68 protein-coding genes and 1 pseudogene (2 of these 69 running past the window's edge) are annotated in these 49,839 nt (G+C 44.0%); 11 read left to right on the top strand and 58 right to left on the bottom strand.

The genetic code is table 11. The features are described 5' to 3' along the window. A protein-coding gene (gene pdaB, locus ACKKE8_RS01895; RefSeq protein WP_409176693.1) for a polysaccharide deacetylase family sporulation protein PdaB crosses the window boundary here: on the top strand, positions 1-146 show its end. Its footprint begins 625 nt before the window's first position; the window shows 146 of its 771 coding nt (coding positions 626-771); its start codon lies off the left edge, out of view; the stop codon is at positions 144-146. Positions 147-172: 26 nt separating this feature from the next. On the opposite strand, the gene ACKKE8_RS01890 is transcribed toward pdaB, so the two are convergent. Further along, positions 173-760, bottom strand: coding sequence for a KinB-signaling pathway activation protein (locus tag ACKKE8_RS01890; RefSeq protein WP_409176692.1), 588 nt, complete (start codon positions 758-760; stop codon positions 173-175). Between the two features lie 125 nt (positions 761-885). Between ACKKE8_RS01890 and gerD the strand changes: the two genes are divergently transcribed. Continuing rightward, positions 886-1,542, top strand: coding sequence for a spore germination lipoprotein GerD (gene gerD, locus ACKKE8_RS01885; protein WP_409176691.1), 657 nt, complete (start codon positions 886-888; stop codon positions 1,540-1,542). Between the two features lie 49 nt (positions 1,543-1,591). On the opposite strand, the gene ACKKE8_RS01880 is transcribed toward gerD, so the two are convergent. The 3 genes and pseudogenes from ACKKE8_RS01880 to rpsI (ACKKE8_RS01870) form a co-directional block, all read right to left on the bottom strand. Next, the gene (locus ACKKE8_RS01880; RefSeq protein ID WP_409176690.1) at positions 1,592-2,704 is read right to left on the bottom strand and encodes a P-loop NTPase; all 1,113 of its coding nucleotides are present in this window, start codon (positions 2,702-2,704) and stop codon (positions 1,592-1,594) included. Between the two features lie 111 nt (positions 2,705-2,815). Further along, complete coding sequence (gene cwlD, locus ACKKE8_RS01875) at positions 2,816-3,532, bottom strand: N-acetylmuramoyl-L-alanine amidase CwlD (protein ID WP_409176689.1); 717 nt, start codon at positions 3,530-3,532, stop codon at positions 2,816-2,818. A 125-nt stretch (positions 3,533-3,657) separates the two neighbouring features. Continuing rightward, positions 3,658-3,729, bottom strand: a pseudogene (rpsI, locus tag ACKKE8_RS01870) (30S ribosomal protein S9); the annotation flags it as partial. A gap of 363 nt (positions 3,730-4,092) precedes the next feature. Here rpsI (ACKKE8_RS01870) and ACKKE8_RS01865 point away from each other — a divergent pair. The 3 genes from ACKKE8_RS01865 to ACKKE8_RS01855 all read left to right on the top strand — a co-directional run bounded on the left by ACKKE8_RS01865 (position 4,093) and on the right by ACKKE8_RS01855 (position 7,407). Continuing rightward, entirely contained in the window at positions 4,093-5,343 is a 1,251-nt protein-coding gene (locus tag ACKKE8_RS01865; RefSeq protein ID WP_409176688.1) for a helix-turn-helix domain-containing protein, read from the top strand. Between the two features lie 523 nt (positions 5,344-5,866). After that, on the top strand, positions 5,867-6,952 hold the full coding sequence (locus ACKKE8_RS01860; protein ID WP_409176687.1) for an N-acetylmuramoyl-L-alanine amidase: 1,086 nt from the start codon (positions 5,867-5,869) through the stop codon (positions 6,950-6,952). A gap of 47 nt (positions 6,953-6,999) precedes the next feature. Then, positions 7,000-7,407 (top strand): hypothetical protein, encoded by a 408-nt coding sequence (locus ACKKE8_RS01855; RefSeq protein WP_409176686.1) that lies wholly within the window; start codon positions 7,000-7,002, stop codon positions 7,405-7,407. Positions 7,408-7,765: 358 nt separating this feature from the next. Here the strand turns inward: ACKKE8_RS01855 and ACKKE8_RS01850 are convergent, their stop codons facing one another. The 3 genes from ACKKE8_RS01850 to ACKKE8_RS01840 form a co-directional block, all read right to left on the bottom strand. Beyond that, positions 7,766-8,782, bottom strand: a complete 1,017-nt coding sequence (locus tag ACKKE8_RS01850; protein WP_409179057.1) for an acyltransferase — start codon at positions 8,780-8,782, stop codon at positions 7,766-7,768. Positions 8,783-9,035: 253 nt separating this feature from the next. Further along, entirely contained in the window at positions 9,036-9,281 is a 246-nt protein-coding gene (locus ACKKE8_RS01845) for a YolD-like family protein (protein WP_409176685.1), read from the bottom strand. Between the two features lie 10 nt (positions 9,282-9,291). Continuing rightward, positions 9,292-9,867 carry a YolD-like family protein gene (locus ACKKE8_RS01840; RefSeq protein WP_409176684.1) on the bottom strand — a complete coding sequence of 192 codons (576 nt, stop codon included), beginning with the start codon at positions 9,865-9,867 and terminating at the stop codon, positions 9,292-9,294. Positions 9,868-10,220: 353 nt separating this feature from the next. Between ACKKE8_RS01840 and ACKKE8_RS01835 the strand changes: the two genes are divergently transcribed. Continuing rightward, positions 10,221-10,871, top strand: coding sequence for a hypothetical protein (locus tag ACKKE8_RS01835; protein WP_409176683.1), 651 nt, complete (start codon positions 10,221-10,223; stop codon positions 10,869-10,871). Beyond that, positions 10,868-11,515 (top strand): hypothetical protein, encoded by a 648-nt coding sequence (locus ACKKE8_RS01830; protein ID WP_409176682.1) that lies wholly within the window; start codon positions 10,868-10,870, stop codon positions 11,513-11,515. Before ACKKE8_RS01835 ends, ACKKE8_RS01830 begins: the two co-directional genes overlap by 4 nt. Before the next feature lie 26 nt (positions 11,516-11,541). On the opposite strand, the gene ACKKE8_RS01825 is transcribed toward ACKKE8_RS01830, so the two are convergent. The 34 genes from ACKKE8_RS01825 to ACKKE8_RS01660 all read right to left on the bottom strand — a co-directional run bounded on the left by ACKKE8_RS01825 (position 11,542) and on the right by ACKKE8_RS01660 (position 36,620). Beyond that, positions 11,542-12,381, bottom strand: a complete 840-nt coding sequence (locus ACKKE8_RS01825; RefSeq protein WP_409176681.1) for a hypothetical protein — start codon at positions 12,379-12,381, stop codon at positions 11,542-11,544. Positions 12,382-12,518: 137 nt separating this feature from the next. Beyond that, positions 12,519-12,821, bottom strand: coding sequence for a hypothetical protein (locus ACKKE8_RS01820; RefSeq protein WP_409176680.1), 303 nt, complete (start codon positions 12,819-12,821; stop codon positions 12,519-12,521). Positions 12,822-13,472: 651 nt separating this feature from the next. Beyond that, positions 13,473-14,090, bottom strand: coding sequence for a hypothetical protein (locus tag ACKKE8_RS01815; protein ID WP_409176679.1), 618 nt, complete (start codon positions 14,088-14,090; stop codon positions 13,473-13,475). 480 nt (positions 14,091-14,570) lie between these two features. Next, positions 14,571-14,810, bottom strand: a complete 240-nt coding sequence (locus ACKKE8_RS01810; protein WP_409176678.1) for a hypothetical protein — start codon at positions 14,808-14,810, stop codon at positions 14,571-14,573. Positions 14,811-14,813: 3 nt separating this feature from the next. Further along, positions 14,814-15,512 carry a peptidoglycan DD-metalloendopeptidase family protein gene (locus tag ACKKE8_RS01805; protein ID WP_409176677.1) on the bottom strand — a complete coding sequence of 233 codons (699 nt, stop codon included), beginning with the start codon at positions 15,510-15,512 and terminating at the stop codon, positions 14,814-14,816. Further along, positions 15,499-15,777 carry a hypothetical protein gene (locus ACKKE8_RS01800; RefSeq protein ID WP_409176676.1) on the bottom strand — a complete coding sequence of 93 codons (279 nt, stop codon included), beginning with the start codon at positions 15,775-15,777 and terminating at the stop codon, positions 15,499-15,501. The genes ACKKE8_RS01805 and ACKKE8_RS01800 overlap by 14 nt, the downstream gene beginning before the upstream one ends. Then, a complete protein-coding gene (locus tag ACKKE8_RS01795) occupies positions 15,774-16,034 on the bottom strand; it encodes a hemolysin XhlA family protein (RefSeq protein WP_106836278.1) in 261 nt (86 codons plus the stop codon). Before ACKKE8_RS01795 ends, ACKKE8_RS01800 begins: the two co-directional genes overlap by 4 nt. A gap of 67 nt (positions 16,035-16,101) precedes the next feature. Continuing rightward, positions 16,102-16,284 carry a hypothetical protein gene (locus ACKKE8_RS01790; protein WP_409176675.1) on the bottom strand — a complete coding sequence of 61 codons (183 nt, stop codon included), beginning with the start codon at positions 16,282-16,284 and terminating at the stop codon, positions 16,102-16,104. Between the two features lie 113 nt (positions 16,285-16,397). Next, entirely contained in the window at positions 16,398-16,535 is a 138-nt protein-coding gene (locus ACKKE8_RS01785) for a CD1375 family protein (protein WP_409176674.1), read from the bottom strand. Next, positions 16,535-16,915: a hypothetical protein gene (locus ACKKE8_RS01780; RefSeq protein WP_409176673.1), complete on the bottom strand. Its 381-nt coding sequence runs from the start codon at positions 16,913-16,915 to the stop codon at positions 16,535-16,537. Before ACKKE8_RS01780 ends, ACKKE8_RS01785 begins: the two co-directional genes overlap by 1 nt. A gap of 14 nt (positions 16,916-16,929) precedes the next feature. Further along, a complete protein-coding gene (locus tag ACKKE8_RS01775; RefSeq protein ID WP_409176672.1) occupies positions 16,930-18,003 on the bottom strand; it encodes a hypothetical protein in 1,074 nt (357 codons plus the stop codon). After that, on the bottom strand, positions 18,000-19,007 hold the full coding sequence (locus ACKKE8_RS01770; RefSeq protein WP_409176671.1) for a phage tail protein: 1,008 nt from the start codon (positions 19,005-19,007) through the stop codon (positions 18,000-18,002). The genes ACKKE8_RS01775 and ACKKE8_RS01770 overlap by 4 nt, the downstream gene beginning before the upstream one ends. Further along, positions 19,008-19,571, bottom strand: coding sequence for a phage tail protein I (locus ACKKE8_RS01765; RefSeq protein ID WP_409176670.1), 564 nt, complete (start codon positions 19,569-19,571; stop codon positions 19,008-19,010). Then, entirely contained in the window at positions 19,564-20,676 is a 1,113-nt protein-coding gene (locus ACKKE8_RS01760) for a baseplate J/gp47 family protein (RefSeq protein ID WP_409176669.1), read from the bottom strand. Before ACKKE8_RS01760 ends, ACKKE8_RS01765 begins: the two co-directional genes overlap by 8 nt. Continuing rightward, positions 20,663-20,986, bottom strand: a complete 324-nt coding sequence (locus ACKKE8_RS01755) for a hypothetical protein (protein ID WP_409176668.1) — start codon at positions 20,984-20,986, stop codon at positions 20,663-20,665. Before ACKKE8_RS01755 ends, ACKKE8_RS01760 begins: the two co-directional genes overlap by 14 nt. Continuing rightward, positions 20,983-21,384 (bottom strand): phage tail protein, encoded by a 402-nt coding sequence (locus ACKKE8_RS01750; RefSeq protein ID WP_409176667.1) that lies wholly within the window; start codon positions 21,382-21,384, stop codon positions 20,983-20,985. The genes ACKKE8_RS01755 and ACKKE8_RS01750 overlap by 4 nt, the downstream gene beginning before the upstream one ends. Then, positions 21,354-21,839 (bottom strand): phage baseplate assembly protein V, encoded by a 486-nt coding sequence (locus ACKKE8_RS01745; RefSeq protein ID WP_409176666.1) that lies wholly within the window; start codon positions 21,837-21,839, stop codon positions 21,354-21,356. The genes ACKKE8_RS01750 and ACKKE8_RS01745 overlap by 31 nt, the downstream gene beginning before the upstream one ends. Then, positions 21,839-22,855 carry a phage late control D family protein gene (locus tag ACKKE8_RS01740; protein WP_409176665.1) on the bottom strand — a complete coding sequence of 339 codons (1,017 nt, stop codon included), beginning with the start codon at positions 22,853-22,855 and terminating at the stop codon, positions 21,839-21,841. The genes ACKKE8_RS01745 and ACKKE8_RS01740 overlap by 1 nt, the downstream gene beginning before the upstream one ends. Further along, positions 22,852-23,070 carry a tail protein X gene (locus ACKKE8_RS01735; RefSeq protein ID WP_409176664.1) on the bottom strand — a complete coding sequence of 73 codons (219 nt, stop codon included), beginning with the start codon at positions 23,068-23,070 and terminating at the stop codon, positions 22,852-22,854. The genes ACKKE8_RS01740 and ACKKE8_RS01735 overlap by 4 nt, the downstream gene beginning before the upstream one ends. Beyond that, complete coding sequence (locus tag ACKKE8_RS01730; protein WP_409176663.1) at positions 23,060-25,234, bottom strand: phage tail tape measure protein; 2,175 nt, start codon at positions 25,232-25,234, stop codon at positions 23,060-23,062. The genes ACKKE8_RS01735 and ACKKE8_RS01730 overlap by 11 nt, the downstream gene beginning before the upstream one ends. A 121-nt stretch (positions 25,235-25,355) precedes the next feature. Then, positions 25,356-25,664, bottom strand: coding sequence for a phage tail assembly protein (locus ACKKE8_RS01725; protein ID WP_409176662.1), 309 nt, complete (start codon positions 25,662-25,664; stop codon positions 25,356-25,358). A 62-nt stretch (positions 25,665-25,726) separates the two neighbouring features. Next, positions 25,727-26,254 carry a phage major tail tube protein gene (locus tag ACKKE8_RS01720; RefSeq protein ID WP_409176661.1) on the bottom strand — a complete coding sequence of 176 codons (528 nt, stop codon included), beginning with the start codon at positions 26,252-26,254 and terminating at the stop codon, positions 25,727-25,729. A gap of 18 nt (positions 26,255-26,272) precedes the next feature. After that, complete coding sequence (locus ACKKE8_RS01715) at positions 26,273-27,733, bottom strand: phage tail sheath family protein (RefSeq protein WP_409176660.1); 1,461 nt, start codon at positions 27,731-27,733, stop codon at positions 26,273-26,275. Beyond that, positions 27,733-28,026: a hypothetical protein gene (locus ACKKE8_RS01710; RefSeq protein WP_409176659.1), complete on the bottom strand. Its 294-nt coding sequence runs from the start codon at positions 28,024-28,026 to the stop codon at positions 27,733-27,735. The genes ACKKE8_RS01715 and ACKKE8_RS01710 overlap by 1 nt, the downstream gene beginning before the upstream one ends. Position 28,027: 1 nt before the next feature. After that, positions 28,028-28,504, bottom strand: coding sequence for a hypothetical protein (locus ACKKE8_RS01705; RefSeq protein ID WP_409176658.1), 477 nt, complete (start codon positions 28,502-28,504; stop codon positions 28,028-28,030). After that, a complete protein-coding gene (locus ACKKE8_RS01700) occupies positions 28,501-29,058 on the bottom strand; it encodes a phage tail protein (RefSeq protein ID WP_409176657.1) in 558 nt (185 codons plus the stop codon). Before ACKKE8_RS01700 ends, ACKKE8_RS01705 begins: the two co-directional genes overlap by 4 nt. Then, positions 29,055-29,390: a hypothetical protein gene (locus ACKKE8_RS01695; protein WP_409176656.1), complete on the bottom strand. Its 336-nt coding sequence runs from the start codon at positions 29,388-29,390 to the stop codon at positions 29,055-29,057. Before ACKKE8_RS01695 ends, ACKKE8_RS01700 begins: the two co-directional genes overlap by 4 nt. Beyond that, on the bottom strand, positions 29,377-29,739 hold the full coding sequence (locus ACKKE8_RS01690; protein ID WP_409176655.1) for a hypothetical protein: 363 nt from the start codon (positions 29,737-29,739) through the stop codon (positions 29,377-29,379). Before ACKKE8_RS01690 ends, ACKKE8_RS01695 begins: the two co-directional genes overlap by 14 nt. After that, positions 29,736-31,739: a prohead protease/major capsid protein fusion protein gene (locus ACKKE8_RS01685; RefSeq protein ID WP_409176654.1), complete on the bottom strand. Its 2,004-nt coding sequence runs from the start codon at positions 31,737-31,739 to the stop codon at positions 29,736-29,738. Before ACKKE8_RS01685 ends, ACKKE8_RS01690 begins: the two co-directional genes overlap by 4 nt. Continuing rightward, positions 31,684-33,168: a phage portal protein gene (locus ACKKE8_RS01680; protein ID WP_409176653.1), complete on the bottom strand. Its 1,485-nt coding sequence runs from the start codon at positions 33,166-33,168 to the stop codon at positions 31,684-31,686. Before ACKKE8_RS01680 ends, ACKKE8_RS01685 begins: the two co-directional genes overlap by 56 nt. Before the next feature lie 5 nt (positions 33,169-33,173). Continuing rightward, a complete protein-coding gene (locus ACKKE8_RS01675; protein WP_409176652.1) occupies positions 33,174-33,401 on the bottom strand; it encodes a hypothetical protein in 228 nt (75 codons plus the stop codon). Beyond that, a complete protein-coding gene (locus tag ACKKE8_RS01670; RefSeq protein ID WP_409176651.1) occupies positions 33,398-35,212 on the bottom strand; it encodes a phage terminase large subunit family protein in 1,815 nt (604 codons plus the stop codon). The genes ACKKE8_RS01675 and ACKKE8_RS01670 overlap by 4 nt, the downstream gene beginning before the upstream one ends. Next, positions 35,199-35,714: a hypothetical protein gene (locus ACKKE8_RS01665; RefSeq protein ID WP_409176650.1), complete on the bottom strand. Its 516-nt coding sequence runs from the start codon at positions 35,712-35,714 to the stop codon at positions 35,199-35,201. Before ACKKE8_RS01665 ends, ACKKE8_RS01670 begins: the two co-directional genes overlap by 14 nt. Before the next feature lie 285 nt (positions 35,715-35,999). Next, positions 36,000-36,620, bottom strand: coding sequence for a hypothetical protein (locus ACKKE8_RS01660; RefSeq protein WP_409176649.1), 621 nt, complete (start codon positions 36,618-36,620; stop codon positions 36,000-36,002). 1,008 nt (positions 36,621-37,628) lie between these two features. Between ACKKE8_RS01660 and ACKKE8_RS01655 the strand changes: the two genes are divergently transcribed. Further along, positions 37,629-37,988, top strand: a complete 360-nt coding sequence (locus tag ACKKE8_RS01655) for a hypothetical protein (protein WP_409176648.1) — start codon at positions 37,629-37,631, stop codon at positions 37,986-37,988. Positions 37,989-38,279: 291 nt separating this feature from the next. Here ACKKE8_RS01655 and ACKKE8_RS01650 read toward each other — a convergent pair whose 3' ends face one another. The 12 genes from ACKKE8_RS01650 to ACKKE8_RS01595 form a co-directional block, all read right to left on the bottom strand. Next, the gene (locus tag ACKKE8_RS01650; protein WP_409176647.1) at positions 38,280-38,444 is read right to left on the bottom strand and encodes a hypothetical protein; all 165 of its coding nucleotides are present in this window, start codon (positions 38,442-38,444) and stop codon (positions 38,280-38,282) included. 37 nt (positions 38,445-38,481) lie between these two features. Continuing rightward, the gene (locus ACKKE8_RS01645; protein ID WP_409176646.1) at positions 38,482-39,120 is read right to left on the bottom strand and encodes a hypothetical protein; all 639 of its coding nucleotides are present in this window, start codon (positions 39,118-39,120) and stop codon (positions 38,482-38,484) included. Between the two features lie 22 nt (positions 39,121-39,142). Continuing rightward, positions 39,143-39,940, bottom strand: coding sequence for a Rha family transcriptional regulator (locus tag ACKKE8_RS01640; RefSeq protein ID WP_409176645.1), 798 nt, complete (start codon positions 39,938-39,940; stop codon positions 39,143-39,145). Positions 39,941-40,042: 102 nt separating this feature from the next. After that, complete coding sequence (locus tag ACKKE8_RS01635; protein WP_409176644.1) at positions 40,043-41,368, bottom strand: replicative DNA helicase; 1,326 nt, start codon at positions 41,366-41,368, stop codon at positions 40,043-40,045. After that, entirely contained in the window at positions 41,365-42,327 is a 963-nt protein-coding gene (locus ACKKE8_RS01630) for a DUF4373 domain-containing protein (RefSeq protein WP_409176643.1), read from the bottom strand. Before ACKKE8_RS01630 ends, ACKKE8_RS01635 begins: the two co-directional genes overlap by 4 nt. Before the next feature lie 36 nt (positions 42,328-42,363). Then, positions 42,364-42,615 (bottom strand): hypothetical protein, encoded by a 252-nt coding sequence (locus tag ACKKE8_RS01625; RefSeq protein ID WP_409176642.1) that lies wholly within the window; start codon positions 42,613-42,615, stop codon positions 42,364-42,366. Continuing rightward, complete coding sequence (locus ACKKE8_RS01620) at positions 42,612-42,872, bottom strand: hypothetical protein (protein WP_409176641.1); 261 nt, start codon at positions 42,870-42,872, stop codon at positions 42,612-42,614. The genes ACKKE8_RS01625 and ACKKE8_RS01620 overlap by 4 nt, the downstream gene beginning before the upstream one ends. Beyond that, on the bottom strand, positions 42,865-43,146 hold the full coding sequence (locus ACKKE8_RS01615) for a hypothetical protein (protein ID WP_409176640.1): 282 nt from the start codon (positions 43,144-43,146) through the stop codon (positions 42,865-42,867). The genes ACKKE8_RS01620 and ACKKE8_RS01615 overlap by 8 nt, the downstream gene beginning before the upstream one ends. Before the next feature lie 145 nt (positions 43,147-43,291). Then, positions 43,292-43,447, bottom strand: coding sequence for a hypothetical protein (locus tag ACKKE8_RS01610; RefSeq protein ID WP_409176639.1), 156 nt, complete (start codon positions 43,445-43,447; stop codon positions 43,292-43,294). 23 nt (positions 43,448-43,470) lie between these two features. Then, positions 43,471-43,725: a helix-turn-helix domain-containing protein gene (locus ACKKE8_RS01605; protein WP_409176638.1), complete on the bottom strand. Its 255-nt coding sequence runs from the start codon at positions 43,723-43,725 to the stop codon at positions 43,471-43,473. Between the two features lie 37 nt (positions 43,726-43,762). Further along, entirely contained in the window at positions 43,763-44,086 is a 324-nt protein-coding gene (locus ACKKE8_RS01600; RefSeq protein ID WP_409176637.1) for a DUF771 domain-containing protein, read from the bottom strand. A gap of 131 nt (positions 44,087-44,217) precedes the next feature. Next, positions 44,218-44,442, bottom strand: coding sequence for a helix-turn-helix transcriptional regulator (locus ACKKE8_RS01595; RefSeq protein ID WP_233220639.1), 225 nt, complete (start codon positions 44,440-44,442; stop codon positions 44,218-44,220). 93 nt (positions 44,443-44,535) lie between these two features. Here ACKKE8_RS01595 and ACKKE8_RS01590 point away from each other — a divergent pair, with 93 nt between their 5' ends. The 3 genes from ACKKE8_RS01590 (at position 44,536) to ACKKE8_RS01580 (ending at position 46,646) form a co-directional block, all read left to right on the top strand. Next, complete coding sequence (locus ACKKE8_RS01590) at positions 44,536-44,988, top strand: helix-turn-helix domain-containing protein (RefSeq protein WP_409176636.1); 453 nt, start codon at positions 44,536-44,538, stop codon at positions 44,986-44,988. A 17-nt stretch (positions 44,989-45,005) separates the two neighbouring features. Next, on the top strand, positions 45,006-45,422 hold the full coding sequence (locus ACKKE8_RS01585; protein ID WP_409176635.1) for an ImmA/IrrE family metallo-endopeptidase: 417 nt from the start codon (positions 45,006-45,008) through the stop codon (positions 45,420-45,422). Between the two features lie 72 nt (positions 45,423-45,494). Further along, positions 45,495-46,646, top strand: a complete 1,152-nt coding sequence (locus tag ACKKE8_RS01580) for a tyrosine-type recombinase/integrase (RefSeq protein ID WP_409176634.1) — start codon at positions 45,495-45,497, stop codon at positions 46,644-46,646. A 104-nt stretch (positions 46,647-46,750) separates the two neighbouring features. Here the strand turns inward: ACKKE8_RS01580 and rpsI (ACKKE8_RS01575) are convergent, their stop codons facing one another. The 5 genes from rpsI (ACKKE8_RS01575) to ACKKE8_RS01555 form a co-directional block, all read right to left on the bottom strand. Then, positions 46,751-47,143, bottom strand: a complete 393-nt coding sequence (gene rpsI, locus ACKKE8_RS01575; RefSeq protein WP_005828788.1) for a 30S ribosomal protein S9 — start codon at positions 47,141-47,143, stop codon at positions 46,751-46,753. Between the two features lie 20 nt (positions 47,144-47,163). Beyond that, positions 47,164-47,601: a 50S ribosomal protein L13 gene (gene rplM / locus ACKKE8_RS01570; protein WP_007716295.1), complete on the bottom strand. Its 438-nt coding sequence runs from the start codon at positions 47,599-47,601 to the stop codon at positions 47,164-47,166. A gap of 244 nt (positions 47,602-47,845) precedes the next feature. Beyond that, on the bottom strand, positions 47,846-48,580 hold the full coding sequence (gene truA / locus ACKKE8_RS01565; protein ID WP_409176633.1) for a tRNA pseudouridine(38-40) synthase TruA: 735 nt from the start codon (positions 48,578-48,580) through the stop codon (positions 47,846-47,848). Beyond that, entirely contained in the window at positions 48,577-49,374 is a 798-nt protein-coding gene (locus tag ACKKE8_RS01560; protein ID WP_409176632.1) for an energy-coupling factor transporter transmembrane component T family protein, read from the bottom strand. The genes truA and ACKKE8_RS01560 overlap by 4 nt, the downstream gene beginning before the upstream one ends. A gap of 2 nt (positions 49,375-49,376) precedes the next feature. Next, positions 49,377-49,839, bottom strand: partial view of an energy-coupling factor transporter ATPase gene (locus ACKKE8_RS01555; RefSeq protein WP_409176631.1) — the 3' portion only. Its footprint extends 410 nt past the window's final position; only the last 463 of its 873 coding nucleotides appear in the window; its start codon lies off the right edge, out of view; it ends in the stop codon at positions 49,377-49,379.

The following is a 49,839-nucleotide window of genomic DNA, read 5'->3' as shown; positions in this document are numbered from 1 at the left end:
TCCTGATGCACGCGAGCGACTCCGCGAAAGATACACATCTTGCCCTCCCTGTGATCATTGATCAACTTCGCAAGGATGGTTATGAATTCGTTACGGTATCTGAACTCATTTCGGGTACAAGTGTAGACAGCAAAGAAATTCAGTAAAACAAAAAAAGCTGACCTTCATTGGGTCAGCTTTCTCTTTTTACCAGACGGTGCAATTGCATGACTTGCCAGACGTTACAAAACAATAGTGGAACGAGCATGGACAGAGTGGCACGCACATTATCTTCTTTCAATGCTGGAATCCATTCCAGTCCCGTAACGACAAACATAAAGAACGTCGTCGGTATCCATGCAGATTTATTGGTCAGACTCACTTTTCCATATGCGGTAACAATAGCGATAATCAATAATAGCGTTGGCTCAATAAAGTACGTACTAAATCCTTTTCCTTCACCGAAGGACGTATAGCGAAGATAAATCATATCGAAAAAGACAAACAAAATAAGAAATACTTGGACGCTTTTCCACAGCGAAGCCGTTTTAAATATCGTTTTGGCGAAATAATTAATTGTCATATACGCAAAAAAACCCATCTGAGCCACAATACTAATGGTCATTCCATACAGTAGATACATGAACAAGCCGACAAAAAAGTTACCGGTGCTTCCCACAAGCAGCTTGTCCAAATCAAAAATAAGGGCAACCAGGATCCCACCTAATCCCCCAAGCAAGAGCGTGGTAATAAAAAGCCAGCCATACTTACGCAAACTCACCAAGTATTCCCTCCCATCCACATCGAATATGATTGTACCAATGGATACAAGAAAATACTAGCGTAAGAACAAAACAAAATGCACACGTTACTTGTAGGCAGAGTAAAGAAGGAGGTGTCCACCCCATGAGAAAAAAGACGATGTCTTTTTGGTTAACCGCTCTTGTCTGTCTGGTGCTAACCAGTTGCGGGGGTGGCGGACAAGCGCAAAGTTCGTCTCAGCCTGATTATAAAAGCGTCAAAGACATGGTGCTGGACATATTACAGACGGACGAAGCGAAGCAATCTGTTAGCAAGATGATGAAGGATGAAAAGTTTAAGCAAAGCCTGATGCTCGACGAGTCAACTGTGCGGACAACCTTGATTCAAAGCATGACGAATCCCAATAGTCCGCACATCAAAGAAGCGTTTAAAGACCCGAAGTTTGCAAGCGCCATGGCGAAATCCATGAAAAACGAGCAAAAAACGCTCATGAAGGACCTGATGAAGGACCCTGAATACCAAAAAGAGCTCATTAGCGTCATGAAAGACCCTGAGTTTGAGAAAAATTTGATGGACCTGATGAAAAGCTCTGCTTATCGACAACAAACTATGCAAGTGATGAAGGATTCCTTGCAAAGTCCTTTGTTCCAGGCTGAACTCATGAAGATCATGACCAAAGTATCTGAGGACATGACAAAACCGAAGGAGCTCAAGCCAAAGAAAAAAGGGAAGGGAAAAGAAGGTGGCGGTGGTGGTGGTGGCGATTCCGGTGGAGGCGGCGGCGGAGGCAGTTCTTCCTAAATGCAAAGGTGAGCTCTTTAAATAGAGCCCACCTTTTTTACGTACATTTTTATCGTTGCACAGTTTCCCCGCATTTTTCTACAACACGTTTTGCCATATCGATGTAGATCTGACCAATTTCCGTCTTTTCTCCATAGATGGATGGGGAATAATCAGGTTCAGATGGATGATTCTCCGGTTGGCCCAGCGGAATTTGAGCGAGCAGCTCACATGTCAATGTCTCGGCAAGCTTAGCTCCTCCACCACGCCCGAATACGTACTCTTTCGAACCATCCTTTGCTTCGTACCACGCCATGTTCTCCACAATGCCGAGGATTTCATGACCGGTCCGCTTTGCCATAGCCCCTGCCCGAGCTGCGACAAATGCTGCAGTAGCATGAGGAGTCGTTACCACAATCTCCATGCTTTGCGGAATCATGGTGTGCACGTCGAGGGCCATATCTCCCGTTCCTGGAGGCAAGTCCAGCAAGAGGTAGTCCAATTCTTCACCCCAATGCACTTCCGTAAAAAAGTTACGCAGCATTTTCCCCAACATAGGGCCACGCCAAATGATCGGAGAGTTGTCCTCCACAAAAAAGCCCATGGACATAACCTTTACGTTTTGCTTTTCAACAGGCAGAATGGTTTCACCAATCACGGTTGGACGTTGTTCAATATTCATCATATCTGGCACACTAAAGCCGTAAATGTCTGCGTCGATAATGCCTACTTTTTTTCCTAAACGCGCGAGGGCAACAGCCAGGTTCACGGTCACCGTCGATTTTCCGACGCCACCTTTTCCGGAAGTGACCGCGATAAAGGTCGTATTCGAATCTTTCGCCAAGATCGGGTTCAGGAGGGGAGCTTGTCCCGGTGTCATGTTATGTGTTTGCCCACCTTGGTTCTTGCGAAGCTGAGCAGACAAAGCCGCACGTTCCTCGTCTGTCATCGAACCGAATTGCAGGCGTACTTCTTCCGCTCCTAGCGCTTTCACAGCTGCGATAACATCGTCCTCGATCTTGGCTTTGAGCGGACAGCCCGAAATCGTCAGAACGACTGTGAGGCTTACTCTCTTGCCTTCAATATGGATATCCCGAATCATGTTGAGCTCGACCAAGCTACGATTAATTTCAGGGTCTTTTACATCGCGTAGTGCTTCGAGAACCTGTTCTCTGGTCAACATTTTGGTTCACCTCATCTATGATCTTTTCAAACATTTTCATGCTGGTATAACGACAGCCTATGCGCGTTCATTATAGCATATTCGGGCGGTCGGGACACGATCATCGCCCTCTTAAGGTGTAATTGGCGCTTTTTCTCCCGAGTACTGACGCAAGATCCCTTGATAAATGGCATTCGCCATAGCCTTTTGGTATTCGACGCTCTGAAGTCGCTTTGCCTCCTCCGTATTGCTGACAAAGCCTACTTCTACCAAAACGGCCGGGCAGTTAACCTCCCGAATCAAGAACACATTGTTAGTCTTACTCGGGACCCGATCTGTATGACCGATCACCCGTTTGATTTCATCTTGGATCAGATAGGAAACTTCTTGGCTCTTTTTGAAGGTGGGGGAATAGAAAGTCTGCGCTCCCGACCATTTCGGAGAAGGGATAGAATTCACATGAATACTGACCAAAAAGTCTGGTGTACTATCATTGACCAGCTTCACCCTGTTTCGAATATCCTCAGATTTTCGTTTACGTGCTTGCGCTGCATCCGGACTAGCCAAATCCTTATCTTCTTCCCTCGTCATGACCACAAATGCACCCGACTGCTGGAGGAAATCCCGCAAGTACATGCTAATGGCCAAGGTCACTTCCTTTTCAACCACATCACCGCCTTTGGAAACGGCACCGCCGTCTAGTCCCCCATGCCCTGGATCAATGGCTATAACCGTTCCTGTCAGCGGCAGCGACCATGCCTGCCAGGAAGAGCGATCAGGCGCTTCGTAGGTGAACAACAGCATGAGTACCGCAAAAGCCAATATCCAGCCTACTCCTTTTCGTGTCACAGTGTATCGTCCCCTTTGTCCCATTCTCGTTCCATCATATGGACAAACATGGACAAATATACCCTTTTGTGAAAAGGAAAAACCCCCTGCCTGCGAACAGACAAGGGGTTTGTATCGAACAGCAATTAGCGCTTGGAGAATTGAGGTGCGCGACGAGCTGCTTTCAAGCCGTATTTCTTACGCTCTTTCATTGTTGGTTTCGGTTCTTTAAGGTTTCCGCATATTAATAGGAAGATTTACATCTTAGGTTCCGTTTATTTAAGATACTTTCTGATAGAAATATGGTCAAAATATGGTCACGACGAGAGTCCTAGAGATTATGTTCTAGGGCTTTCCTTTTTACTCCGCCTTCACAAATTTTTCAATGTATTTTGCACGTTCTTCCTTGGTGAAAAACTTGTTCACGATTTCATTCCGCCACTTGTCTTTATCAGTTTTAGTTTCAGCAACAAAAAACCCAGCAAATATTTTGCATTTACTGGAAAAATGTTTACCCATCCAAATTTTTTTGTGGTAAAGTGAAATAAAATACAGAATTTGGGAAAAGGGGGCTTAATGAGGTGTCGCTTTCATTAGGTGAACTCATTAGCAGTCATCGTAGTCGACGCAATCTAACACTAGCAGACCTTTCGGAATTGTCAGGAGTCAGTAAAAGTACCATATCATTAATTGAAACAGGAGAGACTAAGCGGCCCAGCTATGCCACTTGGAGAAAGATAGCGGAAGCCATCGATATAGCACCCAGCATCATCATAAACGCATTTGTAGACACTACACATCATCCTAAGACATTAGAACTCGTCCTTGCAGAGGTTATCCACGAAGGATGGGAAGCTCTTGTCGCTAAAGTTGCTACGCATTATTTAGAGTCACCAAAGATCGATACGTTTAGAGCGTTAGATCATATCGCCAGTACAGCCAGAGATACAGAGAACAAACGAATAAAACGCATCTTGTGCGATACGATTATTAGTTTCGCAAGAAGCAGGGGAATACCCTCATATCTAGCAAACGCCTTGTATGAAAGGTATTTGATTGAGCGTGACGACTTCTCTCGTTTCGAGGAAACGTATCGACGTGGGAAGGAACTGCTTCTCTATGTCGAGCATCTCTATGTAGAAGATCGAATCGATTACTATTATAAAATGGGCGTTCACGCCAACATACTCGACTTGCACGACGAAAGTATCGATTTATGTAGGCTCGGTTTACGAGAGGATCGGTCAGATAACAGACCTAAAGCATCTGCATATATCTCCCTATTCAACTCGTGCATTTACTTTGGAGACTTCCATGTTGCTGACATCTACCTAAAAGAGTACGAAAACAGCGAATACGCTGATTTTCGAAAGAACCATTTTCGCGCTACTCTACTTGCGAAAAAAGGGCAGCATGAGGACGCAATCAGTTTGTTCAACGTCTGCTTAAACGAGACTAACAGAGAAGGGCGTATATCCATCGTCGTCGACCTCATGGAATCGTATTTGGAGGCTGGAAAGACAGACGATCTCATGCTATTGATCGAAACGGAGGATCAGTTTCTGCCAGAGAGAATGCCGCAGCATCCGTACCGAATTAAGACACTGGCCCAATACTACAGACGTAAGGCGTTGTGCTTAATCTCAATGGAGAGATATGATCAGGGTTTTCATAGCCTGATCGAGAGTATCAAATATTACAAGCACATAGGCATAGCTACAGAGGTCATCGAAGGCATACGGCTTTTCCTACGCCATCATCGAACTAACAATAAAAATCTGTCCTTTGAACACATGGAGTTAATTGAAAACATATGTGATAATATTTTGTAATATATAGAAGGAGGAGAGTTTAATGCAGAAGCTACTTTTGGTTTTTGCTCTTGTGGTGTTCTTTTCCTCGCCTGTAGTATCGGAAGCGTATGATCCAAAGTCAGAGCCTTATCGAGTTGAACCTGATTGGTAAACGTTGTGCAGAGAGGGGGGGAAAATTCCTTCTCTTTTTTTATTCCCCCCTTGTTACTATCAGACAATTGGTTAGTCATTCTATTACATCGTTTTTCTCAATCTAAAATTGTTCCATAAAATAGAAAAGACCCCCAGATTATCCGAAGGAGGGTTATCGCTTTCATACTGTTCATTTTTCTGTTAGATAGTCCATCATTGTGAACATATGCCAAGGCAGTTCACTCATTATCCCTACTGGATTGTCACTCAACCTATCAAGAAACTTATTATGTTTAACAACCGGGAAAATATAACAGAAAATACAAAATTGTAAATTTTTATATACAAGCAAATTGGCAAGTGCTAATATTGTAACTGATAAATATTACCAAATAAGGAGATGTTTTCTGTGAAAAGGATAATTGCTTCAACCATTACTGCTTTATTACTTTTAGCACCTCTTGGGCAAGAGGCTTTTGCTGCAGAACGAGATACCGCAACTATCGTTTTAAAAAACACGAATGGTTCTGACGAGTTAATTAAAGTTAACATTCCACTTAAAGCTGAATCTACAATAGAAAAAGTTGAGTTCGCTCTAAATGAATTGCTTTCAGGCAAATATGAAAAACGGAATGTTTTTAGTGAGATTCCTAGGGATACAGAAATCAAGAATCTAGAACTTGATGGTGATAAATTAGTAATTGACCTCAATAGCGAATTTGTAGACAACCTAACGAATAATCATAATGTAGGATTTATCTTAGACTCTTTCTTAGGTACAGTTTTTCAATTTGAAGAGATTCAACAAGTGGAGTTTTTAGTAAACGGAGAGTCAATTAAGAATCTCGATATGTACGATTTTTCTATCCCATTTGAACGAATGAACGATGAAGAAGATGAGGAGAGCAAAAGTAAAATTGTCCCGCTGGGCGCAGATCCCGGTACTAACCCAGTTATCGTAATTGATCCCGGGCATGGTGGAAAAGATCCTGGTGCAGTTGCAAGTGACGGTACAACTGAAGCAGAGTTAAATTTAAAAATCGCAAGAAAACTCAGGGATTATCTTGAGGATAATCTAGACGCTACAGTTTATATGACTCGTAATTCAGATGAATATGTAGATTATTCTGATAGGTACAACCTTGCAAATGATGAGAACGCAGATTTGTTCATTAGTGTTCATCTAAATTCTGTTACAAATAAAAGTGTAAAAGGTACAACTGTAATTTATCCAAATAATCACGACATTTCTATTAGTAAGAGCGCAGCAGATTTTATTCATGACAGGGTTACAACCGTTCTTTATGACTACAAGGCTCCCTATAAAGACACTCGTAATCTCGCAGTACTTAGAGGTACTGACGTGCCAGCTGTTTTAACTGAAACAGGTTTTATTTCAAATAGTTCTGATTTGAAATACTTAAAAACCAGTGATGGACAAGATGAAGTGGCATATGAAATATATCGTGGAATTAAAAATTGGTGGAATGACTAACACCCACATTACATTTTAACTATCGATAATAGAGGAGAGATTTTACCATGCAAAAAATACAATTCATTGTAATAAATCTACTCCTACTCTTTGTACTTTGTGCCTGCTCAAATAGTTCCGAGGATAATCAGAACATTGAGGCAACACTAACTGGCATCGCTGCCCAGTATATTGAAGCTGAATATGCTGGAAACAAAGATGTTCTCCTGAACATTACGACTGGAGATGCCAAAAAAGCTGTTGAAGAAGGACAGCTAGATATTTTTAATAATCAGCACCTAGACAAAATTGTTGATACCAAAGTAAATAAAATTTCTGATGAAGAATATCATTTAGTTATAACAGTCAGCTCATCTCCTTCTGAACAAGAACAGGCTACAAATTACTTTGAAAATGTAACGTTAACCAAAACTAATAATATCTGGTTGATCTCTAAAGTAGATCGTGATCAATAACCCCCAAACCGCCTTTCCAGGCGGTTTGCCTATTACAGGAATTTTAGAAAATACCTATTGCTCTGACTTTAGTATTAGAATTAGCCTATGTCTATTAATCTTCGGTTCAATGATATACCTTCCGTCTGAGACCGTCTGATCCGTTCGTTCAAGCAACATTGGGTATATAAATTCCATATAGAATCACCGCTATAATTGTATCAATACCAAAAGAGACATGCGCTGGTAATTACTCGTAACTCACCTTCATAATGTCAGGGAAAGGGATTTTCCTTGTTGTTTATTCAAAGTTCGTTTACCTTTGGCGTTTTTCGGTGCCCAGTTAGAAAAGGTATTCACAATAATCTAAAACGGCTTCTCAATTTGGATAATCTACCTTTTTATCAATTTCTTTTCTCAGCTTTGGTCTGATGAAGACTCCCCCGAACAAATGGACGAATTTAAACCGACTGCTAATATAGGCAAGGACACAGGAACATACAATCGTAAGTATAAATAACATTACCACTCCTGAATCTCCTACTCTCAATCCTTTGAAGTGAAACAGCAATTGACTGATGATCAAAGGATGGATCAGGTAAATGAAAAAGGAATGGGTAGAGAACCAACAGACCGAGTTTAATACCTTCCTCGGCCAACCAGTCATGCTTGTTGACAACCTGTACATGAACAACGCGCTTACAACCGTGTACAACAAAGTGCTCGGCTTAGTTGAGGAGGCAAAAGTGTCCGTCCATTTACTATCGACCACCAATACGATCAGAGAGGCAAACCATGGTACAAAAGTTTGCCAGAGCGTCAGCTTTCCAACAAATGCTGAGATTTCATTAAATCTCATTGCCACGAACATTCCCAAAACGAAGTAAAACACCCAAACAGGAAAAAGAATAACATAAGGTACCTTGATGCTAGGTAGTACGATGAGTTGGTTGGCATGTAAATAAATTGCCATGTGCATTACTAAGGTCGATATAAATGAAACTGTTAGCGTCCAACTCGTCTTCGTCCGTAGAAGACTCTTCAAGAATGGATATATTAGATAGAGTTGGCAAATGATCACCAAGAAATATAGGTGAACGTAAGCCGTACCTTTCACCATATGCTCCCCTAGTGTTGTTAAAAGAACCCAGGGTTCGGCTGACCCAAAATTATATCGCTGGGCATAGGTAAAGTAAAGTATGCTCCAGATCAAATACGGTAGTAAGATCTTATTATACCGCCTTTTAAAAAACTCTCGTTTCCCTATGCTCCCCCGGTCACTTAAGGCAAGACTTAACCCTGAAAGTAGAATAAACATTGGTACAGCGAAACGCGCTACCTGATTCCAAGCAAACGACATTACACTAGTTTCTACATAACTCGCTGTTACATGGATTGAGATTACTGCAATAGCACTGATAGCCCTTAGATAATCAATCTCTTTAATTCTCGTATGAACGCACCTACTCTTTCCTCTATGTTGTGGTACCTCTGCAACAGTTTTCCATTAATGATAATAACATTCTTTTGTAAATATCGGAAAGTGTGGCTATTTTCCCCTACCAAAAATAAACAAAAGACCAGTCTCTGCTTTTTTACAGATACGGGTCATAGTTTATTCGAAGACATTCAATTTGTACGTTCTCTTTTTATATGTAGCTAACTTTCATAATATCTAAGAAAGGAATTTTCCTTGTTGTTTCGTCTATTTCAACGTGAACGAGTCTGGTACGCGAGTCAAGTACCGTGATCCGTCCGCGCACTTTTTCAGGCATTCCCCAAACAGTCAACGCTCTTTCGTCACCATCTTCTTTTGCTTCAACGAGCAGATTCCCCAATTCTTCTAATTCAAATTCATCCCGAGTCGGTCTTTTTGGTGTGGTTGACTTTGCCATAGAGTCCTCCTTAGTCCGCTTTTACGGCCGTTATGTGATCCATAGATATCCACTGGTTATCTTCGTCGGTCACAAGCTTAATTCTCCTGCCGTTCTGGTCAATCCACTTGACCACGCCCCACATTGTACATGTGGTTCCCAGGTTTCCTTTTACGGGTCTCCACCAAGAAACTGTGACAGAATAATCTTCCCGAGCTGCATCTCTCAAGACGTACTGGAACGATTCCATCTCATCTTGCTCAAGGATCGGCATGGATACGAGTTTGTCGTCTTCCTTCATCGAAAGATACAATTCTCGCTGTTCGGGAAGCACGAAACGCATGGATGCGAATAGATTATCAATTTTCTTTGCCAACGTTACCGCCCCTTTCGTTCCCACGATGTAATTTACTTCGATGTTATCCGGTTCCGACCGCCGCCACTCTATGTACTCTTCGCGTGCCAACACTTCAAGCACCGACATCACGTCCTCGCGGCTTCGTCCGGTCTTTACGCATATCTCGTCAATGCTCGGGGGTCTCGGTTTCATTGCCGAATAGTTTCCGATAATCCGAAGCACCTTACGCTCAATATCAGATAAGGTCATAGTCACCACTCCCACAAAAAACAAGAACGTTTGTTCGTATTATATACGAGCATTAGTGGAACATGCAAATAAAAAACAACCCTAACCTTCATTGGTTAGGGGTAAAAGTAATAATAATTATCGGGATTTTTTTGATTGAGCAGCGAACATCTTTCTCTGCCTCTCCTTACTGTTACTCTCTCCTTCTCTTCCATTTAGGAGTTTATTAAGGAACTGATCGACTGTTTTGTCGAAAAATGTCGTATTACTTAATGTAATGTCGAAGAATACATGATAAATGGTGGTAAAAAAGTGGTACTATTAGGTAACAAGTACTAATACCTTGAATTTGGCATTTGCTGGGGGTACTAATCATGATTGATGTAGCAGGGGACATAAATAAAATAGATTCGCAAGAGGACTACAAAGAATTTGAGGAAAAAATTCTATTAAAAAAAGGCGAGCTTGATGAACTCTCCTCTAAAATAAAATCAATAGCAATGGATCCAAATTTTATTGTCGAATGGCCGTATTTTTTATCTAAGTACATGCAGCCTAAATATGGCAATAAGGCAGCTAGATATTTGCAAAATTTATTAGAAGGTTCAGAGAGTGCTTTAGAACTAATTGCAGATGAATATAAGAATGAAATGGCTTGGTTTATTTATAAGCATGAAGATCTTCCTGCCAGATGTAAAATGTATGCCAAAAACCCTCATTCCCTAATTTCGTATACTCCTTACAGTAGTGAGGGTACGTTTGCATTGCAAGTTACACGTGTCGATAACAAATCCTTCAGTTTTTATTTTTCATTTGATGAAAAAGTCCTATTAATCAAAAATTTATTTGGTAGTTTAATTGCCGATTGTAACAAATACGATTTGAAACTTGATGAAGAGGAAATCAACAGTTTTGAACAAATTATTGATGTGCTCAGCATTATAAGCGAGGAGGAGGAAATCAATGATTTTGAACGATCACTTGATGATATATTAAGCACTTTAAACGAGGAGGAGGAAGGATGAGTCTCCCAAAGTATGAAGTGCGAGAGCGGAAGGAAGAATATGCTAGTTTCGGAGTATATAGAGGTGGCTATACTCCAAAGCAGAAAGTTAGCCCCGTTCAAACTGATACATATACGGAAGTCATCTTAAGAAAACACGCAGAATATGTTAAAATAGGTTTGAGTGACGAACTCGACGGCCTTTCTAAACAAATTACAACTTTAAACGATACAATCATAAATTTGTCCCACGGTTTGGAACAGATGGCAAGCGGAAGTGGAGGAGGTGGTGATATGGATGACCTTAAGAGAAGAGTTGAAAAGCTAGAAAATAAGATAGAAAGTATCGATACCCGGTTGAGTGGTGTTGAGACAAACGTCTTGCTTATTAAGGAGAATACAAAGAAACTTGAAAGTATGCCTACCTCAATAGAGATTCAACATTTTATCTCTCAGGCCATTACAGAATCACTAAAACCTATTCCCACTGAGGACAAAGTCAAAACAATTGTTCGTGATATTGTGAAGTCAGATAAAGTTACAACTGAAGATTTTGTTGAGAAGACTGTGGGAAAAGCAAAATTACATTTAATCTTCTGGTATATAGGTACGGCACTTGCTTTAGGTTCTTTAGTGTTTGGGATTATTAGATTCCTAAAACCATAAAAAAAAGCGCTATTTAAGCGCTTTTTTTATTTGCTCTTTTGCCTCATGAAAAGAAGATATCGATGTTTATCCCTATCGTAAATGTATAAATGATTACTTTCAATTTCAGTTGGTTTGTTCCCTAAAACAATCCGATTTGAATCTAAGGAATACAAAACAAAAAGCGGTTGATTTTGCACAGTTTCTATATGTGGGATAATCATTTTATATGTATACTTGTCGGATGGAGCTTCTACCTTAAACACATCGCGGTACAAATGAATTGAATAATGAAAATAAAATATAGCAAAAAGTGTGCTTGCCAAAATTGAGACGAGTAGAGACAGCCAATCTGTTTCTTTGATCATTAGATGATACATTGTAATTGCTGAACTGCAATATATTGAAAAGTAAGCACTAACGAAGTGTGTTAGAAGCAGATATTTATAATACCGTTTGTTTTTTCTGTAATCTGGTGCATATTCTTCTTTACGAATTAGTTTTGAGTACAATGCCACGAACTTTCTTATGGCCAAATGGACCATGATGATACTGAAACTAATTAATAAGGTTGTAAGAACGAGCACGCCAAGCCAAATCAAAAAATATGAAACGTTATCATTTTTTGCTATTGAAAGGGCTATTCCTCCTCCTAGTAAATGAGCGAATAGAATCAGTATCAGTGTAAACATTAGCTGTTTATATCCAGTTTCCCAACTTTGTTGATCCTTTGTATCGAATATTTTATCGAAGTCAGACTTTTTTGCATATCTAATGAATGCTTTGATTAGCTTTACAACTGTTGAAATCAGGAAAACCCCAAAACCAATGATCATAATAAAAGGGTAATCTCTGGCAAAAGTTGATAAGAAAGGTATTTCATTCATAATTACCACTCCATTACAAGTAACAAAAGGTTTCATTTACTTTTTTTAGTTATATACTTTACCTTTGAATATTGTCATGTGAAAAAGTCTTTTTTACAGAAGAGAAAAAAGTTAGATAACAAATAAAGCTCCACTATTTAGTGGAGCAGTATACCTTTTCCCCAGCCGTCAGGTGGTCCAACTACCAGTGGACTACCTCCCCCTTCTGGCGGTCCATACATTTGCCAACCAGGACCACCGTCCAAGTTCAGTCCCCAATCAGGTCCTGTTGCTTTCATTCCCCAGCCTGGACCATCATCAAACTTCACGCTATCCCATCCTGGGCCTTCTTGCATCTTCCACTCAGGTCCAGTAAATAGGACGACTTGTGGTCTCTCGCCAAGATCAAGACTCAGTGGAATGCCGCGTTCACCAACATCTTTTAAAATGTGGTAAGTCATTCTATCACCTCGCTTTTTCTCAATCATACAATTGTTCCATAAATTAGAAAAGCTCTCCTTGGACGTATCCGAAGGAGGGCTTCGTCTGTTTTTACCCATTATTCCTGTTTCTGCTTAATACATGAGGATTGTCCAAATGATAAGCCGAGTCGTTAAAGTATTAAAAGCATTATAGTCTGATTTTCCCGGTTTCTTTCAGTAATTTAACTAAAAGAATAAGGGAATAAGTAATTATTAGCAGCGAACTACCCAATCCCGTTAGGCTGCTATAAATTAACTCGTCTACTCTTGTTTCCAATTCTAATGATGATTCTAGGATAATTGACCACCAACGAAATATAATGATTTGAACAAAAGTATTGAGGATCAGTATGGAGATTCTTCGTTGTAACGACAAGAAAACCATAAATAGAGCAAACAATACGCCAGAATACTGTATAAACCGAATAAACTCCCCTTTATTTAGTACTACCGGAATATCTGCGCCCATAAGAAAATGAAGAAATAGTTGAATGCTACTTCCAATTAATAGCACAACGAATAGTAACCAATTAAGAAATGCTTGCATACTTCCCCTCCTTTATGGTTATTACTCTTTCGTTCTTCGAATAAAAACATACTTTACTCATGATTTCTTCCATGACTAATTCACTAGTCTAAAGCCTTTTTTACTGTATCTTGGACCCAATTAGGTAGGTCAGCTATTGCATCCCATACTATTCTATTTCCATCTTTGCCACTCTCCCCCATGTCTATTTTTTTTGTCCGTTCAATGACTTCATCTAATCCTTCAGAGATTACATCTGGAATTAAAAAATCAACTTTCTTAAGCGCTCTTGCTAATTGTCCTGGATAGATATGACCGATTATTTCCCAAGTTAGAGAGTCGGATGATATATCCAATCGCTTATTGTATTCCATCCTATAATCACTTCTAATTTGATCTGCGATCTTCTCAGCATTATTTATATCTTCTCTAATAGCATTTCTAAGGTCCTTATCATTATCTAAATGTATCACGCCTTTTTCCATCGTCCATGTAATTAAATTATCACCTATCTTAAGCGTTCCAGGTTCACGTTTACTTGAACGAGCTGCTAAAAGTTGTTGTGCCTCAGAAGATATTTGAACTGTGTCAGCGTCAGTTGTATTGTTTTTTAAATCTTGGTTTACTGTTTCTTTTGGTTGAGCCACAGCAGCATTTTTAGCTGTATACATTGCTTGAATGTTTTTTGATGAAAGGCCACTTTGAGACACACTAATAGACATTAATTTACTACCCCTTCACAATGTATGTTTTAAATCCCACTATTTACACTTTAAAGTTTATATGGGATTTATTTCTAATTTTATTACAATTTCATTTATATGTAAATTATTTTTTCTAATTAAAAGTACTTACTAAAACAAATTCAATATTATTTTCACATGTATGCAAATTAGACCCTCTTGTAAATTACTCGAAGAGAGGGTCTGTCGAATATTTATTTTGATTTAAATGCAACACTGTTCAAAGAGATGTATGGTACGTTTCTTTCATTTCACCTTATCTTCAGTACTTGCTATCCATAAGACACTGAGAACGCTTCGCTTTTTAAGTCTTTTGTTCAGTTTTTCATTACTTTCCGTATACGCTACATCACACAAATAGTGATACATCTGCATTACTAATAACTCCTGCTTAACATCAATCGACCATAATAATAAAAATAGCCCTCCCCAGTTTAACCGGAAGGAGGACTACTGTAGTTATTGGCTTTTTTCTGATGTACCTACCGAATCTCCTGCATCATTCTTGATACGCTCTGCATCCACATATCCTTCGGCCACCATGTACGCGACAACAGAGCCGAGAGCCGTAATCATGGCAGTTACCTTGGTAATAGTGTCACCGTCCATTCCAAACAGCACCAGCACGCTCGTGATAAAGGCAGCCAATGCCATCCACAGTTTGCGCGATGAAAGCTTGCGTTTAAACTCTACGTTCATGATCTACATCCTCCTCCGTTGGCCAAGAAAATCCGGTGTGTTTGTTGCGCGGTCTGTCAGCACAAAAATGAGCCAAGACATGTCTTCCAAGACTGCCTGTGGCTCTGTTCGTAATCGTTTTTTCCACTCCTCTGCGTTGTTTATCAAGGCTTTGCCTTCTGTATCCTTCTTGCTGGCAAGGCTGTCCAACGCCTTGTCTGCGAGTTGGAGCTTCCACGGTTGCAGTGCTTTCACTGTGTCTTCCTCTCCTCTATCCACAGGTTTATCAACAGATTGGTAATATTCTCGCAAATACGCTACAGGATCGGTATGTGTCCCGAATCCACCGCGTCGAACCTCGTAATGCAAGTGTGAGCCAGTGCTGCGCCCGGTACTGCCTTGCAGTCCGACGACGTCTCCACACTCGACCCGGTCGCCAACCTTGACGGATGCACTGTGTAGATGGGCATATACGTGTGTGCAGCCGTTCCGGTCTTTAACCGCCACTGCGATTCCAAAGCCCCCATATCCTGATCCTTTTACACCTTCTTTTGCGTGCGTGACGACACCTGTGACAAAGGCATGGATTGGTGATCGATGTTTTTTAACCAGGTCAATCCCGGTATGGAATACCTGCTTGGTTGTGAAAGGATCTGCACGCGGTCCATATGGGCTGGTCACACGGTATCCTTTGAGCATCTCGTCTACCTTAGACACGGGCATCGTAGTCCTCTCCTTCCGTATCATGCTCATTGGACCGTGGTTTGCGTAATTCTTGCACTGCTCGTACACCGAACACGCCACCCGCCACTGTCATTAGGACTGGAGCCATCATATCCAAGAGAGCAAGGTAGCCCGAATTTACAGGCTTACCTAGCAACGAGAGAATAAGCCCAATCGCTACGAAAAGAAAAAAGACAGTGCTTGCGATCAGAAGCAGATAGTCCTTCTCACTGACGCCATCTCTGTCATTTAGGAACGTCTTCATACCGCCATCCCCTTCCACAGCAATGATATTGCTCCAAGAATTAGCGCACCAATAACCGTACGCCAGAGCCATCTTTGGTTGTCAGCCACCTCATTCAAACGGTGGTGTGCAGACTTGCCGTATTGAAGTGCTTCATTCGCTTTCTCTTTCGCCTCTTCCGCAGTAGCACGAACATCAGTCATAGAGTCCAGTTTTGTCTCTACTCGGACAATTCGCTCGCGGATATCAGATAGTACCTGCATCTCATTGTTTGACATGAGCTTATCCTCCTCACCCCCTGGGGGCAAAAGTAAAAGGAGCCGCGTGAGCAGCTCCCCGATATCCTCATTTTGTTGAGTCTTGTTGTTCGAGTTTTTCTATCCGTTTTTCTAATTCATGTATCTTTTTCTTGAATCCAGATCGTATGGCCAAATAAGTGATTACACCAACAGGTAGCCCAACGAATAGGATGGACGATAGTAAACCTATCCAGTCCCACTCCAATTGTACAGCACCAAATTCATACATGCATTATCCCCCCTGAATCTATCTTGAAAGTAATACGATTCAGGTATTGGTAAAGTCTCGAAGTAGATACAGCTCCCCATGAAAAACGCCACTTCGGATTTAGAGAAGGGCGTTTAAACTGTAGGTTTTTCGATTTGCTGAACAAGATACTCCGCAACAGGAACCTTGTACTCCTCTGGGAGTGACTTAATATCACGGCGTTTTGTTTCAATCAGAAAGGCATACACCTTGACCATGTAATCCTTTACCATTAGGATTGTCCTCCTTTTAGGGCTTCGACTTCTTGTTTAAGCAGCAGAATTTCCTCGCCCTGATAAGCGATGGCATCGTGTGCATCTGTTAGTGCTGCTTTTTGTTGTTCAACAACCGTCTTTAGTTCATCATCAGTAGTTGTATCGACTAGTATATCTACATATTCGTACCACAACTTCTTTGTAGTCGGGTCGATATACAACAACGCATCCTTGCCCGGCTGGTAACTTGCGGCAGGTATTTCTTCCACGAGTACACCCGTTTCAAGCAATTCTTTCTCGCTTTTTTGTAATCCGTTGATCGGATCAAAAGGGACTGAATGGATAAACACCACTTTAGCTCGCAAACTCGATTCGGTGATAAACTCCACGTATTTCACGCTGTTCACTTCCCTTAATTAAGAATTTTAAACGTTTCACGCAAACAATTGGGCGTAGACACACCGATGTTGCTGCTAGTCATATATACATCTCCGTTTGGAGATGTTACAAGATCGTATTTTCTACCATCAGGTCTGATTACTTTCAAGAGTGCTCCAGTTGCTGCATCAAGCTTTTCTAACCTGTCCATTCCAACGTACCCACCTTCGGCCGATGTCGAGTACACGTACTTACTGTCCCTAGATACTGCAATGGATTCCGTTTTCACACTGGATGTGTAACCCCAGCGGTAACCTCCACTGAGGCTGACTGATTCGATTCTGTGACGTGAGTCGTACCCGCTCGTATACGCATTTCCCTCCGTATCGACAGCAAACCCACTGCCAAGAGGCATTGCTCTTTTGTAGTAATCCGTTGCACTTGATGTGTTGATGCGGTGAAGATACCCGGTTGGGGCAGCAACATATAATGATCCGTTTGCATGGGCAATCAGCGAAGGAGCACCATAAACGGAAGTCGTCCCCAATTGGTACGTCCATTCGACAGTTTTACTCGGTAAAATCGTTTTCCTGATTTCTGAGGTTGATGCCGACCGTTTAACCTCTGCTATATAGATGACATCTGCCGTTAACTGATCGACCGTGAAATTCCATAAATTGCTATCTGTTTGCCCGATTTGAAAGTCAATTCCAGCCTCAATAGCCCCTGTATATTTATTGATTTTGAAAAAACCAATGTAATATTTGAAATCTGTTTTTTGAAAATCCAACTGCACCCACGGAGTATCGTCTTTGCCCATTACTACTCGCATAATACTAGGATGATTGAGCGCCCCTGTAGGGTATATTCTCGCTTTCCAAATTTGATTGAGTTGAGAGTCGTACTTAATCAGGTTATTGCCGCTGGAAGATCCGTCAGAAATATAAAGATTCCCCAACGAGTCTACCGCTCTCACCCATGATGCCTCTTCCCCAAAAGTAAACAACACATGAGGCACGTTCAGATTTGATACCCCGATATTTCCGCCAATCTTATACTTGCCCAAGCCAATACCATGATCACGTAGTACATCACCAAAATTATTCATCGAAGCACCTCGTTTACTGGGTTTCGTTGAGCATCGTAGGTAATGTCCCACACTTCTGTCCGTCTGACAGTCGTTCCATTAGTCCCATAAAAGGTTCGTGTATCGACCGTGTAGTTGTCCCCTACCTTACTCGACAATACTGATCGCATAAACAGCGTACCATCTTTTCGTTTGTACTCCACAGTTGTATAAACCTGGGCGGCTGAGTCAAAGCCGCTACGGTATTTCCTAAAAGACTGATTGCTATCTTTATCCTCTGAGGACATAAAACCATCAGCTGTTGCTGTCGCCCGTGCATGAGCACTGCCACCTGCTCCCACATGATTAAAAGGAGCATACAAGGTATCAGCAGTTCCTTTGTTGATTGCGTCCTTTTGTATGCTATCTAGCTTGATCTTGTCTGACACACTCATAAATCCGGGCAACGATGTCGTAGCGTTATTATGGGTGTGGTCTGCTTTAGCAGCCCCTACCTGTTCTGCCGTTACCTTATGCGGATTGTCTTGCCTGTTTGCGTGGACGTTCACTTTGTCCTGAGCTCCTTCAGGCGTTTCCCAAATCAGAGAGCTATCCAAGACAGCACTGACGTTTTGGGCATTTCCGAATATGGCAATGATATCGAATGTCTTTTCTAAGACATCAGGACCGCCACCAACCGGGATGTACTCAGCCGTAGGGCCGCAGTTTGCGTAGCAAAACAAAATTTCGCCCTCGACAGGATCTTGAGCAAATAAACCAACTTCACGGAAATAAAAGCCTGTCGTGATGTCTTTGTTGCTGATGACTGTGCCGACCACAGCTTTGCCACCAGGTTGTAGTTTCAGCTTGGCAATCCCAAGAGACTGTTTTTGACTAATCAAGGCATTCAGGTCCACAATACTTTGTCCGCCTAGCTCTCCATCACCAATGCCAAAACGGGTATACTTTAGCTCTATACCCGTCTGAGCTTTTGCTATCAAATTCCTGCCTTTGTTCGTCAGGGTCATACCGCCAAAAGCACCCATCTATGTCACCTGCTTTACTGTAATCTTATCGCCCATGTGAATGATGCCAGCAAAGTAAAGGTTATGTTCCTCTACTTGTGATATCTCGATTTTCTCAAGCCATGAGCGAGTGTTCTTTACGGAATTGAGCGCCCGCGTAAACATGAGTGCTTGCTCCGTCGTTACGTCCCGATTATTCGTAATCACCTTGAAATAGCCAGGTTGCCCGCCATATTCAAACCACTCTTCGACTCGTCCATCTCCAAATACCGTGGATATCAACTCTTCCACAGCAGCAGGAGTCCCTTTCCTTCTGTGCCATGTTAAGCTGTTCTTTACCAGTTCGCGGCGCGTTTCCAAAGGCAAATCGGGATCGTAAAAATCGACGTGGAACTGCCAAGCTAAAAGGTCAATCACTTCTTCAGGATGTTCATCAATCCCGGACATAATCTCTGTTAGTTTTATAGCTATGGAAACCTCCTGAAACTCAGGTGTAAGAGCCTCGGCTATGAATACAGAGTCAGGATCTCGTTTCAAGCTCTCAGGGAGGATGTCTGATAGGGAAACATTGAAAATATCAATCATCTTCCAACCCTCCATAAGTTACTGTCGTGTTAAGGTCAACAGCCACTTGATGGGCTGCAACTGCTTTATAAACTGGTGTTACAACCGCCACTCGCTTTGCTCCTGCGTTTTTAATCCGTGTGATTAACTCTGTCGGGTCGATATCGCGGCCAAGCTTGGACTTCTGCCAAACCTTATAATCTTGGATTGCTTGCTCCACCTTTTGCCTAATTGACGCAGCTACGCTGCTTTCTGATGTACGAATCCAGTAGGTTAGGGATATGTCGTAGGTTATCGGCTCTGGAGCCAGCACCTTGACATGATCTGTGAGAGGCCGAATGTTTCTGTTGTTGCACACCTGATTTACGAGGTCGAGTATCTCCTGTCCTGGTATTTCCCCGCCTTTTAAAAGAGGCCGAATCTCCACTACGACTGGGGCAGGGCTCTCAACTGAAACGTCCACAATCAAAGGACTAGCCGATCTCGCCCAGTATTTGTAGGCTCCATCGGGTCCAGCAACAGAAAACTTTTCAGGAGCCTGCTGGATTCGTTCTGCATACGGATCATCTTCTTCCACATCTGAACCTCCTTCACTCTCGGTGATGTTTTCTACTGATTGAATCCATTGAATCGGATCTACCAGTTGATTGATTTGCCCAGGTAAATAACCATTTCCAATGCTTCCTACTTGTGTGCATATCACTTCAACATCCACATAGGTCTTACCGACTGGAACGGGCACATCCTTCTCTACAGCAAAAAAAATACCGTCTCCTGCGCTTACACGGGTTCCGGTAGGTATTGTTTGGGCTTGAGTAACAGAAAGATGGAAACGTTCTGTTGTTTTTGAAAAAGCAGGTTCCAGTCTTGGTGTATCCACAAAGGCTCCAAGATGATCCAGCTTATTATTTTGAGCATAAGCAAGTAAGTTTTGCTTTGCACTGTAGTCTATGTTCGACCGTTGTAAGGCTAACAAATAGACAAATGACTGGATAAATTTACGTCTCGGATCAGCTTTCGTAAGCGTTACGTTTGCCTTTTCTTCGAATCTCGCAACGACTTCCGCTTCGATCTGTTCGGCCGACTTTTGAGCAAACTGGATGTCAGGTAGATTAAGGCGTGTCATCGCGTATCCTCACTTTCACGATTGGTTTTAGTTGTCCTTCCAGTTCGTTTCCCTGAAAGGTGATCCGCGTCACTTCAGCCCTCGGCTCGTAAGTACGGATCGCTTCCATGATTTTTGCGCGGGTTCGAGCCTGAGCAATTGGCAATGGGGCATCTACATCCGGGCTCCAAGCAAATGCACGGTCTAACGGGCAGGAGAAGACTACTGTGCTCAAGATAAAGCTGATGTTCTGCAAGATAGCCTTTATGCCAGTTGCCCCGAAATCAATCTTTTGAAAGTCCATCGTAACCTCGTATTCCAGTGCGCTCACCTCCTCATGTACTCTTCCAAGGTGACATCCAGATTGCCAACCAGTAGCCTTCCTTTTCCATCAAAACGCTGCCAGCCTTGCTTGCATGATTTGACGATCCACTGGTCCATCCCGAGTGGCGTATCTCCCACAATTAAGGTTTCAGCTTGACCAGATCGGCACATCTCCAAAACCCTGTCCATTTCCATTTTCGGGTTAACCCCATGGGAAGCATCAAAACGCATGGTGAAAGATATCTCATCCAATTCAGGGCCGAGGAATTCGCTAATCGCTTTCTGCTGCTGTCGGTCATGCTTCGCCCATCTGCTCGAAATGGATCGTGAGAAGTCATCAAAAGTCCGGATGCGTTCAGACGAGACTTCAAATATTATGTCTCCAAAACTTCCGATGAGCGCCATTCTGGTTCACCTCGTTGTGTCGTTTGGTTATACGTTACTGTTGCATTATTGATCACGATATGTCCACCTTCTGGATGAAGGAAATCGATAGTAAGGGTATGCGTTTCGCGGTCGTAGTCAATAAACGTACCGTCTCCAAACCGGATATGTCGCTTGTTTTCATTCTTAATCGGAAGTTTATCTTCCAGGGAATAAAGCGACCCTAAAATAAACCCCTGTGCATTTCCGATAGGTAGAAACAAACAAAGGACCTGTTCTTCTGGATCAGGAAGCCAATAGTCCTTATTTCGAAACGAGTTTTTAACCAGGACATCCAGATCATATGAGACGAGATTGTCACGGTCCTCAAACGCTACCTTTGCCGTCCCTTTACGATAGTCAACCGATGAGACAATACCCACGCGGATAATATTCTTCAGAATCGATTGAATCGCATTCATAATCATTGAGCTCATCAGTATCCCTCCAGACATCTTCGCAGCTCCATCGCCATTTCATATCCGCTGCCCTGGCTCCGGGTGATCTGTGTAATGATGTACTTCCCATCGATTCTCTGTCCGAAGTCTTTCAGATTCACTGTATGACCCGCGACATAAACGTTATTAGCGATCATTACCACAGATGCTACGGACGTGTCTTTATTGGCTTCACGCAGCTTTTTTCGAGCAAGGCGTTGCGCCTCGCCTATGGATGTTACACGCTGATTGACGTACAATGTCCGGCCTGTTTTCGGGGCGCTAGGAGGCGTGTATGTGTACGATACTTTTTTCTTTTTCTTTGGGCTTTGATATTCCACTCGGCAAGCCCGATAAGCACCTTGCGTAGTTAATCTTGTTCGGAAACTCTTGATCGATGGGGCGTCCCTCTTTATCGTGTCAATTGCTGGTCGTGACTCGTACTTTTCTTCGTCAAAGATGACCAGCTGCTTGTCCGTGATCTTTAGGCACAGCCCCGCATCGTTACATAAACGCATCAGGAAGACCAGGTCCGTCTCTTCTGTTTGCTCGATCCGATCATATTCCACATCTTCAGCGTCAAAGAAAAGCTTGAGTCCAGACTTTTTTGCTTTGTCTCCAGCAATCACAGATAGCTTCGTTTTCTCCCAAGCTCGATTCTTTGGTTCTCCACGCAGGGAGGAAGACTCAGGGACGGAAATGGCCTTGATCGTTACAGCAGATGGTGGAAAACTGATTTCAATTCCATCAATCTCAAACTGTCCCAGTGACAGATAATCTGTCTTACCGTCTTGTTCCCAATTTTCACGGATCACCTTTGCCCGGAGAACAGCACCTTCTTCGGGCATCCATGGTCCGCTCCACTTCCGCTCTTTATCTTCGACCGTGATCTGAAGATCGTCTGCTTGTCCGCTCAAATTGTCCGTATGTGTCCAACTAATCAGATGTGGATGCAGGTCTGCTGTAATATCATGATTGTCATAAATAACCTGCAATTTGGCACGCCTTGCTTTCATGAGCTCTCGCCTCGTTTCCATGGTGGAAGGTTATCAGGTTCCGGATCTGCAATCTCTGGGATGGTTAAGACGACCCCTGCAGGGAATAGCACGATGTTACGATGGGATGGATTCGCGTCAATCAACTCGGTCATCAGGTACTCGTTCCCAAATACACGATAGGCAATCGTGTCCCACATATCACCTTGTATAGTTGTATAGGTTCTAGTTTGCAAACGAGACCCTCCTTTGCTGAAAGCCAGAATCTTTTAGCTGCTGCTCCAGATTCTTTTTATCTTCTCTAAGAATCTGTTCGATCTCTGAAGGATTTCCGGATTGAATCACTGGCGCATAGGTGAGCTGGAAAGACTCTCTGCTACCAATTCCAGATTGGCTGACTTTATAGAAGGGTGATGAAGTATCTTCTTGTTCAAGCATTCTAATTGCATTAGGGAGACCGTATTTCCTTAATGTCTCCGCTGGACCTGCAGGGACAATCATTTCATCCTTATGAGTGGTGGGGCGGTAACCGTTATAGGGAACACGATTCAACCCACTATAGTGGCTTTTTTTCTCCTCTCCACCAACTAAGTAATCCCAGAGCTCTGCACTCTTCTTGGATGCACCTAAGGCTGGAAGGGCACTGTTTATTCCGGAAGTAATCACCGGACCCCATGTATCACCTGCTATTTGATTCATAGAACCTTCCATGGATTGGGTAAAACCTTCGATAATGCCTGTACCAATGGCAGCTCCTATCTTTACTGCAACTGGGGCAATCATCGGCATTGCGTGTTCAATAGCTTTGGACAAAGTACCAATAATTGTGGAAGAAACTTCATTTATTTGTTGCTGGCCACCGTTACTTAGCCACTGATTAAAGCTTGCCATGGCATCGTCCCACATCAACTCTACCGTTTGGCTGATGGTAGGCACTTCGGGCTGCTCATGCATGAGCTCCGATTGCTTGAACTTAAACTCCGCTTGCGTTTCCACTTTGACATTCTTGATGTCGTTGAGGTACGGATCAAGATATTTTCGCATCGTCTGTGACAGAGACTCCATCTTCTCCGTTAACAGTGGTGTATATCGTTCTGCTAGGTCCGCAAACAGTAGGACAATATCTTTTATCAAGGGCAGTGTAGGTTTTAGCGCGGAAATCTGTAAGGTTTCCATGGCTCCCTGGAACTGCTCTACTGCGCCTGCAGCGTTGTCCATCTTCTTCTTGGCTACGTCCAAGGCTGTGGTCTTGCTCATGTCCTCATACATCTTCTGGATTCCCGTGGAGCCCTCTTTGTAGAGGATGTTCGCTGCACGCACAGCGTCAGATCCAAACATTTCAAAGAAAGCAGCTGACCGCTGTTGGTCATTGAGCTTCTTGAATTTTTCCTGCAGAATGCCTGAAACCTCAGCCATATCTTTTAGCTGTCCGTTAGCATCAAATAAAATATTGGTTCCTTTTGCTGTAATCAGCCCATACTTTCGGAATAATTCACCGGATTTTTTAGTATTGGGTTGTACATTCGCCAAGAATGTCTTTAAGGATGTACCTGCATCTGATCCCTTTAAGGCATTGTTCGAGAAGGCTGCCAGTACTGCATTTGTTTCCTTGAAGCTCACGCCAATGCCATCTGCTACAGGGCCTACGGCAGCAAGACCAAATTTTAGTTGTTCGACATTAGTAGAAGACGCATTAGCTGCACCAGCAAGAATGTTTGCTACGTCTGCCGCTGTCATGCCGTCTTTTTTGAATCCGTTTAGACCGTCTGCCATGATAGTGGCTGCGTCTGCTAACTCTAGTCCCCCCGCTGTCGCCAAGTTGAGGGCAGCTTCTAAGCCGCCAGCTTGTACAGCTGCAGGAGTAAAACCGCTCTTTAACAGTTCTTCAATCCCCTGCGCCGCTTGGAGTGACGAGTATTTAGTTGAGGCACCCATCCTCATGGCTAGAGCGTCTATTTGCTTCATTTCCTCAGCAGTAATGTTGCCAAGAGCTTGAATGGAAGATAGCTGCTGCTCGTAAGACATTGCCTTTTTCAAAGAGGCTCCTGCTAGAAAACCAGCTCCGATTGCGCCTGCTCCAATTCCTCCAAGGGCCAAGGCCCCGCCTCTTGCCATCATGTTCCCGAATGCTGGACTGCTCCACATTTTCTGTGTCTGGTGTAGCGATTGGTTGTACTGCTTCAGTTGTTGTTGTGCAGTTTGAAGCTTTCGAGAGAGGTAAGCATGTCTTTCAGCAAACTGATCAGCTGTGATGTTCCCTTTTTTATACTGCTGGTTTAGATCGTTAATATCATGTTTGAGCAACTGGATTTTCGTAGATGCTTGGGAAAAGGGAGTAGTGAAGTTGCCTTTCAATTTACTTGCAATCTGAAAAGCTATCTCGTGAACCTTTCGAGCCATCCTTATCCCCCTTTTCCGCTGGCTTTCTCTACTGTTTCCAGCCACCTATAAAATTGTTGAATGGGCATGTTCAGCCATTCATGCAACGAGTCAAATCTGGTCATGTATAACGCAGCCAGCATTAGTCTCTCGATTGCATCCCGGCCGCCAAGCCCCATGCGAACAAAAAATTGTTCACCGTATTTGTAACAATGAGAAAATCAGGGGCAGCAAGGGATAGGATGTCATCCACTAGCAGTCCTGTTGCTTTTGCTGCGATAACAGCTAGACCTTTTTGACCATTCAATGGGTGGAATGTGTTATCACCCAGCGCTCTTGCTTCTTCCTCTGCGTCGATCATGTCTCGACCTGTCAGCTTATTAAGATTCAAAGACAATTCCTCGATAGAATTTCCATCTTTCATAAGAGGCTCGATAAGTTTGATCTCCATTGTAAAATCGCTCCTTTGCATGAATAAGCGCCCGCATATATCAGCGAGCGCTTTTGAATGAGTTACATACCTAAGGCTTTTCTTATATCCGCTTGCAAGTCTTTACCATCAACCACAAAGACAAAATTCATTTTGTCGATCTCAACAACTGTGCGACCATTTATATCAATTTTTAGGTAAAGAACTTCGATTTCCGTTGAACCATCAGTCGAACTCCCTACCTCGTATTTACCAGGATCGACTTTCGTTGTCTGACCTTGGACAACGACACGAACAGATGTTGTAACTTGTGTTCCTTTTCCGGCATCGTACTCCTGAAAGGCACCACGACAATCAATTCGTTGTTCCCCTCCGAGCATGCTTAACATATCTTTGACAATCGTTCGCCAATTGATCGTCAATTTCATACTTTGAAGGTGCCCTATGGTACGTGCTTCGTACTCTCCCATAATTCCAGCGCCCTTGACTGTATCCGTCATGAATTCAAAAGAGGGCAGCTGAATGTCCGCTACCCCCTTCAAATCATTGGAACCGTCCTTATACACCCGGAAATTAGTTAGTCTTTCTGGGATTGTGTTTACTCCCGCCAATGTGATTCACCTCCTGATTTAAGCCGCAAACAGCGTGCTCATGTAACTTACATCGTATTCCAATTGGAACTCCAGAACCTCGCCCGGTGTTGGGGAAGCTAAGAAAACACGGAAACGAACGATACCGTCAAGCAAGTCCGTCGTTGGATTGTCTTCTTCTCGAAACTCAATGCGTCCCCCAAGTAGCGCGCCTCGTGCAGCTAATCCATTTAACCAGATGTTCATTGAATCAATCACAGTATCGATCAGACGACGATTCATAGGGTTATCGACCTTCTGCCAATACGTCAAGATGATCGTGTTGGCTACCCAGTTGAATGACCTACGGACAGGGATGAAAGAATCTTTCACATCCGTGATACCAGGGTAAGCCGCAGTGCGGTTGCCCCAGAGCATCCACCCACCAGTCCAATTTAGGGCTGTCATGATGCCTTGGCCATTTAGATAGCTTGCTTGCTCTTGGCCAAGCACTACCTCTTCCCCTGCATCATTGACAAGGCCAATTGCTTGTAGGGCTTTGTTGGATGGTGACTCGTATGGAAGGTCATCATTCTTTGCATCTACCTTGCAAATCAAACCCGCAGTCTGCGTAGACAAGTGATAAATCTCATCACCCAGTTTTACTTTTGGCCAGCAAACCACCTGTAGAGGATCGGTGTAATTGTTGTCGTTTTTCCATGCAGGTACCTCTGTGTAGCGATCGGCACCCGTTGCAGAAGAGTCAACGTCCGTCACGGAAATAGCTTTGAACAGCCCGTTTATGTTTCCAGATTTCGCTTTCATAATCGCAGCAACCACTGGATCGTGGCTCCAACCAGGAGCAAGGATTTGACCAGGGACAAGGCGGAACATCGGGAACACCTGGTTGATCAACTCAAGTCCGGTGTATTTTCCGGTTGCTACGTCAACGCCTCCGATTAGGTCTGTTTTGGTCACTGCTGATGGATCAAGATGCGTAAAGGAGACAGCGAGGCTCGGATGACCGTCTGGTATTGCACTGCCTGGGATAGCAGTTAAAACAACCTTTCCCGCGCTGTCAAATGCGGCTGTGTAGTCCACATTCTTTTTCAAGGGCTCTCCTGCAGCTGTTAACTTGACAGTAAGACTTCCAAGCATAATCCCATCCTGTTCAATCTTAGCTGCTCCTTTGATCAACGTAACCGTGCTGTCTGTTACCTCTTTTTTGTGCTTCGCAGGGTCTAAAACATTTACAAAGACTACTGGAGCCACATTAAACAACTGAAAGTGGCTTTTCATGAACTCACATAAGGAGTAATTTTTCCAGTCAGAAGAGTAACCGATTCCCTTTACTGCTTCTTGATACGTGTAAGCAAGGAACGGCTTGTTTACAAACTCTTGTGACTCAGCCAGGTTGACTGGTGCTGTACCAAAAACCACTGGGAGACCCGCTGACACACGAACCGGAGAGATAATGGAAGTGGGATTTTCGGATATGGTGACCCCATGTTTGTAAGCCATTATTCACCGCTTCCCTTCGCGTAAGACTTGATTTCTTCGTTCCATGTGTGTTGCGCCGTCCCTTGAATTCGAATAGCCGACAGAGTATTTGCTAAGCTTTCCGTAGGAACACATAGAAGTTGAATGGCAGGGCACTTTTCAGTGTGTGGCTCAAGCTGTTTTGGTAACCCACCAATGTAACTGGTGGCATGCATTAAACCCATTTTTGGCAGGTTTGGGCCGCAATAGATGAGGGTGTTATTCGAGTCTGCGGCCTTTTTTTGATCTCCCTCTTGCTTCTGATTTTTTGCCAACTCACTCACTCCATTCTTCGTGTACTTGTGGCATGGTTACTTTCAGAGTCATCCCCGCTATCCATTCTGGAAAAGGTTGCTCCTCTAGCAACTCATCTTGAAATGGCCTTCGAACTTCAAAAGGCCCTCCGATAAGTGGATGGGCCAGTAGTTGTTGCTTGATTCTTGTCAAAACATTCATCGGGTCGCGCCAACCGTTTTCATCGTCATTGCTATAGGTGCAGACAATAATTCGGACATTAGCTAGGCATCCACCATCCTCATCGTCTGAATCCAAGTAGCGCACGATGATCCAAGGAACTTCGGGACCAGCATTCGGATTGGCCGTGTATCGCTTGCCAAGATATCCGGTGTAAACGTCTGGTGCCTTTCTCAGACCCTCTACTTTTGTTTCTAAGCGTAAGTCCCTGACTATCTCTTTAATTCGTGATGCCAGGATGTCGATCATGTCATTTGGTGTCAATGCAATTGCATTCATGTCTGGCCCTCCAAAAGACGGTTTATTTCATGCTCCAGGCGCTCATCCATGACAGCAGTTGCTCTCTGTTCCACAGCGTCGGTAACTTTTACGTTGCCAAGCATTTGCGGAACAGAGGGACCATACAACTGCTCAATGGGGAATCGAGCCTTGCCAGCCCGCTTGAACACACCGAGATGGCCACTCTTCAACTGTGTTACAAAGGCTTTTTTGATAGGGCCACCCTCGCCGCGTTTGACGCGAACAACAATTTCTTTCTTCCGCTTTGGCTGGGGCTTTTTCGGATTAACCTGAAACTTGGTAAGAGCGAAAACATACCCTCGGGAGACTATCACAGCATTCAGATTTGACGGACTCGCCTTTGACACTTTGATTGTATCTAGCACATCTTTATGTCTGATATGGTAAGTCTCCCTGGCCTTTCGTGACGCTTCCGTTTTGGCGGAATCAACTGCCCTATTCATAGCGCGAGAAAGCGCCTTTTGAGCTCCACCAGGGATATGCTGCAAAAGACGCTCCGCTTTTTCAATCTGTTCAGCTGTGAACTCAATCATGTCTGATTGCCCTCCAGGTCAATCACCAGGACACCCATTTGATTATCGCAATCGACCACTCGATACAATTCCCCATCAATTCTCATATGAGAATCTGCCATGGGGACAACAGGAAAATCAGAAGCATAGGCATACACTTTTATCGTACCAGTGTAGATACCTTCAGACATGCTGTAGTAGTCAGTGGATCCCTTCCGCTGTCTTCCTGTTGTAGCATCTTTGTCAAAGACGATCAGAAGTTCCCTACCATCTACGTTATGAAGTTCGCCGAATTCGTCCGGATTCATAAAAACGGCAATATCTTGGGCCACAAGCTCCTTAAAGTTCAGCATTGTCGGCTCCCTCTTCCCTCTTGGCAAGCCAGGTTTTGTATTGCTCAACTCGCTGCTCTTCCTTGGGTGCTGGTTCAATGTTCAAGCGAGCCAGAAGCGCCTTTTGTTCGTCAGCTTTCAGCTTGCTGAACTCTTCTGCGGTAGGATAATCGAGCTCCAGAACGTCTTCTGCAGTAGGGGAATCCTGTTTAAGAGAGTCTTCATTCTCGGCGGAAACCTCCTCGGGTTGATCAGATAGAAACCCGTTTTCTTTCAGCTGCTCGATCACATCAAGGGGGAGCTCGCCTTTTACGCTCTCCCCTGGCATAAACAACCGTCCGGCGAAATTTACTGGATTGACTACTATCATGGTGTCACCTTACCAGGGTTTTTATAGAGTCCACGGTAATCCAAGACAGTAACCCCATAATCGAAATAGATTCGGAAGTCCATACCAAGGCGATCAAACGGGATGTCTGTTTCCAGGGTTGGCTCCTCTTGTCCTCGCAGGTACGTAACCTCTACCGTATCGGCAATGTTTTGATCGGCTGCAAGATACCAAGCGTCTGCGCTGTGTGCGTCCAGCTCTGCGTCCACAATCACTGTGTAGGAATTGCGGAAGACGTTGGCCACGCCGCTGTTGTTGCTGCTCAGATCAGACTCGGAACGCATGAATTGCGCCGCATCGGTTTCTAACGCTGCTGGAACGAGCAAGAATTTCGGAGAAATGTTCAGAGTTGCAATACCACGTTGGTCTTTCTGAGTCCGCATTTTCAAGCGAGCTTCGCTCATTGTTTCCTTGCCGATTACTCCTGCCGTCCCTAGGTTCTTGTGATCCGCATGGAAGAGTGGTTTGGCGTCGAAAATAGCAGGATTGGTGGCCAGCATTTTATAGACGAGTTGGTTAATACCACGTTTTGCGGCCATGACATAAGCAGCAGGAACACGAGACAGCATGGAAAGATCGTCATTGATAAATGCCTCTCGTGTGAAGCCCCAACGCTTGCTGTACGTGAGTACGGCTTTAGTTACCTTCTCGTCTTTCATTGCGGTGTCATACGGAATAGGGTCATTTTGCGGCGTACGCTCCAAGTTGCCCGCCTCGCTGATCCGGTAGTGTTCAGCCGCCTTGAAATCAGGATTTGAGCCCCGGCTCGTCCACAGTTGGAATGTTGTTGGTGCTTCCTGATACACCTGAGAAAGTGTTTTGTTGACCGCGTTAGATACAATGCCTTGGAACGTACTGTCAGGACTCAACGCACGTTTGAGCAGATCCTCATCCCGCAACAGGTGTGCCCCGGATTCTCCAGCTCGTTGCAAGCACTCGATTGCGACGTCGCGTAAACGCAAGCTGCGAAGTTCCATAGCACCCGCTGCAGGCTTCTCAACGTGGCGGCCAGCACGCATGAGCAAGGCGTCTGAGGCAGCAGCACGGAATTTATCCGCTTCTTCGGTTTGGACAACCACCGAGGTGGCTTGCGGCTGGTTAGCGCTGATTTGCTTCTGCAAAATGGCATCCTTTACAGCCTGAACCGTTGCCCCGGTGCGGATAAATTCATCGCCTTCCATGCCAAAAGTCCGGCAAAGCTGAGTAATCTCTGTTACTCGAGCACGTTCTGCCTCTGCTGCCTGACGCTGTAGATCCTCTACGTTTACTGCAGGTGGTGCTTGCGGAGCTGCTGCACGTGTTGCAGGCTCTGGTGTAGGTGCCGCTCCTCCACCTGGCAACCCAGTATCCGGGACCATGTATCCTTGTGCTTGCAAAGCCAATCGTTTCAAACCATGCATATTAAAATCCTCCTGTTCAAAAGTTCTTCCAACACCAACTGACGGATCTGCCGGAGTTGGCTCGATGCTAATTTCAAAAGGTTGCCACTTCAATGCGACGTAAGCCGGGCCTGTGTGACGGCCATTAGCAGATGATTTACCTGCTTTGACCTCCTCCCACGAGCTCACCGAATAGCCAACGGACACGCCTTTGATCATGCCCTTGTTAACCTTCTGGAAAATCTTGTCGCTCTCTTCGTCATCGTCGAATTTCACGAGCGCCCGTGCTTTTCGCTGCGACTGGTCGAGCCAAACCTTTTCGATAGAGCCGATCGGGAGCTTTCCATATCGCGCATCTCGACCATGTGCAAACAACAAAACGCCAACTTCCTGGAGTCTCGCCAGGTCGATGGCGTCTGGATCATGGCTCAGGACCTCCTGGCCGAAATATCGTTCATAAGGTGCCTCTGAGCTGAAAGATAGCTCAACCGTCCGGTCATTCTCATTAATCGTGGAACGATCGAGCGTCAATGTTCGCGTAAGCAGGTTATTCGTCGGGCTGCTGTTTCTTGTCAGCACCGTCGGAAGCATTATTCTCCCCACTTGCTACTCCTCCCGTCAATTCTTGAATCAATTTTATTTCTTCGATACGCTGCATTACTACCTCACGCCAGTCCTCACCCCTTTCTGCACAAATTCGGGCGAGCGTATCTTGATTGGATTCCAGTGCTACCCTATTGGCACTTACCTCTTTCATTGGGTCGATCCAGGTACTTCCTGGTGGAATCCATAAGTGAGCACTGTATTGCTCCTTCTTTTGCATGAAATCTCGGATATCCAATTGCCCTGTCATAAACATCGTCTCCAGAAATTGGAGATAGATTGGTGATAGAACAGTTCCTATCAGCGAGCGTTGCATTCTTTTGTATGTTTTACGGTCCTCGATGAGCCCTTGTCGAGCACTGGAATAGTTTACGTTACTCATGTCACGGGATATCGCTTCATAGCTCAACCCAATACCGGAACCAACCATCCGGACCAATGTACTGATAAAATCCTTGGTGTTTGATGCTTGACCAGATGGGATGACTGTCTGCACTTCATCACCGGGATTCAGCTCCCCGATCATCCCGGGCGAAAGCGACATTCCGTCATAACCCGTATTTTTTCCTGTAGGATTCACGCCCCGGCCAATTGATCCGGTTGGAGATGCTTTCTTAATGAATACAGATAAGCAAGCCAGCACACGCTCTTTTACAGATACCGCTTCAATAAACTGGTTGGCGTCCTTGATCCGAGGGATAGCTGTACGCAATCGAGATAGTTCCCGCACTTGACGTGGAGATGTTTTTCGGCGCCAAAAGATCACCTTGTCCGCTTCAATACGGATACTTTCACCATGAAGTTGCCGGATACCGTCAAACTTCTTGAAGTGATAGGCAAGAGGTCGGCCGAATTCATTAATCTCGATCCCATCCACAACACGTTTTCCTCCGAATGATGTGGTTAATGAATCTAACTCGTCCACTTCTCGTACCTGTAATTTGAAAGGAAAACGCTTGTCATCTGTAAACACCTTAACGATAAGAATTCCGCCATCAACAACATGCCGACGAACAAGCATTTCCTGAATCTCTTCAAGTGATTGCGTCGCGGTAATGTCGCAGTTCTCAGCTTTGCTGAATTCCTTCCACAGCTTTTCGATTCGCTGATTGATTTCTTCTGCTCCAGCAACTGTTTTTGGGACCTTGGCTTGCAAGGTCATTCCCGCGCCTACAACATTGCGCTCGAATGCATCGATAATGGATTCTGCTACATCACTGTTTCGTTCCAGGTCCCGCGCACGACTGAGTATGAGATTCCTTTCAGTTCTCATTTTATTTTCATCGGCAGTTGCTGCTGGATTCCAATTACTGTTTAGTCGGCCACGCGATCCGGAGTCATACAAAGCATCCATACCAGAGCGCCATGCCTTACGTTTGTACGCCCATTCTGGGCTGATTGTTGCGATTGTTCTTTCCAACCAATTCAAAACGACTACCTCCCTTCAAAGACGGCAACTTTGAAGATTCCGCCGCCGCTTTCAAGCACTTCAATTTCTCTTTCCAGGCGATCCCTTTCTTTGTAGAGCAGTCCGAGGTCAGCTTTTTTAATTCTTCTGGGTCCAATACTGTACTCTTGAGCCCCGTTTTGAATCGCAAGAATTGCCTTGTTCAATTGCTCCAGTTGCTCGCGGAGTCGAGCAAGTCTTTCTTCCGGTGTCATAGCCACTTGTCACCTCCTACCCAGTTATTCGCAGATCGTTTTTCCTGCTGATTAGGTGCCGGAGTTTCTTCCTTGATCGGCTCCTCATATGTCAAATATCGAATGCCAAGGCGATCAGCTGCAAAGGCTGCATAAACCTCAGTATCCAAATAGTGGTTATCCGCTCCGGACGTCTTTAGCTGCCAAACATCGATTGTTTTCCCGTTTCGTTTGATCTCGACTTTATGCTCGGCTGTTATTTGCTCGGCATATTCTCGATCACACCCCTCATACACGTACCATCCGCCTGGCTCATTCGGCTTGCGGGCAATACGGTTTGAAATCAGATCCTTGTAATAGCCCCCGTCGATCAAATAAAGAGAAATACCAAAAAGTCCTTTCTCTTCACGGTCGATCTTGGTCAGTCGGAATTTTGCTGGGATTTCATTACTTGCCCCTTTTATCGCTACAGCCCATTCGCTGTTCCTTGCACAAAAATCGTACGTGTCATCTGGATTCCAGCCAGAGTCGATAGCGCAAAGACTTACATAATACTCGAATCCTTCCTTTGATCGGTACAGAGCATTCATTACGTCTTCGATTTCTGCCCACGTTTCACAGAAGCCATGTCGGACGTTCCAGCTAGTAATCTTCTCCCCCCACGCCCGAACAGTGTAGTAGAATCGATCCTTTTGCACGTCCACTCCGCCAGTAAGGAAAATCGTTCGATCTGGGACAACGCCCTCGTCATAACCGCTTGTCCGCTTCAAAACCGTGTCACTACTTAGCTTGACCTGTGTTTTTTCCCACGGCTCTGCCAACCAGCTGTTAATGAAGTTCATGAGCGTTTCAGAATCGCCCTTGCTGATAATGAATTCGTAAGCAACATCACCGAAACGCACCCATGGGCTGTAAATTGCATTCAAGTGAAAGGCGGTTTTAGTGGCCAATCGAGTAGCCCCTGTAGAATCGCGCCACTCACCGTTGCGAAGCATCGTCGGTTTGTGTGCGTCTCGAATTGCCCCTTTACACTCTTCGCACTCGTAGTAAGCTGTCTGTCGGATCTGCTCAGCAGGCAACTCTTTGTTGAACTTGATTCCACCCTTGAACTTGAACGTTTGATAGTGCCCACAGTGCGGGCATGGGACGTAGTATTGCAATTTCACGTCCGCTTTTTCGTACGCTTGCCAGATCGGGCCATTCTTTAGCGTTGGCGTCGAAGTCTGAACAATCTTCTTGTTGAATGCGAACGTTTTTGTCCGCTCACGGGCAAGGGATCGTGGATCGGCTTCTTTCCCGGCATTCTTGGGGTACTTGTCTACCTCGTCCATGAACAAGAAGCGAATAGGACGGCTTGCAAGTGAGGCTGGGCTGTTTGCCCCAGATATAATGGCATACATCCCGTCGAATTGTAGTTCAAGGAGCTTACTTTCGTCTTGTTGAAACTTGTTTGCAAGGACTGGGCTCAGCTGCATCATTGGCTGGAGTCGATTTTTCGAAGTATATTCCGCCAGTTCGAGAGTCGGATAAACAATGAGAGCCGGGCTGGGGTCCTGAGCCACAATAAATCCAAGCATGTTATTCAGAGCTTCTGTACCGCCAACTTGTGTAGGCTTAACGAAAATGATCTCTTCGACGCGCGGATCAGTGAAGGCATCCAAGATTCCACGCAAATACGGTGTACGATCCGTGGACCACTGACCAGGCTCGGCTGATGTTTTGGTGTCCAGAATTCTGTACTTATCCGCCCATTCGGAAACGGTTAGCTTTTCAGGTGGTTTCAGCACCTGCAGTGCGTCCATCAGCCACTCTGGCCAGTCATTTTTTCGCATCGTACACACCTCTTACGGACAGCTGCAACAAAACCGCATTTGTCGTATCGGTGATATTTTGTTCGATGATACGCACCTGGTCAGGTTCAACGTATGGTGCAATTTCCATTGCAACCTTCCTGCTATGACCTGCCATTGACCTTCGCAGGGTAACAAAAAAACGTTGGAGCTCACTCACAACGTCATCTCGCTTTACGTATTCACCGTTTGCTATGGCATTCTTCAAAGTGGCCGCTGCCGCCTGTTCCCTCTTCAACTCCGCTTCGTATCGAAGTTTCATTTGTGCATGTGACTCGTCTTCGCCGCTTGCTTTGGCACCTTCACGTTCAGCTCGCCAGCGAATAACCTCACGCAAATCAAACCAGCCTGTTTTTACCTTTGGCAAGCCTGCTTTTGTGTAGTTCTGGAGCGTATTTCGGTGGATATCTAGCACCTCACATATCGCTGTAGAACTTAGACACAGCTTACCTTCAATCTCTTTTACTGCTTTGCTGATATCCATTCCGAAATCACCTCCTCCATGCATAACATGCACAATGGTTTTTTTGACTTATACTCGGTCAGATCTCGGGGCTCATTAGACCCGCATAGGGCCCACCCCTCCGGAAGGACCCGCGGCCCCAAATTCACAAGAGCCTTGGGAATATGACCAAGCTGATGTATGCAAAAAGCCACCCGGTTATTTTCCAGAGTGGCTTATTCATCTTGCGTAGCCTTAGTATAGAGTTTTATCGACTTGCCTGCACAAAACGTCTAAAGTGTCCATTTTGTCTAAAGTGTCAACCTTTCAAGAGACTTCATCGTTGCCGTACATTAGCCAGGCCATTTTAATGATGACAGAACGTTTTATCTCGTAGTAACGTTGCCTACTAACTCCGATCTGTCGGGCTATGAAGTTATTTTTCTCTCCGTCCATAATCGCGTCCAAGACTGTCTTTTCCTTTTCATCTGTAATGCCTTCCACTGCCTGATCAATACGTTTCACGGTTTCCTGTAGCTTCGACAGACGTTTCCACTTTCTTTCCCTTCTCACGACCTCTGCATGTGTTTTATCTCCGTTCTTGCCCTTCCCTTTTGGCTGAGACGCGTCAATTCCATAAGCACCAACTGTACCCTCTCCTGCGTCCTCCAGATACCCTTGCAAGCGGTCTATTTCGCGCAACATGAAGTGATAGTCTCTTAGTTCTTCTTCCGTTCGTTGCAACCACTCCATTGCTGGTTCCAGGTCCACGAAAGCGATCTGCCCATCGTGATCCTTCAATCCTTGCTGGCTAACAATATACTTGTCCCACTCCGGGCAGGTGTCGATTTTACCAACGTGGAGGTTGTGGACACTACAGATCGATTTCTTGCCCCATTGAGTAGCGGGACATTTTTCGCAAACACGTTCGATCAGTTTATCGTTCACCTACACCGCCTACCCTTTTCTTAATTCTCATTTAACAAATCTTGTGTTTTGTAACCAACAATCCCCATTTTTCGTAATTCCTTTCGAAAGGAGCACTCTCTTATGACAATCATATTGATCCTTTTTATTGGATGGATTCTAATCCTGAATGCAGAGTCTCTCCAAGCTAGATGGATATACGTATTGTTAATTACCCTTACTGTTATTTTTTTGTTTTTACTAGCCCTTCCGTATATGAACGAAGATTGGACTGGGCATTAGGTCAGCGTTTAATACAATTACCGATTTGTTAAGCAACGTAAATGACTACTTTCATAACTGACAGACTAATGACTTTCTGGGCTGTTCCTAACTATCTATTCAGTTTTTAAAACCTCCTGATCTATACATTCAATTAAACTTGTAATAATATGGTTAAAAATGAAAATGAGGTGTCCATTTGCTTGGAGTAAATGTCTTCTTTTTTGTTACTTTGCTCGGTGTTATAGGGTCATTACTGTGTACAGCAATTATTATCGGAAGACGATGTACAGAACCATCAAACGAACTCAGAAGACAAGTTGCAGTGCTTACCCGTGAAGTTGAAGAATTAAAATCTAAGAAGTTAAGTTAAACTTTAAGCATTTCTTGCTTAAGGTTTTTTTATTTCTCTACATAACTATTGCGTTAACACCTCGCAGTATATGGTAAAATGTGGTTTAACCTTCTGGAATGAGGTGTTTCCATGAAATTTATTGATTGGTGGATAGTAATCATTTGTATTGAACTTGGAGCCATAGCTTTTTCTCTTTACAGAAATCACACAAGAGTCTTGGTATTTCTCAAATTACTACTCACAACAACATTAGTTGTTGGATCAGTCCTCCTGTTCAAAGAACTGATGATTGATCTAATCGTTTCATCATAGGCTTTTCCTTAATTACGTTTATCAAGTTACACATTGTGTGAAATTTTCTGATCATGTAGACTAACTCTCCACACTATATTGGTCTTCTTATAGGGGTATTTATGGATAAAGAACAAGTGTATGCTGCTGCCTCAATTATCGAATCTAAGTATTATCAGTACCAACATACAAATGGTTTACATCGTCAAATTAGAAATCAAATAATTGTACGGATCCATATCGATTTAGAAGTACCACTTGAAGTAGCAAGAGATATATACCGTTTTGCTATAGAAAACAAAATTCCTAAGGTATGGTACGCACTCGTAGAGAGAGCTGAAATCTTTGAATTCCCTTCCAAAGAACTTATACCTGAGGCAGTACGTTTTATCAGTGAGGATTCACTGAAAGAAATTATTGCTAACAGACTGCGAACGGAAGAAAGAATCTCTCGTGAAATTGCTGAGTTGGATTACGATTAAACATATTGAGCAATTTGTAAATAAACAAATTTCGTGATACATTTTTTTGTAAAATACTGTATATAGGTGAGTTTTATGAAAAAAACAACTTTACTCAAAATAGTTTCAATTGTAATTTGCTTGTTTGGTCTTTATTTAATGATAACTAGCCTGGATTCCGGTTTATTCGGTATCCTTTATTTGGCTATTGGAATTTGGAGTTTTTTTGGCAAAATCGATGAGTGATTTAACATAATTGATCTTGTGTATCCAGATGCATTCGATCCGCGCCACTGGATACACGTTATCAATTTAATTAATCAATCCGTGTTTCTCTTCTGCTTCGATTGCCATTTCATCTACATGCCCCAACAGGCATCCCAAGGTACAAAAATGATCGACAGATGGCTTCTTGCTTACCAATATCCACTCTGGCTTGTCCCCCACGATCTCTTCGTCACAAAAAGCACATTTCATCGCTTGTTCCTCCTTGTTTATTGGTGAAGACAGTGGATTAATCCACTTGGCAAACGTGTGCATTGTAGTCTTTGTTGGCTTCCCCAAGTAAGCAGGCCAGTTGCTCCAAGTTGGCAGCCCGTTTATCGAATGCGTTAGCTGTTTTAATCCTCCCAGCTCGTAAATGCGTTGCTGCTTTATTCTTACTTTGATCCACTTCGCGATGGATTCCCGATACAGCATCTAACACAGCTTCAAAATCGAGACTTCTGATAAAGTAGGCCAGTTTTTTCTCTTCTTCCGTGAACTCTGGTTCATCGATATCATCATCGTTCTTTGTGTCGTCATAGCTTTTTGCTTCCTCAATTCCTTCTGGTGGAACAACGCCGCTATTGAACCACACAACATACTCCGAGTCATTTTCTGCGATGGTTATCATAATTTGGCTGTCAGTAATTAATTTTCCGAATGAGTGATTTTCCCGCTCGAAAGCAAAGTCTGCTTCGCCCATTTTTACAATTATTTCGCCCTCTTCCAGAAGTTCAACATCAACCTCAACTGCTGCGATACCGATAAGCGGATCATTCCCTTTATATCGATTAAATTCCAAACTGCATGTTACCCCATGTGTTTTCATTACCTTAAACAGATGCTTTACTTCTTCTACGCTAGAATCAATCATTTGAATTGTTGTCATATAAATCCGCTCCTTTAGTGGTTTAGTTAAAAATTCGTTCACTTTTTGCTTTAGCTAACATTCCGACGAGAATAGAGTGAAACTTGTCCAGCGCACCCATTCGCACCATGACATCGATTCCGTTGACCATTTTTTTGAGTGTCGATTCGGCATATGGGCGGCCGATGCTTTTGATTCGATCTGCATTAATCTTGTCCCGCTCCCGCTGCACCCGCTCCAAGACGTTTATGCCATGCTGGTCCTTCATCGTGTCATAAATGCGGTTGTATATTTCGTTGTGCCCCATTCGAGTCCATCGAGAGTATTCGTTAATCAGATCGACTATCTTGGCTGCATCTGGCACAGCCGTCAGATTGACGGTTATGGTCTCAAATCCTTCTTGCAAAGACTTCACTTCCCGATCTCGATCTGCCTCCCGCCGTTTTCTCTCCATTTCCTCACGCTCTTGTTGAGCCATCCTTTGGGTGATAGTGGCGAGAATCTCCATTGTGGTTAATTGTGGTTGAGTCTGCTGGAGAAGTGTTTGCTCCAACAAATTGAATGCTTTAATATAGTCCTCTTTGAACCGTCCGGCGTCCTTTCCGGTATAACCCATTACCAAGAAGGTAAACCCGTCTCGGGTCATATCGACCTTGGGATAAACGCGCCCTCTTTCATTCGTATAGATTGACTCCTCAAAATTGAGGAGTCGAAATTCCTCACTACAATCTAGGTTTCTTATGTCTCGCAATACGTTATCATGGGCTTTATCAAACTTTTCAGCGACCAACAGACTGTCTGTTCTTACTTTTCCATTCTCGATGAAAACGAGCTCGTCCAACGGTTTTCCCTCCCTAGAATAATTTTTGGAATAATTTGAGTGGATATTGACAAAGGTCATTACAACCAATTCGCCTAAAACCCGAGAATTTTACAACCAGACTTATTGTTGGTAATACACCTCAAAGATTCGTTGTATTGGTTTGTTAAACTGGAGTAGGATATCTCGCTCGGTGCTGCCTCTACGTACTTTTCTCTTTCTTAATCGATGAGTAGCGCTCGGAAACTCCTTGATTTGCTCTTCGGTCAATCTCTCCAAGAAAAAGGTAGCATCCGTGTCGTTAATCATCTTTTTGGCCCCTTCAAGGTTGCCTTCCTCGGTGAGCTGGGCAAGTAAGATAATCGGTACTCTTAATTGTTGGGCCAGCTTCTTTGCCTCTTTTGTGATCTTGGCCATTACCTGCCATTCCTGCATACCCTTCTTCATTTCCGCATCCATTTCCATCCGCCCAACATAGTCAATCACAAGCAGATCAAGTTGACCGTATTTGTGCTTGAATTTCCTTGCCAAGCCCTTTGACTGTCCAAGAGTAAGGCTAGGGAGTTCTGAAAGGTAGATGTTTGATTTCGAAAATTTTTCATGGGCAAATTCTATGTTTTTGCGTTTTAGTGCAATTTGCTCCGGTGTACCTCGTAACCGTCCCGTAAAAATCTCCTCGAATGGTATGCCTGTCATTTGGGCCACAAAACGAGTGACCATTTGGGATGCAGTCATTTCGGTATTTTCGTAATACGTGAGATATTCTTGAGAAAGAGAGGCCAACGCCGCAATATTTTGTGCAAGCGCGGTCTTCCCTTCCCCGGATTGCCCAGCTACGAGAATGAGGTCGCCCGGTTGTAGACCGTACAAGCATTTATCAATCCCCGGGAACCCATAAATCGTTCCGTTGGTTTGCGTCCGGCTCAATTGAATACCTAGTGGCTCTGAACTGGATTCCCTCGTATAAAAATCATCCATGGATTCGATGGCTGCCGTTTTTGGATCAATTATTTCCCGGTTCTCCTCTGAGAAATGAATCGACATCATTTCGTTTTCTATGACGTCCGTCAACTCACTGGGTTTGATCGAGGTATCCAACGACAGTTCCTGGAGCTTTTTCCCGATCTTGAAATAGGTCCTACGTTGGTGGTATTCAAGAAATCGTTTGACCAAGTATTCCGCTCGTTCAGCGCTTACGTACTCCGATGAAGCTCGAATGATTGTCTGATTAACCGTCGGGTCATCTGATTCAGAAACAGCAGTAACAGGATCGGTTGGTTTTCCCTCCTGATCCAACCGGATCAACAAATCGAATGCTTTTCCGGCGTCTGGAAAGTAAAACTGGTCAGGCTTAATTTGTGTGCTTAAATCAGCGAGAGTTGCTTTGCTATACATTGCCAATGCAAGAATTTCAATCTCTGTTTGGGAACAATGCGGTAGTGTTATCATTCCAATCCCATCCCTGGCATCGGTTCGTACTCTTCCTTTGGTGATTCAGATAGATTGACTTGAGGTGATGGCTCACCCTTACCGCCTGCTGTTGTCTTATTGCCTCCTACTACCTGAGCAGCAGCCATTTCTATGCCTAACTTCTCATAATGCTTTCGGAAATTAGTCGGGCTTAATATCTGCCGCTGCCAGAATGTATGACCAGAAACCCAATCAATGAGTCGCCTTACCTCGTCCTTATCACGTTGATCAAGCTCAATAATCTTTCTACACTCATCTGCCCACTTCTGTAGGTTGGCATTCCTAACAAGATGGGCAACACCCAACCCCTCCGCATACTCCATGATCTTTTTGTGCATGTAAGCGGCAATTTTAAAAGCAAGGGTGTCCTCGGCATACGTTTTGGTATGTCGAGGGGTGTTTCTTTTATTCTTTCCTTTACTTTCCTTTACTTTACTTTGTGGTGTTTCTGTCACACTTGATTCACTTTTACTTGGGTAAATGTGTACATTAACTGTTGTTCCCGTAACATTAACCACTTGGATAGGGATTTTGAATTTTTGTGATAGCTCTTCGACATCGACAAGTAGGTATTCGTTGACAAACACGACCTCTTTCCGCCTCTTAGCTGCCTCGATGTAACGTTTTTGGAATCCTTTAGAGGTTAAAATATTGTGATCTTCGTAAAGTTTCTGATGGAAAAAACCCCACTTAATGCACTCATTAACCACCTCGATAATCAAGTTAATGTCAACATTAACTCTGCTTGCGAACACGTATTGCTCCTTTTCGCTCCAGTGATAGAAATAACCGTTTCGATAAATCTCCATCATGAGTTTGATTATGATACCAAACCCCTGCATCCCGAATTTTGCAATTGGAACCACAAGTTTATCGTCCTGGTCAATATCCAAATCTAGCGGAAAATAATCCAGCCCTTCTTTTTGGGGACGTGCCATGAATCCTCACCTACTTTGTTGCCGATTTCTGTTGTTTTACATTGCCGTCAGCGCGGGCCCTTCTTGTTGCGGTTGTTGATAAAACTTTAAGAACAGTTCATATGCTGCTATTGGACCGTCTTTCTTGTTTACATCGCTAATCAGCCTTAACTGATCGATGTGAATTTTGTCTTCTATGACAGCCTCGGTAATTATTTTGATCGCGCGTGCAGATGGATCACCGTCTGCAGCTCTACGGCAGATGTCTGCATATCGTTCAGATAGGCTAAGAGCTGTTGTCTTACTCATGCTGATCGCCTGCTTTCTTCAATGCGTGCACGTACTGCTCGATGCATGATGCCGAGCAAATCGTCCCGCAGATAATCTTCTCCCATCATTTCATCGAGGTTCGAAAGATATTTCACAGAGTATCTACCAAGTACTGCTTGAAACAATTCTTCTGGAGTGGAGTAATCCAGACGCTTCAAACCCAGCTCCTCGCACACCTTATCCATCAAAGTAATGAAACTGTTGAATTCAGTAAGCACATTGCCCGGATTATGCATAAAGCTCCACTCCTTTTCCTTGTTCTTCTCGAAGAAGATCACGCTGCTTGATAGCTATATTTTTGAGTTTAGGCACTAGATCACTATTGCATGAGCCTCGAGGAGCAGAAACAATGTATACCTCTAATTCAGCCAGCGTCATGCGGGACACAACTGCTTCCCACCACTCTAGGAATGAAAGGCCTTTGCCTGGAACGATAAACGTTATAACATCCACTCCTACCCCTTTTGACAATTCAAGGATCGTCGTAGCTGCCTCCTCAAATGTTTCCACACTAACCCCTCCCCATTTGTAGGAGGACAAACTTTTATGTATACATATTTGCAACATTCGCTATAATAGGTAATAGCGAGGCTTGTCCTCCGTTGATTCGGTTGTCATTTCCCCTATCCGCCAAGATACTTAGGAAATGACCGTCTTACCCCACCTGTTGGTAGCAGGTGGTTTTTTCTTTTTCTTGCATGTTAGCCATCACGAGTAACCCCGCAAATGCTTCTGCGCTGATCCGGCTCTGCAACTCCGGATTAGTCATAATATCCTCAACCATTTCTGCTGGAGTAGCTAGGTTCTCCATCCTCTTTACACCCCCTTTCAAATTCAGGCTAGTTCCTGATTATTCATTAGTGCCGCTTGCCTCTGTGCAAGTAGTTCGGATTCTGAACCGAAATGGATATGATTCCAAGAAATGAACCCATACAAGATTAAGAGTTTATCAACCAATTCATACTCTGCTCTCCCGCTATCAATTTCCCAGCGTTTAAGAGTTCGAACGGGAATCCCAGTTTTCTCGGAAACTTCTTTCAGCTCCATTCGGCAGTTTAGCCGAGCCTCTCGCAGTGAAAGTCTATGCATACCTTTGCTCACCTCCTTTCGGGCTGTCTAAGCCACATTAGGCAATAGTTTTTTGGGCATTACGCCCGTTTAGATAATGGAAGTGCTGATCTAAGAACACCTGCATTTCCTTCGCTCGAAACATCCACCTGCCACTTTCACGGCCATTCGATATTTCAGCCATTTCCTCCTTGAATTCAGGATTCAGCAAAATGTTTTCGATAAGCCAATCGCGCTTTCTGCAAGTCTCCGCTTCAAGTCGTTTCAAGTCCCACCAGCAGCCAACGCCATTATCGTTTAACACGCTCTTTACCTTTTCTTCGACAAGCTGATAAATGTATTGATCGTCGATTGTCACTCTGATGGCTGATTGAGTACTCAATACTTGTTTCTCCTTTCTTTTATAAACAGTATTTTAAATACCCAAATATACCAAAAAATAAATGCCTTGCTTGGGTATTGACAATACCGTTGTGTATAGATAAACTAATAATTGGGTATTACAAATACACTTTAAGTGCACACGATGTCCTTAAATAGTTGTTCTGGAGTTGATTCCAATACACCGCATAACTTAAACATTAAGGGGATACTAGGATTAACTCGACCGTATTCAAGACTCTTAATGTGCTCAAAAGTGACTCCTACTAATTCAGCTAGTTGTGGTCTTGATAGACCTTTAGAAATTCTAGCATTAGTTAGCTCTGGTCTTTTTTGAGTAGCCAAATCGATATTCACCTCACTTGTTGTATTTGTTTCAAATTATAAATGGTATTTTCAATACCGTCAAGTATTTTAAATACCCTTTTTAAAAATTGGAGGTTGTTTAGAATGTCTCTAGGGAGTCGTATAAAGTTTTTAAGGAAATCTCATAAGCTCACTCAACAAGATATAGCCACCAAATTAGAAATGGGCCGTTCCAATTTCGGACACATTGAAAATGACAGGGTTGTTCCTACGAGTGGCGACTTGCAGAAAATCGCTGACATTTTAGACACAACTACTGATTATCTTCTTGGTCGTACAGACATTGAGAGCAGAACATCTGGTAACCTAAAAGACTCTGTAAACCCATACTCCCTAACACGAAAGGAAGAAAAAGATATCGCCGTTAAGCTAGAAAATATGATGAATGACCTTACAAATGATTCGTCATTAGCTTTCATGGGTGAACCGATGGATGAAGAGGACAGAGAACTATTGCGAATTTCTTTAGAAAATACCCTGCGTATGTCTAAACAAATGGCTAAGAAGAAATTCACACCAAAGAAACATCGCAAATAGCATCTGGGGGTTATTTAATGGACAAAACAGACCTAGTTATTTCGCAGCTAATTAAAACCCACGGAACCAATAACCCCCTTAGAATAGCAGCTCAGAGAAATATTACGGTTCTTTTTGAAGACTTAGGAAAGAACACCTATGGGTATTATGCTTGCATGAATCGCATCCCGAGCATTCACATTAACAATCGTCTGGATGAATTTGAGACTAGATTCGCATTAGCTCACGAGCTTGCTCATCACATACTACACCCTAGAGTTAACACGCCCTTTTTACGGAAAAATACTCTATTTGCAGTCGATAAAATCGAGCGAGAAGCAAACCAGTTTGCTATAAAGCTGATCATTGGACATACCCAGCCTGAAAACGGCGAGACAAAGAATTGCTTCCTCCTGCGTTGCGGCATACCGGAAGAATTCCATCTTTTTTATTAACCTAACAATCTCGTCGTTGGGCTGTTTATTATACATCACAAACCGAACATACATTCGGAAAGGGTTGGTTTTATGGCCAGTTTTCAAAAGTATACGACTAAAGACGGAATAAGATGGATGTACAAGTATTACTCTACAATCGATCCGGAAACAGGTAAAAAGAAGCCGTCTACTAAAAGAGGTTTCAAAACGAAGAAAGAGGCGCAATTAGATGCAGCTCGGACAGAACAGCAGCTAGCAGAAGGAACGTTCATTACAGAGGACAAGAGCAGCGTTACCTTTGAACAAGTCTTTAAACAGTGGTTTGAGACGATTTCAAGCACCTATAAACCCAGCACTCGAAAAGCCGTACTATCGAAATTCAACAAGCGCATTCTCCCCCACTTTAGAAAATTAAAAATGAAGGACATCAGTAGGGCTTATTGCCAAGATGTGATTAATAAGGTTGCCGAAGAAATTAAATCGGTCGACAACATGAAAATGTATGCAAATCAAATATTTGAGTATGCGATATCAAAAGAAATCCTAGTAAACAATCCATTAAAAGGTGTGATCATCCCGAGGAAAGACGAGGAATTTATCGTAAGTGAAGCTGAACCGGAACGCAATTATTGGGAAAAGCAGGAGATTAAAGAATTTTTAGAGGGCGCGAAGCGAGATTGTACAATGCGGGATTATATAATGTTCCATCTCCTAATTTACACCGGTGGACGAAAAGGAGAAATCCTTGCCTTACGCTGGACAGACATTGACTTTAAAGCCAGAACTATTCATTTCAACAAAACATTATTCTATGAGAAAGGACAGTATATCACTCTGACGTCCAAAACAGCGGCTTCTAGGCGATTTATCAGCATAGATGACACTACAGTGGGATTGCTAAAAAAATACCGTACAGGGCAATCTGGAGCGTCAGTTGTACATCTCCACTCCAAAGATAATGAAATGCTTTTTACTCGTGAAGATGGATCCCCGCTTCGACTCGCATATCCAAATGACAAATTAGATGAGATTATCAAAAACAACAACCTTCATCCAATTACTGTCCATGGATTACGTCACTCACATGCCTCCCTTTTATTTGAAGCCGGGGCAAGCATCAAGGAAGTTCAGGAACGCCTCGGTCATTCCGATATCAAAATGACTATGAACATCTACACCCACGTTACCCGAACAGTCAAAGAGCAAACTGCATCCCGATTCGAGAAGTTCATGGAGCTATGACCATACAAATATGGTCAAAATATGGTCACGGCTCATTCAGGGGAAAAATTAAAGCCCCTGACCAATGAAGGCCAAGGGCGATAATCCTTGATATAGCAAGCTTCTTAGCGCTTGGAGAATTGAGGTGCGCGACGAGCTGCTTTCAAGCCGTATTTCTTACGCTCTTTCATACGAGGATCGCGAGTCAGGAAGCCAGCGCGTTTCAGAGCGCCGCGCAGTTCCGGATCTGCTTTCAGCAGAGCGCGAGCAACGCCGTGACGGATTGCACCAGCTTGACCAGTGGTTCCGCCGCCGTTTACGTTAACCAATACATCGTAACGACCAAGAGTTTCAGTCAGAACGAGTGGTTGTTTTACGATCAATTTCAGTGTTTCCAAACCAAAGTAAGTATCCATTTCACGCTTGTTGATCACGATGCGACCTTCACCTGGAACCAGGCGAACGCGTGCTACGGAGTGCTTACGACGACCTGTACCGTAGTATTGTACTTGTGCCACGTATATTTCCTCCCTTTACCTTAACCGCGAATTTGCCAAACTTCTGGTTTTTGTGCTGCGTGTGGATGCTCAGTTCCAGCGTATACTTTCAGCTTGGTGAACATTTGACGTCCCAGGCTGTTTTTAGGCAGCATGCCTTTTACCGCCAGTTCGAACATACGATCTGGTCTCTTGTTCAGCATTGCGCCAGCAGTGGTCTTTTTCAAACCACCTGGATACAGGGAGTGAGTGTAGTAAATTTTGTCATTCAGTTTGTTACCAGTCAGCTTCACTTTGTCAGCGTTGAGTACGATTACGAAATCGCCAGCGTCAACGTGAGGAGTGAATTCTGGTTTCAATTTTCCGCGCAGGATAGAAGCTACTTCGCTCGCCAGACGACCCAGCGTTTGGCCTTCAGCGTCAACGATGTACCATTTGCGCTCAACTTCGAGCGGTTTCGCCATATATGTGGTACGCATTTTTGTCCCTCCTAAATATCTTACCTAACACACTTATAACCAAAACAACCGAAACTTGCAATGGAAGATAATTGCTGTTACGGGTGAGCAACTCTTCCAGGTGTTCCATGTAATCACGATCTTGTCTTTCAATCCCGGGGCTAGAGTGGGGCTAGGCGGGGTTAAAATACCAAGGAATATCGTACTACATAGACGCCCCATAGTCAAGTGCTGCTCGTTCGTCTAATAGTTGGAAATCTGAGAACTAGTAGACAACTTCCCACATGGTCAGACCCTTGGCTGGTGCTGTCTTACCTGCCTTTTCCCGATCACATGCGGCGAGGATTTCCCTCAGTTCAGCAGGGCTTCTTTTTCCTTGCCCTACTTCAACCAAAGTCCCCACAATAATTCGAACCATGTTGTACAAAAAACCGTTGCCTCGGCATGTCACCCATACCTCGTCTCCGATTTTTTCCACGGTGAGCCCGTACACAGTCCGAACCTTGTCCTCGACGAATGTCTTTGCCGAGCAAAAGGAAGTAAAATCATGTTCACCCACCAAGTAATGAGCAGCCTGCTGCATCGCGTCCACATCTAACGGAAACCGGACATGGTCGGCATAACGATGTCGAAAAACATCTGCCACTGGATTGTTGTCGATACAATATCGATATTCTTTTACTTGCACGTCAAAACGCGCATGAAAAGAGGCATCGACCTCTTCAACTGTCCGAATGACAATAGAATCAGGCAACTGATTGTTCAACACAAACCGCCATTTATCCATTGGAATGTTACTCGACGTGTCAAAGTGAATCACTTGACCGCGTGCATGAACACCCGCATCTGTCCGGCCTGAACCAAAGACTTGGATATCCTCTCCGGTAACCCGATTCAATGCGGCTTCAATTTCACCCTGGACCGTTACTTGATCTGGCTGTACCTGAAAACCGCTGAAGTCAGTTCCGTCATATGCCAATACACATCGCAGTCGCTTCATGTACGCCACCATCCAATCACGATTACCAAGATCACACTCGCAACAGCTACGATTGCATCACGCCAAGTGAACGTCAGCTTATTCAGCCGCGTTCTACCCACTCCCCCGCGATAGCCACGCGCTTCCATCGCCAAAGCCAGCTCTTCTGCACGCCGAAACGCACTAACGAACAATGGGATAGCGATCGGAATCAGGTTCTTGGCTCTGCGTACGAGACTTCCACTGGTGAAATTGGCTCCTCTGGCGGTCTGCGCCTTGATGATTTTATCCGTTTCTTCCATCAGGGTCGGAATGAACCGGAGTGCAATTGACATCATCAGGGCTATATCATGAACCGGTATGCCGATCTTCCCTAGTGGTCCTAGTAAACGCTCCAACCCTTCTGTCAAATCAATTGGAGAGGTTGTCAGTGTTAGCAAGGAACTAATGAGAATCAAAAGTCCCAAGCGCAAAGAAATGAAGATCGCCTGGCGAACCCCTTCCTCCTCTACTGTAAACCATCCCCACTGAATGTAAACCGTTCCGCCTTTTGTGATAAAAATATGCAAGACGACGGTAAATAAAATCAGGATCCAGACTGGCTTCAAGCTTTTTAATATATAGGACAATGAAAGCCTAGAAAGAAGTGCAGCATACAAGGTAAAACCAATCAGTATGGCGTACGTTACCGTATTGTTAGCCAGAAAAATCAAGGTAGCAAAAAGGATGATGAAGAGAAGCTTGCTTCGCGGATCTGCACGATGTAAAAAAGATTGCCCTGGTACGTATTGACCAATTGCGATATTCTGCAGCATGCCTAGCCCTCCTTTGGTACGGACAGTCGTTCCAGCAGATGGGCAATCAGCTCTTCCTCCCGATAAAGGGAGGTCGGCAGGCTAGCCTTGTCCGGCAGCATTTGATTCATTTGCGATACGAGAGCCACCGTTTCCGGTACATCCAAAGACAGCTCTCGGAGACGATCCACATGCATGAATACTTCCTCCGGCTTCCCCTGCAAAGCTACTTGGCCTTGTGCCATCACAAGCAAATAGTCTGCATAGCGGGCTGCCTCTTCCATGCTGTGCGTGACCAATAGTGTCGTAAGGTTTTGTTCCCGATGAATCCGGTAGATCCCTTCCAGAATCGTCACTCGTCCCGCAGGATCAAGACCCGCAGTTGGTTCATCCAATACCAGAACCTTCGGCTGCATGGCAAGAACACCAGCCAAAGCAACACGTCGCATTTGCCCGCCACTCAAATGAAACGGCGAGCGATCCTTG

Source organism: Brevibacillus fortis (assembly GCF_046196545.1).
In the GTDB taxonomy this organism is placed as follows: Bacteria; Bacillota; Bacilli; order Brevibacillales; family Brevibacillaceae; genus Brevibacillus; species Brevibacillus fortis_A.
Note: the sequence above shows the minus strand (reverse complement) of the source record. Positions and strands in the feature narration are given on the sequence as shown.

Bases quoted from the DNA above. Each gene is read 5' to 3' on its own strand.
- ACKKE8_RS01880 (WP_409176690.1), bottom strand. From the start codon at position 2,704: ATGTTGACCAGAGAACAGGTTCTCGAAGCACTACGCGATGTAAAAGAC.
- ACKKE8_RS01705 (WP_409176658.1), bottom strand. From the start codon at position 28,504: ATGAATGCAATTGCATTGACACCAAATGACATGATCGACATCCTGGCA.
- ACKKE8_RS01750 (WP_409176667.1), bottom strand. From the start codon at position 21,384: ATGGCGCTCATCGGAAGTTTTGGAGACATAATATTTGAAGTCTCGTCT.
- truA (WP_409176633.1), bottom strand. From the start codon at position 48,580: ATGAAGCGACTGCGATGTGTATTGGCATATGACGGAACTGACTTCAGC.
- ACKKE8_RS01785 (WP_409176674.1), bottom strand. From the start codon at position 16,535: ATGGTAAAGGATTACATGGTCAAGGTGTATGCCTTTCTGATTGAAACA.
- ACKKE8_RS01830 (WP_409176682.1), top strand. From the start codon at position 10,868: ATGAGTCTCCCAAAGTATGAAGTGCGAGAGCGGAAGGAAGAATATGCT.
- ACKKE8_RS01740 (WP_409176665.1), bottom strand. From the start codon at position 22,855: ATGAAAGCAAGGCGTGCCAAATTGCAGGTTATTTATGACAATCATGAT.
- ACKKE8_RS01840 (WP_409176684.1), bottom strand. From the start codon at position 9,867: ATGACCTTATCTGATATTGAGCGTAAGGTGCTTCGGATTATCGGAAAC.
- ACKKE8_RS01585 (WP_409176635.1), top strand. From the start codon at position 45,006: ATGGACAAAACAGACCTAGTTATTTCGCAGCTAATTAAAACCCACGGA.
- ACKKE8_RS01695 (WP_409176656.1), bottom strand. From the start codon at position 29,390: ATGCTGAACTTTAAGGAGCTTGTGGCCCAAGATATTGCCGTTTTTATG.
- ACKKE8_RS01670 (WP_409176651.1), bottom strand. From the start codon at position 35,212: ATGCGAAAAAATGACTGGCCAGAGTGGCTGATGGACGCACTGCAGGTG.
- ACKKE8_RS01765 (WP_409176670.1), bottom strand. From the start codon at position 19,571: ATGATTGATATTTTCAATGTTTCCCTATCAGACATCCTCCCTGAGAGC.
- ACKKE8_RS01775 (WP_409176672.1), bottom strand. From the start codon at position 18,003: ATGAATAATTTTGGTGATGTACTACGTGATCATGGTATTGGCTTGGGC.
- ACKKE8_RS01590 (WP_409176636.1), top strand. From the start codon at position 44,536: ATGTCTCTAGGGAGTCGTATAAAGTTTTTAAGGAAATCTCATAAGCTC.
- ACKKE8_RS01815 (WP_409176679.1), bottom strand. From the start codon at position 14,090: ATGTCTATTAGTGTGTCTCAAAGTGGCCTTTCATCAAAAAACATTCAA.
- ACKKE8_RS01605 (WP_409176638.1), bottom strand. From the start codon at position 43,725: ATGCATAGACTTTCACTGCGAGAGGCTCGGCTAAACTGCCGAATGGAG.
- ACKKE8_RS01820 (WP_409176680.1), bottom strand. From the start codon at position 12,821: ATGACTTACCACATTTTAAAAGATGTTGGTGAACGCGGCATTCCACTG.
- ACKKE8_RS01835 (WP_409176683.1), top strand. From the start codon at position 10,221: ATGATTGATGTAGCAGGGGACATAAATAAAATAGATTCGCAAGAGGAC.
- ACKKE8_RS01625 (WP_409176642.1), bottom strand. From the start codon at position 42,615: ATGAGTAAGACAACAGCTCTTAGCCTATCTGAACGATATGCAGACATC.
- ACKKE8_RS01760 (WP_409176669.1), bottom strand. From the start codon at position 20,676: ATGACACGCCTTAATCTACCTGACATCCAGTTTGCTCAAAAGTCGGCC.
- ACKKE8_RS01650 (WP_409176647.1), bottom strand. From the start codon at position 38,444: ATGAAATGTGCTTTTTGTGACGAAGAGATCGTGGGGGACAAGCCAGAG.
- ACKKE8_RS01655 (WP_409176648.1), top strand. From the start codon at position 37,629: ATGGATAAAGAACAAGTGTATGCTGCTGCCTCAATTATCGAATCTAAG.
- ACKKE8_RS01635 (WP_409176644.1), bottom strand. From the start codon at position 41,368: ATGATAACACTACCGCATTGTTCCCAAACAGAGATTGAAATTCTTGCA.
- ACKKE8_RS01560 (WP_409176632.1), bottom strand. From the start codon at position 49,374: ATGCTGCAGAATATCGCAATTGGTCAATACGTACCAGGGCAATCTTTT.
- ACKKE8_RS01610 (WP_409176639.1), bottom strand. From the start codon at position 43,447: ATGGAGAACCTAGCTACTCCAGCAGAAATGGTTGAGGATATTATGACT.
- ACKKE8_RS01825 (WP_409176681.1), bottom strand. From the start codon at position 12,381: ATGAATGAAATACCTTTCTTATCAACTTTTGCCAGAGATTACCCTTTT.
- ACKKE8_RS01730 (WP_409176663.1), bottom strand. From the start codon at position 25,234: ATGGCTCGAAAGGTTCACGAGATAGCTTTTCAGATTGCAAGTAAATTG.
- ACKKE8_RS01690 (WP_409176655.1), bottom strand. From the start codon at position 29,739: ATGATAGTAGTCAATCCAGTAAATTTCGCCGGACGGTTGTTTATGCCA.
- ACKKE8_RS01810 (WP_409176678.1), bottom strand. From the start codon at position 14,810: ATGAACGTAGAGTTTAAACGCAAGCTTTCATCGCGCAAACTGTGGATG.
- ACKKE8_RS01620 (WP_409176641.1), bottom strand. From the start codon at position 42,872: ATGCATAATCCGGGCAATGTGCTTACTGAATTCAACAGTTTCATTACT.
- ACKKE8_RS01715 (WP_409176660.1), bottom strand. From the start codon at position 27,733: ATGGCTTACAAACATGGGGTCACCATATCCGAAAATCCCACTTCCATT.
- ACKKE8_RS01665 (WP_409176650.1), bottom strand. From the start codon at position 35,714: ATGGATATCAGCAAAGCAGTAAAAGAGATTGAAGGTAAGCTGTGTCTA.
- ACKKE8_RS01770 (WP_409176671.1), bottom strand. From the start codon at position 19,007: ATGGGTGCTTTTGGCGGTATGACCCTGACGAACAAAGGCAGGAATTTG.
- ACKKE8_RS01795 (WP_106836278.1), bottom strand. From the start codon at position 16,034: ATGTCAAACAATGAGATGCAGGTACTATCTGATATCCGCGAGCGAATT.
- ACKKE8_RS01855 (WP_409176686.1), top strand. From the start codon at position 7,000: ATGCAAAAAATACAATTCATTGTAATAAATCTACTCCTACTCTTTGTA.
- ACKKE8_RS01800 (WP_409176676.1), bottom strand. From the start codon at position 15,777: ATGAAGACGTTCCTAAATGACAGAGATGGCGTCAGTGAGAAGGACTAT.
- ACKKE8_RS01645 (WP_409176646.1), bottom strand. From the start codon at position 39,120: ATGACAACAATTCAAATGATTGATTCTAGCGTAGAAGAAGTAAAGCAT.
- gerD (WP_409176691.1), top strand. From the start codon at position 886: ATGAGAAAAAAGACGATGTCTTTTTGGTTAACCGCTCTTGTCTGTCTG.
- ACKKE8_RS01845 (WP_409176685.1), bottom strand. From the start codon at position 9,281: ATGGCAAAGTCAACCACACCAAAAAGACCGACTCGGGATGAATTTGAA.
- ACKKE8_RS01805 (WP_409176677.1), bottom strand. From the start codon at position 15,512: ATGCCCGTGTCTAAGGTAGACGAGATGCTCAAAGGATACCGTGTGACC.
- ACKKE8_RS01580 (WP_409176634.1), top strand. From the start codon at position 45,495: ATGGCCAGTTTTCAAAAGTATACGACTAAAGACGGAATAAGATGGATG.
- ACKKE8_RS01675 (WP_409176652.1), bottom strand. From the start codon at position 33,401: ATGACACCGGAAGAAAGACTTGCTCGACTCCGCGAGCAACTGGAGCAA.
- ACKKE8_RS01790 (WP_409176675.1), bottom strand. From the start codon at position 16,284: ATGTATGAATTTGGTGCTGTACAATTGGAGTGGGACTGGATAGGTTTA.
- ACKKE8_RS01745 (WP_409176666.1), bottom strand. From the start codon at position 21,839: ATGAGCTCAATGATTATGAATGCGATTCAATCGATTCTGAAGAATATT.
- rplM (WP_007716295.1), bottom strand. From the start codon at position 47,601: ATGCGTACCACATATATGGCGAAACCGCTCGAAGTTGAGCGCAAATGG.
- ACKKE8_RS01700 (WP_409176657.1), bottom strand. From the start codon at position 29,058: ATGATTGAGTTCACAGCTGAACAGATTGAAAAAGCGGAGCGTCTTTTG.
- ACKKE8_RS01630 (WP_409176643.1), bottom strand. From the start codon at position 42,327: ATGGCACGTCCCCAAAAAGAAGGGCTGGATTATTTTCCGCTAGATTTG.
- ACKKE8_RS01725 (WP_409176662.1), bottom strand. From the start codon at position 25,664: ATGGAGATCAAACTTATCGAGCCTCTTATGAAAGATGGAAATTCTATC.